Annotated in this window: 56 protein-coding genes (2 of these 56 running past the window's edge); 33 read left to right on the forward strand and 23 right to left on the reverse strand. The window is 68.6% G+C overall.

Annotated elements, in window-relative coordinates; translation table 11 throughout:
• The 5 genes in view from ACIA8G_RS30785 to uraH are tightly spaced (at most 1 nt apart) and all read right to left on the reverse strand, a layout consistent with a single transcriptional unit that may run on beyond the window.
• Positions 1-1,109, reverse strand: partial view of a molybdopterin cofactor-binding domain-containing protein gene (locus ACIA8G_RS30785; protein ID WP_396422175.1) — the 5' portion only. Its footprint begins 1,078 nt before the window's first position; 1,109 of the gene's 2,187 nt are visible here — the first part of the coding sequence; its start codon is at positions 1,107-1,109; its stop codon lies beyond the left edge, outside the window.
• Positions 1,106-2,458 (reverse strand): 8-oxoguanine deaminase, encoded by a 1,353-nt coding sequence (locus ACIA8G_RS30790; protein WP_396422176.1) that lies wholly within the window; start codon positions 2,456-2,458, stop codon positions 1,106-1,108. Before ACIA8G_RS30790 ends, ACIA8G_RS30785 begins: the two co-directional genes overlap by 4 nt.
• Positions 2,455-2,916: a (2Fe-2S)-binding protein gene (locus ACIA8G_RS30795; protein ID WP_396422177.1), complete on the reverse strand. Its 462-nt coding sequence runs from the start codon at positions 2,914-2,916 to the stop codon at positions 2,455-2,457. Before ACIA8G_RS30795 ends, ACIA8G_RS30790 begins: the two co-directional genes overlap by 4 nt.
• Positions 2,907-3,767, reverse strand: a complete 861-nt coding sequence (locus tag ACIA8G_RS30800; protein WP_396422178.1) for an FAD binding domain-containing protein — start codon at positions 3,765-3,767, stop codon at positions 2,907-2,909. The genes ACIA8G_RS30795 and ACIA8G_RS30800 overlap by 10 nt, the downstream gene beginning before the upstream one ends.
• A 1-nt stretch (position 3,768) precedes the next feature.
• Positions 3,769-4,083 (reverse strand): hydroxyisourate hydrolase, encoded by a 315-nt coding sequence (gene uraH, locus ACIA8G_RS30805; protein ID WP_396422179.1) that lies wholly within the window; start codon positions 4,081-4,083, stop codon positions 3,769-3,771.
• A gap of 128 nt (positions 4,084-4,211) precedes the next feature.
• Here uraH and ACIA8G_RS30810 point away from each other — a divergent pair, with 128 nt between their 5' ends.
• The 5 genes from ACIA8G_RS30810 to ACIA8G_RS30830 all read left to right on the forward strand — a co-directional run bounded on the left by ACIA8G_RS30810 (position 4,212) and on the right by ACIA8G_RS30830 (position 8,208).
• Positions 4,212-5,651 (forward strand): PucR family transcriptional regulator, encoded by a 1,440-nt coding sequence (locus ACIA8G_RS30810; RefSeq protein ID WP_396422180.1) that lies wholly within the window; start codon positions 4,212-4,214, stop codon positions 5,649-5,651.
• 9 nt (positions 5,652-5,660) lie between these two features.
• Positions 5,661-6,038 (forward strand): hypothetical protein, encoded by a 378-nt coding sequence (locus tag ACIA8G_RS30815; RefSeq protein ID WP_396422181.1) that lies wholly within the window; start codon positions 5,661-5,663, stop codon positions 6,036-6,038.
• A gap of 66 nt (positions 6,039-6,104) precedes the next feature.
• Positions 6,105-6,428: a hypothetical protein gene (locus ACIA8G_RS30820; protein WP_396422182.1), complete on the forward strand. Its 324-nt coding sequence runs from the start codon at positions 6,105-6,107 to the stop codon at positions 6,426-6,428.
• 51 nt (positions 6,429-6,479) lie between these two features.
• Positions 6,480-7,244, forward strand: coding sequence for a hypothetical protein (locus ACIA8G_RS30825; protein ID WP_396422183.1), 765 nt, complete (start codon positions 6,480-6,482; stop codon positions 7,242-7,244).
• A 79-nt stretch (positions 7,245-7,323) separates the two neighbouring features.
• Positions 7,324-8,208, forward strand: coding sequence for a helix-turn-helix domain-containing protein (locus ACIA8G_RS30830; protein WP_396422184.1), 885 nt, complete (start codon positions 7,324-7,326; stop codon positions 8,206-8,208).
• An 18-nt stretch (positions 8,209-8,226) separates the two neighbouring features.
• On the opposite strand, the gene ACIA8G_RS30835 is transcribed toward ACIA8G_RS30830, so the two are convergent.
• Positions 8,227-8,883 carry a response regulator gene (locus ACIA8G_RS30835; RefSeq protein ID WP_396422185.1) on the reverse strand — a complete coding sequence of 219 codons (657 nt, stop codon included), beginning with the start codon at positions 8,881-8,883 and terminating at the stop codon, positions 8,227-8,229.
• Positions 8,880-10,058, reverse strand: coding sequence for a sensor histidine kinase (locus ACIA8G_RS30840; RefSeq protein ID WP_396422186.1), 1,179 nt, complete (start codon positions 10,056-10,058; stop codon positions 8,880-8,882). Before ACIA8G_RS30840 ends, ACIA8G_RS30835 begins: the two co-directional genes overlap by 4 nt.
• 143 nt (positions 10,059-10,201) lie before the next feature.
• Here ACIA8G_RS30840 and ACIA8G_RS30845 point away from each other — a divergent pair, with 143 nt between their 5' ends.
• From ACIA8G_RS30845 to ACIA8G_RS30875, 7 genes are all read left to right on the forward strand, one after another.
• Positions 10,202-11,125 (forward strand): ATP-binding cassette domain-containing protein, encoded by a 924-nt coding sequence (locus ACIA8G_RS30845; RefSeq protein WP_396422187.1) that lies wholly within the window; start codon positions 10,202-10,204, stop codon positions 11,123-11,125.
• Complete coding sequence (locus ACIA8G_RS30850) at positions 11,122-11,955, forward strand: ABC transporter permease (protein WP_396422188.1); 834 nt, start codon at positions 11,122-11,124, stop codon at positions 11,953-11,955. The genes ACIA8G_RS30845 and ACIA8G_RS30850 overlap by 4 nt, the downstream gene beginning before the upstream one ends.
• Before the next feature lie 100 nt (positions 11,956-12,055).
• Entirely contained in the window at positions 12,056-12,955 is a 900-nt protein-coding gene (locus ACIA8G_RS30855) for a superoxide dismutase (protein WP_396422189.1), read from the forward strand.
• A gap of 225 nt (positions 12,956-13,180) precedes the next feature.
• Entirely contained in the window at positions 13,181-15,508 is a 2,328-nt protein-coding gene (locus tag ACIA8G_RS30860) for a nitrate- and nitrite sensing domain-containing protein (RefSeq protein WP_396422190.1), read from the forward strand.
• Entirely contained in the window at positions 15,505-15,939 is a 435-nt protein-coding gene (locus ACIA8G_RS30865; protein ID WP_090066952.1) for a roadblock/LC7 domain-containing protein, read from the forward strand. The genes ACIA8G_RS30860 and ACIA8G_RS30865 overlap by 4 nt, the downstream gene beginning before the upstream one ends.
• The gene (locus ACIA8G_RS30870) at positions 15,939-16,304 is read left to right on the forward strand and encodes a DUF742 domain-containing protein (protein WP_396422191.1); all 366 of its coding nucleotides are present in this window, start codon (positions 15,939-15,941) and stop codon (positions 16,302-16,304) included. The genes ACIA8G_RS30865 and ACIA8G_RS30870 overlap by 1 nt, the downstream gene beginning before the upstream one ends.
• Positions 16,285-16,869 (forward strand): GTP-binding protein, encoded by a 585-nt coding sequence (locus ACIA8G_RS30875; protein WP_396422192.1) that lies wholly within the window; start codon positions 16,285-16,287, stop codon positions 16,867-16,869. The genes ACIA8G_RS30870 and ACIA8G_RS30875 overlap by 20 nt, the downstream gene beginning before the upstream one ends.
• Here the strand turns inward: ACIA8G_RS30875 and ACIA8G_RS30880 are convergent.
• The 3 genes from ACIA8G_RS30880 to eat all read right to left on the reverse strand — a co-directional run bounded on the left by ACIA8G_RS30880 (position 16,866) and on the right by eat (position 19,583).
• Positions 16,866-17,228 carry a hypothetical protein gene (locus ACIA8G_RS30880; RefSeq protein ID WP_396422193.1) on the reverse strand — a complete coding sequence of 121 codons (363 nt, stop codon included), beginning with the start codon at positions 17,226-17,228 and terminating at the stop codon, positions 16,866-16,868. The two genes, ACIA8G_RS30875 and ACIA8G_RS30880, sit on opposite strands and share 4 nt — an antisense overlap.
• A 1-nt stretch (position 17,229) precedes the next feature.
• Complete coding sequence (locus ACIA8G_RS30885) at positions 17,230-18,093, reverse strand: 3-hydroxybutyryl-CoA dehydrogenase (RefSeq protein ID WP_396422194.1); 864 nt, start codon at positions 18,091-18,093, stop codon at positions 17,230-17,232.
• A 65-nt stretch (positions 18,094-18,158) separates the two neighbouring features.
• Entirely contained in the window at positions 18,159-19,583 is a 1,425-nt protein-coding gene (gene eat / locus ACIA8G_RS30890; protein ID WP_396422195.1) for an ethanolamine permease, read from the reverse strand.
• Between the two features lie 111 nt (positions 19,584-19,694).
• Here eat and ACIA8G_RS30895 point away from each other — a divergent pair, with 111 nt between their 5' ends.
• The 6 genes from ACIA8G_RS30895 (at position 19,695) to ACIA8G_RS30920 (ending at position 26,392) form a co-directional block, all read left to right on the forward strand.
• Entirely contained in the window at positions 19,695-21,035 is a 1,341-nt protein-coding gene (locus tag ACIA8G_RS30895; protein ID WP_396422196.1) for a glutamine synthetase family protein, read from the forward strand.
• Positions 21,016-21,714: a gamma-glutamyl-gamma-aminobutyrate hydrolase family protein gene (locus ACIA8G_RS30900; protein WP_396422197.1), complete on the forward strand. Its 699-nt coding sequence runs from the start codon at positions 21,016-21,018 to the stop codon at positions 21,712-21,714. Before ACIA8G_RS30895 ends, ACIA8G_RS30900 begins: the two co-directional genes overlap by 20 nt.
• Positions 21,711-23,063, forward strand: a complete 1,353-nt coding sequence (locus ACIA8G_RS30905) for an aldehyde dehydrogenase family protein (protein ID WP_396422198.1) — start codon at positions 21,711-21,713, stop codon at positions 23,061-23,063. Before ACIA8G_RS30900 ends, ACIA8G_RS30905 begins: the two co-directional genes overlap by 4 nt.
• Before the next feature lie 27 nt (positions 23,064-23,090).
• The gene (locus ACIA8G_RS30910) at positions 23,091-23,858 is read left to right on the forward strand and encodes a 3-oxoacyl-ACP reductase (RefSeq protein WP_396422199.1); all 768 of its coding nucleotides are present in this window, start codon (positions 23,091-23,093) and stop codon (positions 23,856-23,858) included.
• A 2-nt stretch (positions 23,859-23,860) separates the two neighbouring features.
• Positions 23,861-24,556 carry a FadR/GntR family transcriptional regulator gene (locus ACIA8G_RS30915; protein WP_396422361.1) on the forward strand — a complete coding sequence of 232 codons (696 nt, stop codon included), beginning with the start codon at positions 23,861-23,863 and terminating at the stop codon, positions 24,554-24,556.
• 186 nt (positions 24,557-24,742) lie between these two features.
• The gene (locus ACIA8G_RS30920; RefSeq protein ID WP_396422200.1) at positions 24,743-26,392 is read left to right on the forward strand and encodes an AMP-binding protein; all 1,650 of its coding nucleotides are present in this window, start codon (positions 24,743-24,745) and stop codon (positions 26,390-26,392) included.
• 136 nt (positions 26,393-26,528) lie between these two features.
• Here the strand turns inward: ACIA8G_RS30920 and ACIA8G_RS30925 are convergent, their stop codons facing one another.
• Entirely contained in the window at positions 26,529-27,038 is a 510-nt protein-coding gene (locus tag ACIA8G_RS30925; protein ID WP_396422201.1) for a hypothetical protein, read from the reverse strand.
• A gap of 70 nt (positions 27,039-27,108) precedes the next feature.
• Positions 27,109-27,393, reverse strand: coding sequence for a hypothetical protein (locus tag ACIA8G_RS30930; protein ID WP_396422202.1), 285 nt, complete (start codon positions 27,391-27,393; stop codon positions 27,109-27,111).
• Between the two features lie 264 nt (positions 27,394-27,657).
• Between ACIA8G_RS30930 and thrS the strand changes: the two genes are divergently transcribed.
• The 8 genes from thrS (at position 27,658) to ACIA8G_RS30970 (ending at position 35,338) form a co-directional block, all read left to right on the forward strand.
• Positions 27,658-29,706 carry a threonine--tRNA ligase gene (gene thrS, locus ACIA8G_RS30935; protein WP_396422203.1) on the forward strand — a complete coding sequence of 683 codons (2,049 nt, stop codon included), beginning with the start codon at positions 27,658-27,660 and terminating at the stop codon, positions 29,704-29,706.
• Entirely contained in the window at positions 29,703-30,266 is a 564-nt protein-coding gene (locus ACIA8G_RS30940) for an HIT family protein (RefSeq protein WP_396422204.1), read from the forward strand. Before thrS ends, ACIA8G_RS30940 begins: the two co-directional genes overlap by 4 nt.
• Positions 30,267-30,336: 70 nt before the next feature.
• Positions 30,337-30,516 (forward strand): hypothetical protein, encoded by a 180-nt coding sequence (locus ACIA8G_RS30945; protein WP_396422205.1) that lies wholly within the window; start codon positions 30,337-30,339, stop codon positions 30,514-30,516.
• A gap of 289 nt (positions 30,517-30,805) precedes the next feature.
• The gene (locus ACIA8G_RS30950; protein WP_396422206.1) at positions 30,806-31,645 is read left to right on the forward strand and encodes a helix-turn-helix domain-containing protein; all 840 of its coding nucleotides are present in this window, start codon (positions 30,806-30,808) and stop codon (positions 31,643-31,645) included.
• Between the two features lie 121 nt (positions 31,646-31,766).
• Complete coding sequence (gene pgsA, locus ACIA8G_RS30955; RefSeq protein WP_396422207.1) at positions 31,767-32,369, forward strand: phosphatidylinositol phosphate synthase; 603 nt, start codon at positions 31,767-31,769, stop codon at positions 32,367-32,369.
• Positions 32,366-33,268 (forward strand): phosphatidylinositol mannoside acyltransferase, encoded by a 903-nt coding sequence (locus ACIA8G_RS30960; protein ID WP_396422208.1) that lies wholly within the window; start codon positions 32,366-32,368, stop codon positions 33,266-33,268. Before pgsA ends, ACIA8G_RS30960 begins: the two co-directional genes overlap by 4 nt.
• A 13-nt stretch (positions 33,269-33,281) precedes the next feature.
• A complete protein-coding gene (locus tag ACIA8G_RS30965; protein WP_396422209.1) occupies positions 33,282-34,394 on the forward strand; it encodes a glycosyltransferase family 4 protein in 1,113 nt (370 codons plus the stop codon).
• Between the two features lie 20 nt (positions 34,395-34,414).
• A complete protein-coding gene (locus ACIA8G_RS30970; RefSeq protein WP_396422210.1) occupies positions 34,415-35,338 on the forward strand; it encodes an NUDIX domain-containing protein in 924 nt (307 codons plus the stop codon).
• 60 nt (positions 35,339-35,398) lie between these two features.
• On the opposite strand, the gene ACIA8G_RS30975 is transcribed toward ACIA8G_RS30970, so the two are convergent.
• From ACIA8G_RS30975 to ACIA8G_RS30990, 4 genes are read right to left on the reverse strand one after another with little or no spacing between them, the layout of a single operon-like run.
• Positions 35,399-36,391, reverse strand: coding sequence for a TIGR03842 family LLM class F420-dependent oxidoreductase (locus tag ACIA8G_RS30975; RefSeq protein ID WP_396422211.1), 993 nt, complete (start codon positions 36,389-36,391; stop codon positions 35,399-35,401).
• Positions 36,392-36,406: 15 nt separating this feature from the next.
• Entirely contained in the window at positions 36,407-37,792 is a 1,386-nt protein-coding gene (gene hydA, locus ACIA8G_RS30980; RefSeq protein WP_396422212.1) for a dihydropyrimidinase, read from the reverse strand.
• The gene (locus ACIA8G_RS30985; RefSeq protein WP_396422213.1) at positions 37,789-38,631 is read right to left on the reverse strand and encodes a nitrilase-related carbon-nitrogen hydrolase; all 843 of its coding nucleotides are present in this window, start codon (positions 38,629-38,631) and stop codon (positions 37,789-37,791) included. The genes hydA and ACIA8G_RS30985 overlap by 4 nt, the downstream gene beginning before the upstream one ends.
• Positions 38,628-40,136, reverse strand: coding sequence for an NCS1 family nucleobase:cation symporter-1 (locus ACIA8G_RS30990; RefSeq protein ID WP_396422214.1), 1,509 nt, complete (start codon positions 40,134-40,136; stop codon positions 38,628-38,630). Before ACIA8G_RS30990 ends, ACIA8G_RS30985 begins: the two co-directional genes overlap by 4 nt.
• Positions 40,137-40,280: 144 nt before the next feature.
• Here ACIA8G_RS30990 and ACIA8G_RS30995 point away from each other — a divergent pair, with 144 nt between their 5' ends.
• Entirely contained in the window at positions 40,281-40,982 is a 702-nt protein-coding gene (locus tag ACIA8G_RS30995; RefSeq protein WP_396422215.1) for a hypothetical protein, read from the forward strand.
• Positions 40,983-41,000: 18 nt separating this feature from the next.
• Here the strand turns inward: ACIA8G_RS30995 and ACIA8G_RS31000 are convergent, their stop codons facing one another.
• Genes ACIA8G_RS31000 through ACIA8G_RS31010 form a run of 3 tightly spaced genes read right to left on the reverse strand, consistent with a single transcriptional unit; the run spans position 41,001 to position 42,896 of the window.
• Positions 41,001-41,510 (reverse strand): hypothetical protein, encoded by a 510-nt coding sequence (locus tag ACIA8G_RS31000; RefSeq protein WP_396422216.1) that lies wholly within the window; start codon positions 41,508-41,510, stop codon positions 41,001-41,003.
• A gap of 51 nt (positions 41,511-41,561) precedes the next feature.
• The gene (locus ACIA8G_RS31005) at positions 41,562-42,170 is read right to left on the reverse strand and encodes a class I SAM-dependent methyltransferase (protein WP_396422217.1); all 609 of its coding nucleotides are present in this window, start codon (positions 42,168-42,170) and stop codon (positions 41,562-41,564) included.
• An 18-nt stretch (positions 42,171-42,188) separates the two neighbouring features.
• Complete coding sequence (locus tag ACIA8G_RS31010) at positions 42,189-42,896, reverse strand: MerR family transcriptional regulator (protein ID WP_396422218.1); 708 nt, start codon at positions 42,894-42,896, stop codon at positions 42,189-42,191.
• Between the two features lie 128 nt (positions 42,897-43,024).
• Here ACIA8G_RS31010 and ACIA8G_RS31015 point away from each other — a divergent pair, with 128 nt between their 5' ends.
• Positions 43,025-43,465 carry a hypothetical protein gene (locus ACIA8G_RS31015; protein ID WP_396422219.1) on the forward strand — a complete coding sequence of 147 codons (441 nt, stop codon included), beginning with the start codon at positions 43,025-43,027 and terminating at the stop codon, positions 43,463-43,465.
• 33 nt (positions 43,466-43,498) lie between these two features.
• On the opposite strand, the gene ACIA8G_RS31020 is transcribed toward ACIA8G_RS31015, so the two are convergent.
• Positions 43,499-45,091: a PucR family transcriptional regulator gene (locus tag ACIA8G_RS31020; protein WP_396422220.1), complete on the reverse strand. Its 1,593-nt coding sequence runs from the start codon at positions 45,089-45,091 to the stop codon at positions 43,499-43,501.
• 105 nt (positions 45,092-45,196) lie between these two features.
• Between ACIA8G_RS31020 and ACIA8G_RS31025 the strand changes: the two genes are divergently transcribed.
• The 4 genes from ACIA8G_RS31025 to asnB all read left to right on the forward strand — a co-directional run bounded on the left by ACIA8G_RS31025 (position 45,197) and on the right by asnB (position 51,103).
• Complete coding sequence (locus tag ACIA8G_RS31025; RefSeq protein WP_396422221.1) at positions 45,197-46,480, forward strand: aspartate aminotransferase family protein; 1,284 nt, start codon at positions 45,197-45,199, stop codon at positions 46,478-46,480.
• The gene (locus ACIA8G_RS31030) at positions 46,477-47,958 is read left to right on the forward strand and encodes a CoA-acylating methylmalonate-semialdehyde dehydrogenase (RefSeq protein WP_396422222.1); all 1,482 of its coding nucleotides are present in this window, start codon (positions 46,477-46,479) and stop codon (positions 47,956-47,958) included. The genes ACIA8G_RS31025 and ACIA8G_RS31030 overlap by 4 nt, the downstream gene beginning before the upstream one ends.
• Positions 47,959-48,309: 351 nt before the next feature.
• Complete coding sequence (locus ACIA8G_RS31035) at positions 48,310-49,176, forward strand: phytanoyl-CoA dioxygenase family protein (RefSeq protein WP_396422223.1); 867 nt, start codon at positions 48,310-48,312, stop codon at positions 49,174-49,176.
• 7 nt (positions 49,177-49,183) lie between these two features.
• On the forward strand, positions 49,184-51,103 hold the full coding sequence (asnB, locus tag ACIA8G_RS31040) for an asparagine synthase (glutamine-hydrolyzing) (protein WP_396422224.1): 1,920 nt from the start codon (positions 49,184-49,186) through the stop codon (positions 51,101-51,103).
• A gap of 60 nt (positions 51,104-51,163) precedes the next feature.
• On the opposite strand, the gene ACIA8G_RS31045 is transcribed toward asnB, so the two are convergent.
• Positions 51,164-53,218 carry an elongation factor G-like protein EF-G2 gene (locus tag ACIA8G_RS31045; RefSeq protein ID WP_396422225.1) on the reverse strand — a complete coding sequence of 685 codons (2,055 nt, stop codon included), beginning with the start codon at positions 53,216-53,218 and terminating at the stop codon, positions 51,164-51,166.
• 247 nt (positions 53,219-53,465) lie between these two features.
• Here ACIA8G_RS31045 and pdxS point away from each other — a divergent pair, with 247 nt between their 5' ends.
• The gene (gene pdxS / locus ACIA8G_RS31050; RefSeq protein ID WP_396422226.1) at positions 53,466-54,359 is read left to right on the forward strand and encodes a pyridoxal 5'-phosphate synthase lyase subunit PdxS; all 894 of its coding nucleotides are present in this window, start codon (positions 53,466-53,468) and stop codon (positions 54,357-54,359) included.
• A 53-nt stretch (positions 54,360-54,412) separates the two neighbouring features.
• Here the strand turns inward: pdxS and ACIA8G_RS31055 are convergent, their stop codons facing one another.
• Positions 54,413-55,255 carry a hypothetical protein gene (locus tag ACIA8G_RS31055; RefSeq protein ID WP_396422227.1) on the reverse strand — a complete coding sequence of 281 codons (843 nt, stop codon included), beginning with the start codon at positions 55,253-55,255 and terminating at the stop codon, positions 54,413-54,415.
• A gap of 96 nt (positions 55,256-55,351) precedes the next feature.
• A protein-coding gene (locus tag ACIA8G_RS31060) for a hypothetical protein (RefSeq protein WP_396422228.1) crosses the window boundary here: on the reverse strand, positions 55,352-55,990 show its 3' portion. Its footprint extends 66 nt past the window's final position; the window shows 639 of its 705 coding nt (coding positions 67-705); the start codon falls outside the window, past its right edge; its stop codon occupies positions 55,352-55,354.

The raw sequence follows: 55,990 nt of genomic DNA on the forward strand, positions 1-55,990 counted from the left end.
TCCATCTGGGACTCATAGGCGAAACCTGCTTGCACAGCACCGAATCCACGCATCGCGCCGCACGGCGGGTTGTTCGTGTAGACGCCGTAGCAGTCGATCGTGACGTTGTTGACCTCGTACGGCCCAACGCCCAGCGTCGCGGCATTGGCCACCACAGCCGGAGTCGAGGAGGCGTACGCACCGCCGTCCAGGTACATGCGGGTGCGAACGTAGACCAGCTTGCCGGTGTGATCGGCGCCGTGCTCGTAGTACAGCACGGCCGGGTGCCGGTGCACGTGCCCGTAGAAGGACTCTTCGCGGTTGTAGACCATCTTGACCGGCTTGCCGGTGTGCAACGCCAGCAGGCAGGCGTGCACCTGCATCGACAGGTCCTCGCGGCCACCGAACGCGCCACCGACGCCGGACAGCGTCAGCCGCACCTTCTCCTGAGGCAACCCCAGCGCGGCGGCCACCTGGTCGCGGTCGACGTGCAGCCACTGCGTCGCGATGTACAGATCGACCGACCCGTCCTCGGCCGGCACGGCGAGCCCGGACTCCGGCCCGAGGAACGCCTGGTCCTGCATCCCGACCTCGTACCGCCCGGTGACGACGACCTCGGCCGTGACGTCCTGCGAACCGCGGCGGATCGGCACGTGCCGCACCAGGTTCCCGCCGGGGTGCAGCGGCGTGTCGTCGATGGCCGTCTCCATGTCGACGACGGGGTCGAGCACGTCGTAGACCACGACGATCTTCTTCATCGCGCGCAGTGCGGTCTCCGGGTGGTCGGCGCCGACCAATGCGACCGCCTCGCCCTGGTACCGCACGATGTCGACCGCCAGCACTGGCTGGTCCTTGTGCTCCAACCCGTACAGGTTGCGGCCCGGCACGTCGTCATGCGTCAAAACCGCATATACGCCAGGCACTTTCAGAGCCTCGGTGATGTCCACCGACACGATCCGGGCGTGCGGGTGCGGCGAGCGCAGAGTCGCGCCCCAGATCATGTCCTCGTGCCACAGGTCGGACGCGTAGGCGAACTCGCCGCGCACCTTCAGGTTGCCGTCCGGGCGCTGCGGCGACGTGCCGATGCCACCCGTCACCGCGGAGGTCAGTTCGGCGGGAGTGAGGGTCATCGCGCTGCCTCCTGGAGCTTCGCGCTGGCCGCGGAGAGGTCACGGGCCAGTTCATCGGTCGACGCCGTCAGCAACTGCCCGTCCTGAACGACGACACGACCGCCCACCAACAACAGTTTCAGCGGCGGGGGAGTGCCGAGCACCAGCGCCGCCACCGGGTCCGCGATCCCCGCATAGTCCATTCCGGACAGATCCCACACCGCGAGGTCCGCGACCTTGCCCGGCTCGATGGAGCCCAGCGAGTCGTCCCGGCCGAGGCAGCGCGCGCCGCCCATCGTGCCGAGCCACAACGCCTCGCGGACGTCCAGCGCCTTGGGGCCGCCGCGTTGGCGAGCCTGGTGCAGGGCCGAGCGCAGCTCGACGTGCAGGCCACCGTCCTCGTTGGACGCGGCGCCGTCGACGCCGAGCCCGACCGGCGCACCGGCGTCCAGCAGGTCGCGCACCGGCGCGATCCCGGTGCCCAGCCGCCCGTTCGACGTCGGGCAGTGCGCGGAACCGGTCGAGGTCGCCCCGAGCCGCTTCACCGCCTCCGACGACAGGTGCACGGTGTGCGCGAGCCACACGTCCGAACCCAGCCAGCCGAGCTGCTCGGCGTACTCGGTCGGCGTGCACCCGTTCTCCGCCAGGCACTGCTCTTCCTCGTCCAGCGTCTCCGCGAGGTGCGTGTGGAGGCGAACGTCGTGCCGGCGCGCCAAAGCCGCGGCACCGGTCATCAGCTCCCGCGACACCGAGAACGGCGAGCAGGGCCCGACCGCCACGCGGACGAGAGCGTCGTCGGCAGCGGAGTGGTAGTCCCCGATCGCCTGCTCGGTCGCGATCAGCGCGGCCTCGGTCTCCTCGACCAGGTTGTCCGGCGGCAACCCGCCGTGCGACTGTCCCCGGTCCATCGACCCGCGGATCGCCTCCAGCCGGATCCCGATCCGCCGCCCGGCCGACACCAGCGCGTTGAACACGTCGCCACCGCCGGACGGGAAGACGTAGTGGTGATCAGCGGCGAGCGTGCAGCCGGTCAGGGCCAGCTTCGCGAGCCCGGCCGACGCCGCGGCGTGCGTCACCGAGTCGTCCAGCCCGCGCCAGATCGGGTACAGCGTGGTCAGCCACTCGAACAGCGTCGCGTCCTGCGCCAGCCCGCGCGTCGCCCACTGGTACAGGTGGTGGTGCGTGTTGATCAGGCCCGGCGTGACCAGGCACGACGACGCGTCGACGTAGGTGTGCGACTCGTAGGGCCGGGGAGCGGGACCGGAATCGACGGACTGGATCCGCCCGTCCTGGATCACCACGTGCCCGGAGGCGTGCTCGGTCCCGGCCGAGTCCACAGTGGACACCGCACAGCGGTCAAGAACGATCATCGCCGCGTCGCCGCCAATCGCACGGCGTCGAGGATCTTCTCGTAACCCGTGCAGCGGCACAGGTTTCCGGCGAGCGCCTCGCGGATCTCCGGGTCGGACGGGGAGGGCACGCGGTCGAGCAGGTCGTGCGCCGCCACCACCAGGCCGGGCGTGCAGAACCCGCACTGCACCGCGCCCGCTTCGACGAACGCCTCCTGCACCGGGTCCAGCGCGTCGCCGTCGGCCAGTCCCTCGACCGTGCGCACCGACCGGTCCTGCGCCTGCCCGGCCGCGACCAGGCACGCGCACACCGGCACGTCGTCCAGGTACACCGTGCAGGAACCGCATTCGCCCTGCTCGCAGGCGTTCTTCGAGCCGGGCAGCCCGAGCCGCTCGCGCAGCATGAACAGCAGCGACTCGCCCTCCCACACGTCGTCGGCCTGACGCTGGTCGCCGTTCACCGTCACGTTCACGCGCATGCCTGCACCCCGTCCAGATGTTCCTGCCACGCCCAACCCAGCGTCCTGCGAGCCATCACTGCCAACGCGTGCTTGCGATACGCCGCCGACCCGCGCACGTCGTCGATCGGCGACGCGGCCTGGGAGACCAGCTCCCCGAACCGCCGCTTCACCGAGTCCAGCAACGGCGCCGGCGAGGAGAAGTCCAGCTCCGAAGCCAGGAACTCCTCGGCCTCGTGCGCCCGGCGCGGTGTGGGGGCGGCGGACCCGACGGCCGCGCCGACCCGGTTCTGCGCGGGGAAGAGCGAGATCGCGAACGAGCACACGGCGATCACCATCGCGTTGCGCGTGCCTACCTTGGAGAACTGTTGTGGCCCCTCGGCGGGCGCCAGGTGCACGGCTACGATCAACTCGTCCGGCTCCAGCGCGTTCCGCTTGACGCCGAGGTAGAACTCGGCAGCCGGGATCATCCGCGTCCCGCGCACCGAAGCCACCTCGATCACCGCGTCCGACGCCAGCAGCACCGGGTGCGTGTCTCCCGCAGGGGACGCCGCACCGAGGTTGCCACCGACCGTGCCGCGGTTGCGGATCTGCGGCGACCCGACCGTTCGTGCGGCCATGGCCAAGCCAGGCAACCGGGAGCCCAGTTCATCGATGATGCGCACGTACGGCACACCCGAACCGATCCGAAGGCCGTCCTCCCACGTGCGGAGTTCGGTGATGCGCGTCAGGTCGAGCAGCGCGGCCGGCCTGCGGTGGTCGAAGTTGAGCTCCACCATGACGTCCGTGCCACCGGCGATCGGCACGGCATCGGGGCGCGCGGCCTTGATCTCCAACGCCTCGGCGAGCGTTTCCGGTCGAAGGAAGTCCATCTCAGCTACCTCGGTAGGTGGAGTAGGCGAAGGGCGAGAGCAGCAGCGGCACGTGGTAGTGCTGCGCAGGATCGGAGTAGGCGAACGTGAGCACGACCTCGGGGAAGAACGGCGCGGCCTCCGAGGTGTCGAAGACCAGCCGGTAGACCCCGGCCTCCAGGCCATCACCCCATCCGGTGATTCGGCCATCGGCGTTCGTCTCAGCGGAACTCACCTCGGACCCGTCGCGGCGCTGCAGCGACACGGTGATGCCCGCGAACGGCCTGCCGCGTGCCGCGTCCAGCACGTGCGTGGAGATCGTCACTCGCCCTCCCATCTGGTTGTGAGCCAGTACACATAGCCACAGGTCCGAACCTCTACGGCGGGGACGCATGAATCAGCAGGCTCCTACACGTGACGAATTTGTGCTTTCCTACAAACACGAATGGACGAAAGTGACCTCTCATGTTGCTCCTGCGGACGTTGCTGCAGATGCCGGAACTGCGTCTGAGCCTGCACACGGGTGAAGACCAGCTCGACCGCACCGTCACCCGTGTGTACGGAACGGAGCTGCCCGACCCCAGCCGGTACCTCTCCGGCGGGGAGCTCGTGCTGTCCGGCCTGCTCTGGCACCACGGGCCGCAGGACTCCGAGACGTTCGTCCGCTCGCTCGCGGTGGCCAAGGTCGCGGGCCTCGCCGCCAGCGAGACCGAGAACCGCGAACTGCCGGACGACCTCGTCGCCGCCTGCGAGCGCCACCACGTGCCGCTGCTGGAGGTGCCGGTCGACCTGTCGTTCGCGACCATCACCGAACGCGTGTCGATGGAACTGGTGGGCCTGTCGAGGCACCGCCGCCTGCTGAACGTCGTGGCGGAGGGCTCCGGCCTGCCCGCACTGCTGCTCGCGGGCAGCCACGAGCTGAGCGCGCCCTGCTGGGTGCTGTCCACGACCGGCCGGGTCGTCGCGGGCGGCGAACTGCCGGGGCGCATCGCCCTGGTGAAGGAGTTCCTCCAGGCAGACCGGCTGCCTAAGACCGTCAAGGGCATGACGCTCGTGCCCGTGTCCGAACGCGGCGGCACCCGGCTCACCAGCTGGATCCTCGTCGTGGGCGGCGAACCTCAGGCGGAGGCCGCCGCCGAGCTCGCGTCGCTAGTCGCGCTGGAGCGCTTGCGCCAGGCCCAGGGCCGGCAGATCGAGAACCGGACCGCCGGGCCGCTGGTGGCCGCGGTGCTCAGCGCTTCGGCGGACATCGAGTCACGGCTGGCGGCGGCCGGCCTGGAGAACACCCGGCTGCGGGTGATCAGCGCCGTCACTTCCGACCACCGCACCGACCTCGCGGCCGCGGTGCTGGAGGAGGCCCTGCCCCAGGCACTCGTCACGCCCGTCGGTGACACCGTCTACGCCATCGCGAAGGCCGACGACTCGCTGCCGGACGACGTCCGCGAGGCGATGCGGGTGATGGAACCGGGCCTCGGCTCGTCGCGCGTGCTCGTCGGCATCAGCTCGCCGGTGATGAGGCGCGGACTCCGCGGCGCTGCGGAGGAAGCCACGCACGCCCGCAGGCTCAGCGAACGGCGCGGCGGCCGCACGTGTGTGGTGGCGGGCGAGGAGATCGCGCTGCACCAGCTGCTGCTCGCGGGCGTGCCGGAGGAGCTGCGGACCTCGTTGCGGCGGCGGTTGCTCGGCCCGGTGCTCGACTACGACGCCGAACACGGCTCGGACCTCGTCGGCACGCTGAAGGTGTTCCTGGACTGCAGCGGCTCCTGGACCACGGCCGCGCAGAAGCTGCACGTGCACGTCAACACGCTGCGGTACCGGGTGGGCCGGGTGGAGGAGCTGCTCGGCACCGACCTGGCCGAGTTCGAGGCGCGCGTGGACCTCTTCCTCGCGCTGCAAGCGGGGTAGCGTGGACGTGTGCCCCAAACCGTTGCGGGCAACGTCGTCTTGTTCGCGGTCGCGGCTGTAGCGCCCAGCGCGTTGTTCTGGGCGGTTCTCCACGTGCCCCGGTTGCTGCGCCGCCTTCGCCGGCCCGGGGTCGTGTCGGCGCATCAGCCGATCGAATGCGTCGCGGCCGACCTTCGTCGGGTGCGCCGGGTGCTGGCGTGCTTCCCGCCCGGGACCACGGCGGCCAAACGGATCGGTGCTCGTCAGGCCTATGACGAGCTGCTCGTCCAGGCCTGCACGGCGGTCGGGGTCGAGCACCGGTTGCGGAGTCTGCCGGAGGGCGTGGACCGCGACATCGAGCGGTTGCGGGTCGAGGAATGCCTGCGGGTCCACGGGTTGTCGGTCTAACGGCTGATCCTGCTCAAGCCTTGAGGCTGATGTTCGAGTACGCCCCTGCTTCCTACCGTTCTGGCCATGAAGACCGCCGCGTTACTCGTGGGACTGCTGCTCGTCAGCGGTTCCGCCTGCACGGCACGACCCGACATCCGGGTGCTGGTCGAAGGATCGGGTACGACCGATCGGCTGACCTACTCGTTCCCAGGCGAGGAAGAACGAATCCTGCGCAACCCGAACATGCCGTTCGAACGCATGGGCGCGCGCCACGGCCGGGTCGCCGTCCGGCTGGAAGGAGTGCGCGGCGAACTCACCTGCAAGATCATCATCAACGGCCGGCAGGTGAAGTCCGCGACCTCCAGCACCGGGGTTGCACTTTCGTGCGATCACTCGATGGCCGTCTGATGTAAGACGAGGAAAGCCCGTAGCTTCAGGTGTTCGGGGAGGTTAAGGGTGATGAGTGACGTTTTGACAGGCACCACCACAGGCGCGATCCGCTACCGGGGCAGGCACGAGGTGCCGGTGGCGTTCCGCCCGCCCGCGCCGCCGCGGCACTTCGTCGGCAGGGACCGCGAGCTGGCGCAGATCCGGTCGGGCGGGGTCACGGTGCTGAGCGGGCCGGGCGGGGTGGGGAAGACCGCGCTGGCACTGAAGTGGTTGCGGGATCGGGGATCCGGCGACCAGCTGTACGTCGACCTGACCGCGCGCGAGCCGGTCGAGGTCCGTCTCAACAGGCTGTTGGAGGCGCTGCGCCTCTACGACGTGCCTGCTGAGGAAAGAGCCGCGGTGTTCCGCTCAGTGGTACTGCTGCGGAAAATCACCCTGTTGCTGGACAACGCGGACTCGGCCGACCAGGTGACGCCGCTGCTGCCCGCGTCCGGCACGGTGCTCGTGACCAGCCGGGCGAAGCTGGATCTGGCAGGCGCGCACCAGATCGACGTCGAACCGCTGACCGGTGACGAGCGGCTCGACGCCCTGCTCGAAGAGTCCTATGTGGAGCTTCCGGAGCGGCAGGCGCGGCTGTACCGGCTGTGCGCCTGGCACGCGGGCGCGCACTTCGACGTGCCGGTCGCGGCGGCGATCGCGGGGGAGCAGGAGTGCGACGTCGAGGACGCGCTGGACGACCTGGTGGAGAAGTCGTTGCTGACCGAGGTGGGCGACGAGGCGTTCAGGTTCCACGAGCTCGTGCGTGCTCATGCGCGCGCAAAGCGCTATCAATAGCGAATAGTGTTCATAGGCCTTAACGGCATTGATGGCAGATGAACGAAGAAAGCTGGCGCTAAAGGGTTGTCCACACCGGGTGACCCATTCGGGAATCCGATTTGGTCATATCCTTCGCGTCATGCCGAAGGATTTCCGGGCCACGACGCTCGAACGCGCCATCGGGCGGCAGCTTTCCGGGTGGCGCGACGAGCGCGAGCTCAGCCTCACCGAGGCCGGCCAGCGCGTGGGCTTCAGCAGCGCCAAGTTGTCGATGATGGAGAACGCGGTGCAGCCGTCCGCTCCCGTCGACATCATGGCGCTCGGATACGTCTACAAGGTGCCCACTCAGGAATGGCAGGCCGTGGTGGCGCGTGCGCAGTACGCGCGGCAAGTGCGTACGCGCGCGCTCAACAACCGTGCGATGTTCGATCCGGCGGCGGACTTCGTGAATCTCGTGTTCGAGGCGACGTTGCTGCGGGTGTTCACGACGGATCTCGTACCGACTGTCTTTCAACTCGCCGGGTACACGAACGCGGTATTGCAGAACGACGATCCGGTGCGCATCGCGCGGTTCGCGATGGCGCGCGAAGTGTGGTCGAGCCGGCTGAGCGGTAAAGATCCACTCGAGGTTCAGGTGGTTCTTCCCGAATCGGTGCTGAGGCCGGTCGTCGGTGGCCCGCGGGTGATGAAGGCGCAGTTGTTGCACCTGATGGAGATGAGCGAGCTGGAGACGGTCTCCATCAAGATCGTCCCGTCCACCGCGGGGGCCTATCCGGCGATGGGGTCGCCGTTCACGCTGCTGAGTTTTCCGCACCGCCAGCACAACGACGTCGTGTACTTCGAGACGTTCATCAAGGGTGAATACGTCGAGGACCCAGCACAGTGCGAGATGTGCGCCGAGCGCTTCACGGCACTGCGCGCACTGGCGCTCGGCGAGGGGGAGTCGCTGGAGCTGATCGCCGAAGCCGCCGCCGAGTTGTGACACTCAGGGCTGTGACACTCAGGGCAGGACCAGTCCCGATCGGTACGCGATGACGACCAGCTGGGCGCGGTCACGGGCGTGCAGCTTCACCATCGCCCGGTTGACGTGGGTCTTCGCGGTCAGCGTCGAGATGATCAGGCGTTCGGCGATCTCGTCGTTCGACAGGCCCTCCGCCACGAGCGCGAGGATTTCGCGCTCGCGGGCCGTCAGCACGTCGAGCCGGTCGATCTCGGTCCGCTCCGGCCGTGCCTGGAAGTGCGCGATCAGCCCGCGGGTCGCGGCCTGGGACAGCAGCGCCTCGCCGCGAGCGACGATCCGGATCGCGTCGAGCAGCGCCACGGGCTCGACGCCCTTGCCCAGGAACCCGCTCGCGCCCGCCCGCAGAGCCCGGAACACGTGCTCGTCCTCCTCGAACGTGGTCAGCACCAGCACCCGCACGCCCGCCAGGCTCTCGTCCGCGCTGATCGCCTCCGTCGCGGCCAGGCCGTCGAGCACCGGCATCCGGATGTCCATCAGCACCACGTCGGCACGGGTGCTGCGGAGCAGCCGCAGGGCCTCGCGACCGTCAGCGGCCTCACCGACGACCTCCAGATCCGGGGCCGAGTCGACCAGCGCGCGGAAACCGGCGCGGATCAACGCTTGATCGTCGGCCAGCACGACGCGAACGGGGTTCACGGGTGATCTCCTGCTCGAAGCGGTAGGACGGCCACGACGGTGAACCCGCCGGACGGTTCGGGGCCCGCGTCCAGGGTGCCGCCGACCGCGGCCACCCTTTCGCGCATCCCGGCGAGACCGTGCCCGCCACCGCCGGTGCTGTTCCGGGCCGTGCCAGATGGACCGTTGCGCACCTCGATCCGCAACTCGTCGTCGTGTGCCACGAGCACGCTCACCTCGCTGTCAGGAGCGTGCTTGTGCGCGTTGGTCAGCGACTCCTGGACGATCCGGTAGGCCGCGAGCTCCACGGCGGCCGGCACGGTGTCCGGCCTGCCCCGGGTCACCAGCCGGACGCGCGTACCCGACGCGGTGAACGTGTCGACCAGCTCGGGTATCCGGCTGATCCCGCGGGCCGGGTCGGTGTCCGCGACGAGCTCGTCCGGGTCTCGCAGCACGCGCAGCATCGTCTTCAGTTCCTCCAGCACGGTCGCGGAAGCGGAGCGGACGTGTCCAAGTGCCTGGCCGACAGCGCTGATGTCGCTGTGCAGCAGGTGTGTCGCAACACCGGAGTGCACGGACACCAGCGCGATGTGGTGCGCCACCACGTCGTGCAGTTCACGGGCTATGTGCAGCCGTTCCTCTGCCACGCGCCGGGCGGCCTCTTCCTCCCGGCTGTGCTCGGCGAGCTTTGCGCGTTCCTCGACCGCGGCGACGTAGGCCCGATGGCTGCCCGCCGCGTCCCCGAACGCCACCGCCGCGCCGATCCACGCGAACTGCTCCAGGCACTCCCACAGCCGTTCGGGACCGGTGACGCTGACCGCCACGGCCGAGGCGAGCAGCGCCGCCACCGCCGCGCCCGCGGCCCATGACCGCGCGCGTGGAGAGAACGACGCGACTGTGTAGGCAGCCACCACAACGGGAGCCAGGAACGGCGACCGCGCACCGGACAACCCCAGCAACAGGGCGGCTGACACCGCGGTGATCGCGAGCACCGTCATCGTTGCCCGCCGGCGCGCCACGAGCGCCGCGGAGGAGGTCGCGCCGATCGCCACCGTGAGCGCGTCCGGCCCGGCGCTGGGGATCCCGCCCATGGCGAGTGCCAGCAGCGGCACGGCGAACGTCACCACGGCAAGGGCGGCGTCGAACACCAGCGGACGCGTTCGAAGCCCGTCCCACATGCGGATCAAGGTGTTCACCGGGGCACCGTACGTCTCCGGTGGGCACCGGCACGTCGTTCCTCCGCCGCAGCTGCCCGTACCGCGGACGCAGTACGCCCGGACGGCCGGAAGCCTGCGCGAGGAGGACGTTCCTGGACAGCGCGACGAACATAGTTCTCGGCATGATCGAAGCGAAGGAACTGATCAAGCGCTACGGCGACAAGGTCGCTGTCGACGGGTTGAGCTTCACCATCCGGCCCGGTGTCGTCACCGGCTTCCTGGGCCCCAACGGCGCGGGCAAGTCCACCACCATGCGGATGATCGTCGGTCTGGACGCCCCCACCTCCGGGTCGGTGACCGTGAACGGCAAGTCCTACCGCGAGCACTCCGCGCCGCTTCGCGAAGTGGGCGCGCTGCTGGAGGCGAGGTCCATCCACACCGGACGGTCCGCCTACCACCACCTGCTCGCATTGGCCGCCACCACCGGTATCTCGCGCCGCCGCGTCGACGACGTGATCGACCTCGTCGGCCTCACGGACGTCGCCCGCAAGCGGGTGGGTGGCTTCTCGCTCGGCATGGGTCAGCGGCTCGGCATCGCGTCCGCTCTGCTCGGCGACCCCCACACGCTGGTGCTCGACGAGCCCGTGAACGGCCTGGATCCCGAGGGCGTGCGGTGGATCCGCAACCTCCTGCGCGGGATCGCGGCCGAGGGGCGTGCGGTGCTGGTGTCGTCGCACCTGATGAGCGAGATGGCGCTGACCGCGGACCACCTGCTCGTGGTGGGGCGTGGCCGGCTGATCGCCGACGTGCCGCTGGCCGGCTTCACCGACCTGGTGGCCAGGGAGAGCGTGCACGTCCGAACCCCTCAGGAGCACGCGCTGCGCACCGCGCTGGCCGACACCGGCGTGTCAGTGAGCGGCGTCGAACGGGGCCTGCTGGAGGTCACCGGGCTGACCGCCGAACAGGTCGGCGACCGCGCGTTCGCCGCGGGCCTTCCGGTGCACCAGCTCGTCACCGTCCGGCCTTCCCTCGAGGAGGCGTTCATGGAACTGACCAAGGACGCCGTGGAGTACCACGGCACCACCACCCGAGGGGGCACTCGATGAGCACGACCATGACCGCGGTCCGCACCAGGACCGCGCCCGCGCCGGCGTCGGCCGTCACGTTGCCGCGGGTGTTGCACTCGGAGTGGGTGAAGCTGTGGTCCCTGCGCTCGACGCGGATCACCTTCGCCGTGATGGTGGCCTCGCTGATCGGGTTCGCCGCCCTGTTCGCCGCCGCGGAGACCGGGCAGCTCTCCGGGACCGACAACGACAGCGGCGACGGCCTGGACGCCACCGCCATCGCGTTGAGCAGTGTGATGGTGGCCCAGATCGTGATCGGCGCCCTGGGGGTCATGGTCACCGCCAGCGAGTACACGACCGGCATGATCAGGTCGTCGCTGATCGCCGTGCCGCGCCGGCTGCCCGTGTTGTGGGGCAAGACCCTGGTGTTCGGCGCGGTCACGTTCGTGGCGACGGCGGTGGCGGCACTGCTGGCGTTCTACACGGGGCAGGCCGTGCTCTCGGGGACCTCGGTGCCGATCGCGCACCTGTCCGATCCCGGAGTGCCGCGGGCCGTCGTCGGGGCGGCCGTGCAGCTGACCGGTATCGGGCTGCTCGGCCTGGCGCTCGGGGCGCTGATGCGCAACACCGCGGCGGCGATCTCCACCCTGCTCGGCGTGATCCTCGTGGCACCCGTGGTGGTCCCGCTGCTGGGCACGCAGATCAGCTCGAAGATCGGCCCGTACCTGCCGTCCAACGCCGCCGACGCGTTCCGCTCCGTCCAGCCGGTCCCGGGGGCACTGTTCCCGACCGCCAGCCTGCTCGTCTTCACCGGCTACGTCGTGGTGTCCCTGGTCGCCGCCGCGATCGTCCTGGCCCGCCGCGACGCCTGACCCGCTGAGCAGTGGAGATGTCGGCTTGCTGAGAAAACTCCTGTTCGGCCGCCAGTCAGGAGAAAGATCAGTGGCGCAACCCCATCCGATAGGAGGCGGCATGTACCGCAGATTCGGTGTCCTGCTCGTGGCCGTTCTGGGCGTCACGCTCACGGCCGCGGCGCCGGCCACCGCAGACGCGTCCAAGCACTTTCCGACGGAGTTCTCCCTGCCGAACGGGTGGCAACCGGAAGGCATCGCGATCTCCGGCACCACGGCCTACTTCGGGTCGCGGGCCGACGGATCGATCTACGCGGCGGACCTGCGCACCGGCGAGGGCGAAGTCCTGGCCAAGGGGCCGGGCACGCCCTCGCTCGGGCTCAAGGTCGACGAACGCGGCCGGTTGTGGGTCGCGGGCGGTGTGGGCGGCGACGCCCGCGTCTACGACACGCGCACCGGCGCGTTGCTGGCGAAGTTCCAGTTCGCGACCGCGGACACGTTCGTCAACGACGTCGTGCTGACCGGCAAGTCGGCCTGGTTCACCGACTCGCGCAAGGCGGTCCTCTACGAGGTGCCGCTGAACCTGAAACCGCACCGGACCCTGCAGCTGACCGGCGACCTCGCGGTCGTGCCCGGTGCGACGAACCTCAACGGCATCGTCACGGGTCTCGACGGCGGACTGATCGCCGTGCAGAGCAACCTCGGCAAGCTGTTCAGCATCAACACCCGCACCGGCAACACCGTCAGCATCAATTTGAGCGGTCAAACACTGACCAATGGTGATGGCCTGTTGCGTGAGGGACGCCAGTTGTACGTGGTGCAAAACAGGTTGAACAAAGTCGCGCGCTACACGCTGAGCCGTGATGGCGCAACGCTCGCCGCGGAACGCACTGATGCCAGGTTCGACGTTCCGACGACGGTGGCGGCGTTCGGCAAGCGTCTCTACCTGCCAAATGCCCGGTTCACCACTCCGCCGACGCCGGACACGACTTACAACGTCGTCGCGGTGGAACGACCGTAGGGATATTGATCATCGTACTAGCCCGTACGGGGGTTCTTGCGTGGTGAGAACCCCCGCACCGGGTGTTGCACCGCTCACTCGACTGGGTAGCCTGCCACCGCGTACTGCGTGTGATCGCTGTCATTGGGTAACGATGATCTTTACTTGTTACCTTATTGCAGCCGAAGGAGTGACTCGGGTTACCCGCAGCGCTAGCCGTGGGACACAGGAGACCGTGAGAGCGCTGTGAACGAGAAGAGCGGTTACACACCGACCAACTACCGGACCATTAGGTCACGGCTGGCCGGAGTGATCGTCGTACCCAGTGTCGTCTTGCTGGTCATGTGGGCGGTTTTCTCCTCGTACACCGTTTTCGACGGTTTCTACATGCGGTCGATCGCGTCGAGCGTGAAGGAAGCGTCGGTGCCGTCCGCCGAGGCGTTCATCGGGCTCCAGAAGGAACGTCAGCTGAGCCTCGTGCTGCTGAGCAAGGCAGGCGGCGTCGACGCGGCCGCCTTGAACTCGCAGCAGGATCAGACGGACGAATCCGTGCGCAAGATGCAGGACGCGTTCGCGCAACTTTCGGACAATTCGCCGCAGGATCTCGTCGACCGCATCTCCGCCCTGAATTCCGCGCTCACCGGCCTGCCGCAGCAGCGGTCGCAGGTGGAGGCGGGCACCGCGAACCCGCAAGAGGTCTACGACTACTACAACGGCCTGATGGACACCGGCGTCGCGCTCTTCGGCCACCAGGCGCGCCTCGTGCCGGACGCGGAGGCCGGCCAGGCCAGCATCCAGGCCGTCACGATCTTCCAGGCCGCCGACTGGATGTCCCGCGGCGCCACGATCGGCTCGCGCGGCCTGCTCAACGGCAAGTTCACCCCGGCCGAGCGGGTCGAGTTCGTCCGGCTCATCGGTGCCTACCACTCCACGGTCGACGCCACGATCCCGTTCGCGCTCCAGCAGCCCCGCGCCCAGTACGACACGCTGCGCTCCAGCGGCGAGTACCGCTCCCTGGTCGACCTGGAGAGCCGGCTCATCAACGGCGACACCGCGGTCACCGAGGCGCAGTGGCGCGCGGCGACCGGTCCGGTGCACGACCAGCTCGTCCGGATCGCGGCCAGGCAGGCGGAGGACGCCGCGAACCTCGGCCTCGAGAAGGCCAACAGCCGGTTCACCGCCGTGCTGATCGGCAGCCTCATCGCGTTGCTCGCGGTCGTGGTCGGCATCGTGCTGGCGTTGCGCATCTCGAACCGCCTGGTCAGCAAGGCGCTGGTGACCCGGCTCGCGTCGTTGCGCGAGGACACCCTGCGGCTCGCGCAGGAACGGCTGCCGCACATCGTGGCGCGCCTGCGCGGTGGCGAGCAGGTGGACGTCCACCGCGACATGCCGCCGCTGGACTACGGCAACGACGAGATCGGCCAGGTGGCGGACGCGTTCAACACCGCCCAGTACACGGCGGTCGCGGCGGCGGTGAAGGAGACGCAGGCCCGTGAGGGTGTGAACCGGGTCTTCCTCGACATCGCGCACCGCAACCAGGGCCTCGTCCACCGGCAGCTCAAGATCCTCGACAAGCTGGAGCGCGAAGAGGAGAACCCCGAGCAGCTGGACTCGCTCTTCCAGCTCGACCACCTGGCGACGCGGGCCCGCCGCAACGCGGAGAACCTGATCATCCTCGCCGGGGAGCAGCCGGGCAGGCAGTGGCGCAAGCCGGTGCGGCTGAGCGACATCATCCGCGCCGCGGTCGCCGAGACCGAACAGTACGTCCGGGTCAGGGTCAACCCGGTGCCGGACCGCGCGCTGGCCGGTGTCGCCGTCGCCGACACCATCCACCTGCTCGCGGAGCTCGTCGACAACGCGACGGCGTTCTCGTCGCCGCGCTCCGAGGTGATCGTCCACTCCAGCGCCGTGCCGCACGGGATCGTGATCGAGATCGAGGATCACGGGCTCGGCATGACGCAGGAGGAACGCCTCCAGGCCAACGCGAAGCTCTCCAACCCGCCGGACTTCGAGACGATGGCGTTCCGGGGGGAGTCCCGGCTGGGACTCTTCGTCGTCGCCCGGCTGGCCGCCCGCCGCGGCATCAAGGTGGAACTTCGCGACTCGCCCTACGGCGGCACGGTGGCGCTGTGCGTGCTGCCGCCGAACCTCGTCGCCCCGCACAACACGGCGGGCGACATCACCGAGACCACGCAGATGCCGGTGCGGTCGTTCCACGACCAGCACCACGGCCACATCGAGGACCACCCGAGCTTCCCGGTCACGGTGACGCCTGAGATCCAGGCGGCCTTGAACGCAACGGCGCCCCCAGCCGTTTCCGCAACAGATGCATCAGTGGCCGAAGCAACGACCACGGCACCCACCCCGGACGGGAAGCCCGCGCTTCCCCGCAGAAAGCGGCGCCAGAACCTGGCACCGCAGCTGATGGAGACCGGAGAGGTGCCGCACGCCGAGCCGGTGACCGGCGAAAGGTCGGCCGAGCGGACCCGAGACGGGCTCGCCGCGTTCCAGCGCGGCACCCGTGACGCACGGCAGACCGACGACTGGAGATCAGAAGGAGCCCCCTCGTCATGAAGGACAACGCCAGCCAGCACGGCGAACTGAACTGGTTGCTGGAGGACCTGATCCAGCGCGTGGTCGGCGCCCGCCACGCGGTCGTGCTGTCCGCGGACGGACTCCTGCTCGGCCGCTCGGCCGGGCTCTCCCGCGACGACTCCGAGCACCTGTCCGCGATGGCGTCGGCCTTCCAGTCGCTCGCCCGCGGCACCGGCCGGCACTTCGGTGGCGGCGCGGTGCGGCAGACCATCGTGGAGATGGAGCACGCGTACCTGTTCGTGACCGCGGCGGGCCACGGTGCGTGCCTGGCCGTGCTCGGTGAAGAGGACGCCGACATGGGCATGATCGCTTACGAGATGAACATGCTGGTCAAGCGAGTGGGCACCTATCTCTCGTCGGCCCCGCGCGCAGAAACGGCGACCGTGCCCTCGGCACGAGAGTCGCGCTGATGACCGCGCGGGAGGACTGGTGGTACGACGAGGCCGCGGGGCCGCTGGTGCGGCCTTACGCCATGGTGCGCGGCCGCACCCGGCCGAACGCGCCAGATCTGCACCTCGTGACGCAGGTAAGGGCGTCAACGGTTGCGTCCGACCAGACGTCGCTGACGGTCGAGCATCGCGAGATCATGGCCCTGTGCGCACGCCCGCTCTCGGTCGCCGAGGTCGCCGCCTACCTCGACGTCCCGCTCGTCGTGGTGAAGGTCCTGCTGTCGGACCTGCTCGAGCGCGGTGACGTGATCGTGCAGAACTCCTCTCCCCAGATCCCCAACAGGGATCTCCTGCAGGCCGTACTGGATGGTGTTCGTGGGATCTGACGACCAGCTGACCGTGCCGACCGCGGTCAAGATCGTCATCGCGGGCGGGTTCGGCACCGGCAAGACCACCATGGTCGCGTCGGTCTCCGAGATCCCGCCGTTGAGGACCGAGGAACTGCTCACCGAGGCGGGTGTGCACGTCGACGACCTGGCAGGCGTCGAGGGCAAGGACACCACCACCGTGGCGCTGGACTTCGGGCGCATCACGATCAACGCCAGCGTGGTGCTCTACCTGTTCGGCACGCCCGGCCAGAACCGGTTCTGGTTCATGTGGGACGAACTGGCGACCGGTGCGATCGGCGCCGTCGTGCTCGTGGACACGCGCCGGCTGGACTCCTCGTTCCCCTCGATCGACTTCTTCGAGCACCGGGGGATTCCGTTCGTCGTCGCGGTCAACTGCTTCGACGGGGCTCAGCTCTACACGGTGGACGAGGTCCGGCACGCTCTGGATCTCGACCTGTCGATCCCGGTGGTGTTGTGCGATGCGCGGGATCGGGAGTCTTCTAAGGCGGTGCTGGTCGGGTTGATCCAGCACTCGATGAACCGGCTCGAAGCCGCCGTCTAGCGATCGCTCACGTGGTGCGCGTCCGCGGGCCAGGAACCCTCGCGGACGACGTGCTCGACGATCCGGAACGCCTCGCTGATCGGCACGGTGTCCGCGTCCGGGTACTCGTCGTTCTGCCCGTTGGCGAGGACGAACCCGTCGCTCGACCCCGTCGCCTCCGGGGTCACGGCGTGCTCACCGGCGTCGCCCTCGCCGTCGAGCAGCATCACCATCGCGCGTTCGGTGTTCGTGACGAAGGCCAGCAGCCGGCCGGGCTCGCTGGTCAGCCACGTCTCGAGGTGGCCGCCGTCGATGTTCGCGCGCAGCCTCGCGACCACCTCGTCCGGTGCGAGGTGATCGCCGTCGACGGTCCAGCTCACGTCACTTCGCGTAGTTGTGGAATCCGCGCCCCGACTTCTTCCCCAGCAACCCGGCGTCCACCATGCGCAGCAGCAACGGCGGCGGCGAGTACAGCGGCTCCTTGAACTCGTCGTACATCGACTCGGCGATGGCCTTGGTGGTGTCGAGGCCGATCAGGTCGGTGAGGCGCAGCGGGCCCATCGGGTGGGCGCAGCCGAGCACCATGCCGTTGTCGATGTCGTCGGCCGACGCGAAGCCCGACTCGAGCATGCGGATCGACGACAGCAGGTAGGGGATCAGCAGCGCGTTGACCACGAAGCCGGCGCGGTCCTGCGAGCGGATGACCTCCTTGTGGAGGGTGCCGCGCACGAACGCCTCGGCGCGGACCTGGGTCGTGGCGCCGGTCAGCAGCGAGGGCACGATCTCGACGAGCTTCAGCACCGGCACCGGGTTGAAGAAGTGCACGCCGATGACCTGCTCGGGGCGGCCGGTGGCCATGCCCAGCTTCATGATCGGGATCGACGAGGTGTTGGACGCGAAGATCGCTTCCTCGTCCTTCACGACCTTGTCGAGGGTGGCGAAGACCTCGGTCTTGATCTGCTCGTTCTCGGCGACCGCCTCGACCACGAACTGCCGGTCGGCGAACTCGCCGATGTCGGTCGTGAACCGGATGCGCGCCAGCGCGCCGTCGCGGTCCTGCTCGCTGAGCTTGCCCGACTTGACGCCCCTGGCCAGCGAGGAGGCGATCCGCCCCTGCGCGGCCTCGGCCGCGCCCGCGTTGACCTCGGCGACGATGACGTCGAGGCCGGCGCGGGCGCTCACCTCGGCGATTCCGGAGCCCATGAGGCCGGAACCGACGACTCCCACACGTTGAATGTCACTCACGGGCCTGATCCTGCCACGACCGGCTCGAACGGAGGTGGTCCCGGCCCGCGGGCTGGAACCAGGGGCTACTCCAGTTCGGCCTCCGCTTTGGCGATCGCCGCGAACTCCTCCTCAGGAGCGTTGGCGACCAGGTGGTGGCGGCTGTAGAACCAGTAGTAGGCCACCGCGATCAGCACGATGCCCGCCGTGACAGCCGCCGCGATCTCGTCCACGAAGAACGTGGCGATGACGGCGGCAACGGCGAGAACCAGAGCAACGCTCGTGGTGACCACACCGCCAGGCGTGCGGTACGGGCGAGGCAACTCCGGCGCCGTCTTACGCAGGACGATGTGCGACACCATCATCAGCACGTAGGACAGGGCCGCGCCGAACACCGCGATGTTGATGAGCCGCGCCCCGCCGGTGACGGGGTCGACCGTCTTCATGATCGTGGCCAGCGCGAAACCGATGGTGCCCGGCACGATCAGGGCCAGATACGGCGTCTTGCGCTTGCCGGTCTTCGACAGCCAGCGCGGCAGGTAGCCCGCGCGCGACAGCGCGAACAGCTGGCGCGAGTAGGCGTAGATGATCGAGAAGAACGACGCGACCAGGCCGGCCAGGCCGACGTAGTTCACCAGCTGCGCCAGGAACGTGTCGCCGCCGTAGGCCGCGCGGACGGCCTCGGGCAACGGGTTGCCGGATTCCTTCAGAGCGTTCGAGCCGGCGCCGCCTGGGGCGAACAGAAGAATGGTCGCCGCAAACACAAGCAGGACGATCATCGCGCCGATGATGCCGCGTGGCATGTCGCGCTTGGGATCCCGGGCTTCCTCGGCGGCCAGCGGCACGCCCTCGACCGCGAGGAAGAACCAGATCGCGAACACGATCGCGCCCCACGCACCGGTGACGCCCATCGGCAGGAACGAGCCGTCGCCGATGTCGAAGAGCTTCGAGCTGTCGAACTTCGGGATCATGCCCGCCACGAAGGCGACCAGCGCGACGACCGCCACACCCGTGATCACGAACATCAGCCGCAAAGCCTCGCCGACGCCGTAGAGGTGGATGCCGACGAAGACGATGTAGCACGCGAGGTACACCGGCCAGGTGGCGTCCAGCAGCCCCAGAGCCTTGATGTAGTCGCCGATGAACACCGAGATCGCCGCGGGTGCGATGGCGTACTCGATCAAAATGGCAATACCTGTGGCGTACCCGCCCAACGGACCGAGCGCGCGCCTCGCGAACCCGTAGCCCGCGCCCGCCACCGGCAGCGCGGAGGCCAGTTCGGCGAGACCGAACACCATGCACGTGTACATCGTCGCCATCAGGATCGTGGCGACCAGCATCCCGCCCCAGCCGCCCTGGGCGAGGCCGAAGTTCCACCCGGCGAAGTCGCCGGAGATCACGTACGAGACACCCAGCCCGGCCAGCAGGACCCAGCCCGCCGCGCCACGTTTCAGCTGACGGTGCTCCAGGTACTCGCTGCCCACCTTCTCGTACTCGACGTGCTTGGCCATATGGACTCCTAATAGTCCTTTAAGCAGTGGTTGAGGGTGGCGCTCGTCACCCGGTGGTGTCAAGATGGTGCGGCCAATGGCTCGCAGACATACCTTTGGAGGAACGCGGAGATGCTGACCGTCGAGGAGTTGCGCGAGGCCGTGGAAGCCGGTGAGATCGACACCGTCCTGGTCGCGATCGTCGACATGCAGGGCCGCCTGCAGGGCAAGCGGTGTGCTGCGCAGTACTTCCTCGACGACGTTCTCGGGCATTCCGCGGAAGGCTGCAACTACCTGCTCGCCGTCGACGTCGAGATGAACCCGGTCAGCGGCTTCGCGATGTCCAGCTGGGACCGCGGGTACGGCGACTTCGTGATGAAGCCGGACATCGAGACGTTGCGCCGGGTGCCGTGGCAGGAGGGCACCGCGCTCATCATGTGCGATCTCGTCTGGGAGAACGACGAGCCCGTCGTCGCCTCGCCGCGGCAGATCCTGCGCAAGCAGCTCGACCGGCTCGCCGCGCTCGGGCTGGACTGCTACGTCGGCACCGAGCTCGAGTTCATCGTTTTCGACGACACCTACGAGCAGGCGTGGAACGCCGGCTACCGCAACCTCACGCCGTCGAACCAGTACAACGTCGACTACTCGTTGCTCGGCACCGCGCGCGTCGAACCGTTGCTGCGGGCCATTCGCAACGGCATGACGGGCGCCGGCCTGACCGTCGAGTCGGCCAAGGGGGAGTGCAACCCCGGCCAGCACGAGATCGCGTTCAAGTACACGACGGCGCTGCGCACGTGCGACCAGCACGCGATCTACAAGAACGGCTCCAAGGAGATCGCGTCACAGCAGGGCAAGTCGCTCACGTTCATGGCGAAGTACAACGAACGCGAGGGCAACTCCTGCCACATCCACCTGTCCCTGCGCGCCAAGGACGGCGCCCCGGTCTTCGCCGAGGGCCAGGGCATGTCGGAGCTGATGAAGCACTTCCTCGCCGGCCAGCTCGCCGGGCTGCGGGAGCTCACCTACTTCCTCGCGCCGAACATCAACTCCTACAAGCGTTTCGTGAAGGGCTCGTTCGCGCCGACCGCGGTGGCGTGGGGCCGGGACAACCGCACGTGCGCGCTGCGGGTCGTCGGGCACGGGCATTCGCTGCGGTTCGAGAACCGGGTGCCGGGCGGCGACGTGAACCCGTATCTGGCGGTGGCGGCGCTGATCGCGGCCGGCCTGCACGGCGTCGAGCAGAAGCTGGCGCTGGAGGACGAGTTCGTCGGCAACGCCTACGCCTCGGACCGGCCGACCGTGCCGACGACGCTCAAGGAAGCCGCCGAGTTGTTCGCGGGCAGCCAGATCGCGCAGGAGGCGTTCGGCAAGGAGGTCGTCGACCACTACCTGAACGCCGCGAAGGTCGAACTCGACGCGTTCGAGGCGGCGATCACCGACTGGGAGAAGGTTCGTGGCTTTGAGCGCCTCTAAGCCGCTGATCGGCATCAGCACGTACCTGGAACGCACCCGCTTCGGGCTCTGGGACACGGAAGCCGCGGTGCTCCACCGCGTCTACCTCGACTGCGTGGTGCAGGCCGGCGGCAACCCGGTGATGCTGCCGCCGGTCGGCACCTGGACCGCGGAGACCATCGGGTTCCTGGACGGGCTGGTGATCGCGGGCGGCGCGGACGTCGACCCCGCGACGTACGGCGCCGAGAAGCACCCGATGACCGGCGAGCCGTGCCGGGACCGCGACGACGCCGAACTCGGGCTCGTGGCGGCGGCGCTGAAGCTCGACCTGCCGTTGCTCGGCGTGTGCCGGGGCATGCAGGTGCTCAACGTGGCGCTCGGCGGCACGCTGCACCAGCACATCGAGGGCCACAACGAGGCGCCGGGCGTCTTCGGGCACACCGACATCACCGTGGTTCCCGGCACGCAACTGCACGCGATCCTGGGCGACCGCACCACCGTGCAGTGCCATCATCACCAGTCGCTGGACCGGATCGCGGACGGGCTGCGCGTCACGGCCCAGGCGCCCGACGGGACGGTCGAGGCGGTGGAACTGGACGGCGCGCGGTTCGTCGTCGGGGTGCAGTCGCACCCGGAGCAGGAGATCGAGGACCTGAGGCTGTTCGAGGCGCTCGTAGCTGTGGCAAGGAGAAAAGCGTGACCTTCGACGTCATCAACCCGGCTACCGAGAAGGTCGTGCGGTCCGTACCGCACACCACTCTCGAGGAGACGGACGCGGCGATTGTCCGGGCGCAGCAGGCGTTCGAGAGCTGGCGGAACGTGGCACCCGGCGATCGCGCCCGGCTGCTCAGGAAGTTCGCGGAGATCGTCGACGCGCACGTCGAGGAGCTCGCGCAGCTCGAGGTCGAGAACTCCGGGCACACCATCGGCAACGCCCGCTGGGAGGCCGGCAACGTCCGCGACGTGCTGCAGTACTACTCGGCCGCGCCGGAACGGTTGTTCGGCAAGCAGATCCCGGTCGCCGGCGGGCTGAACGTCACGTTCCACGAACCGCTCGGCGTCGTCGGCGTGATCGTGCCGTGGAACTTCCCGATGCCGATCGCGGGCTGGGGGTTCGCCCCTGCACTCGCCGCCGGCAACACGGTCGTGCTCAAGCCCGCCGAGGTGACGCCGCTGACCGCGATCCGCCTCGGCGAGCTCGCCCTGGAGGCGGGCATCCCGGAGGGCGTGTTCCAGGTGCTGCCGGGCAAGGGCAGCGTCGTCGGCAACCGGTTCGTCACGCATCCGTTGGTGCGCAAGGTGGTCTTCACCGGGTCGACCGAGGTCGGCAAGCAGATCATGGCCGGCTGCGCGGACCAGGTGAAGCGGGTGACGCTCGAGCTGGGCGGCAAGTCGGCGAACATCGTCTTCGCGGACTCGGACCTGGAGAAGGCGGCCGCGACGGCGCCGTACGGGGTGTTCGACAACGCCGGTCAGGACTGCTGCGCACGCTCGCGGATCCTGGTGCAGGCGAGCGTCTACGACCGGTTCATGGAGCTGCTGGAGCCCGCGGTCAAGGGCGTGAAGGTCGGCGAGCCCGGCGACGAGGCGACCGAGATGGGGCCGCTCATCACGGCGGCGCACCTCAGCAAGGTCGCGTCTTACGTACCAGACGACGCGCCCGTGGCGTTCCGCGGTTCGGCGCCGGACGGACCTGGTTTCTGGTTCCCGCCGACGGTCCTGACGCCCGCGCCGGACCACCGCACCGTCACCGAGGAGATCTTCGGACCGGTCGTCGTCGTGCTGCCGTTCCAGGACGAGGCCGACGCAATCAGGATCGCGAACGACTCGGAATACGGCCTGTCCGGTTCGATCTGGACGCAGGACGTCGGCCGGGCGATCCGGGTCTCCCGTGCCGTCGAGGCCGGAAACCTGTCTGTCAACTCGCATTCGTCTGTCCGCTATTGGACACCGTTCGGTGGCGTGAAGCAGTCCGGGCTCGGCCGTGAGCTCGGACCGGATGCGCTCGACGCGTTCACCGAAGTCAAGAACGTCTTCATCGCTACCTGATTTTCGGCAAACCTGAGGAGAACAGAGATGGTGCAGCGACTCGAGGGCCGCGTGGCCGTCGTGACGGGTGGCGGCAGCGGCATCGGACTCGCGACCGTGCGCAGGTTTGCGAGCGAGGGCGCGAAGGTCGTCGTCGCCGACGTCGACCCGAACGCGGGCAAGGCCGCCGCGGACGAGGTCGGCGGGCTCTTCGTCCAGGTCGACGTGACGGACGAGGAGCAGGTCAAAGCCCTCTTCCAGACCACTGTGGACACTTACGGGAAGCTGGACATCGCGTTCAACAACGCCGGTATCTCGCCGCCCGACGACGACTCGATCCTGACGACGGGCATCGAGGCGTGGGACCGCGTGCAGAAGGTGAATCTGACGTCGGTTTTCTTGTGTTGCAAGTACGCCATCCCGCACATGCAGGCAGGCGGCAAGGGCTCGATCATCAACACCGCGTCGTTCGTCGCGACGATGGGCGCGGCGACGTCGCAGATCTCCTACACGGCGTCGAAGGGCGGCGTGCTGGCGATGTCGCGTGAGCTCGGCGTGCAGTTCGCGCGCGAGGGGATCAGGGTGAACGCGCTTTCCCCCGGGCCGGTCAACACGCCGCTGCTGCAGGAGCTGTTCGCGAAGGACCCGGAGCGGGCGGCGCGGCGCCTGGTGCACGTGCCGCTCGGCCGGTTCGCGGAACCTGAGGAAATCGCCGCCGCGGTCGCGTTCCTGGCGTCGGACGACTCCTCGTTCATGACCGCGTCGAACTTCCTCGTGGACGGCGGTATCGCCGGTGCGTACGTGACACCGCTCTAATGATGGAACACGCGCAGGAGGCGTTGTTCCGCCCGGTGCGGGCGGGCAACGCCTTCGAGGAGACCGTCGAACGGCTCATGCAGGCCATCCGGCTCGGCGTCGTCGCGCCGGGTGAGCGGCTGCCGTCCGAACGAGAACTCGCCACCCGGCTCGGTGTGAGCCGGGTGACCGTGCGTGAAGCCATCAGGTCTTTGCAAGAGAACAACTACGTCGAGTCGCGCCGGGGACGGTACGGCGGCACGTTCGTCAACGACGAAATCCCCAAGTCCGCCCCCGGCAAGGAGTTCGGTGACATCCACGACGCGCTGACGCTGCGGAAGGTCCTGGAGGCAGGGGCCGCCGAGACCGCGGCGGGACGTTCGCTGGGACCCGCGGAACGCCGGGGACTGCGGGCCAGGCTCGAAGAGGCGTCCACCGCGTCACTCGCCGAGTACCGGCGCAAGGACTCGCGGTTGCACCTCGCCATCGCCGAGGCCACGGGGTCCGCGTCGCTGACGGCCGCGGTGGCGGACTCGCGGATGCGGGTCAACGAGCTGCTGGACACCATCCCGCTGCTCGAGCCGAACCTGGTGCACTCGAACGCCCAGCACGAGCGCATCATCGCCTCCATTTTGGACGGAGACCCCGTCGCGGCACGGCAGGCGATGGCCGAACACCTCGACGGAACGGCGTCGCTGCTGCGGGGCTTCTTGGTCTGACCGGTCAGACTCCCGCCTCTGGACGCCTGTGGAAGGGTCTCGGGCATGAACCGGGCGCCGCGTAAACGTTTGCAGACTTGATTGTCCTGTTGTCATGCACATTCCGCATGGAACAACTCTTGGCGTGAGCCTTGCGGACAGTTACCGTCCGAATACCTCGGGGACTTGCAGCGCGAGGAGCTGTTGATGCCAGGGTTGCGCAAGGTGTTTCGCGACGCCATGGGCCGGGTGCACTCACTCCGTGTCTTGTCCGCCGCGGGCATGGTGAGTCTCACGAACTTCAAGATGTCCGTGCAGGCGTTGCGAGAGGTCGCCATCTGGGGGCCGAACGTGACGGCGCTGCGCCGTTCCGTCCGGTTGAATCCGGACGGTGTCGCGATCGTCGACGAACGCGGTTCGATGACCTACCGGCAGCTGGACAGGCGTTCAAACGCCATCGCACAGGGGTTGCGCGCGCTGGGTGTGCAGCACACGCACGTTGTCGCGGTGATGTGCCGCAACCACCGCGGAATGGTCGAGTCGTTGCTGGCGTGCGCGAAGCTCGGCGTGCGGGTGCTCCTGGTGAACACCGGGTTCGGCGCGCCGGTCGTCCTGGCCCTGCTGCAACGCGAGCGCGCGTCCCTCGTGATCCACGACGAGGAGTTCACGCCGCTCTTCCACCAGCTGCCGCCGTCGATCCCGCGCTGGCTCGCGTGGTCGCGCGACGGCCTGGACCGCCGCACCCCGACGCTGGACCAGCTGGTCGCGAAGGCCCCGCGCGGCGAACTGGAACCGCCGCGCGAGCCCGGTGTCGTGATCCAGCTGACCTCGGGGACCACCGGAGTGCCGAAGGGCACGGCCCGCGAGATCAAGTCCGTGCTGACGGCGTCGGACTTCCTCGACCGCATCCCGATGAGGGCGAACGAGTCGACGTTCATCGCCGCGCCGATCTTCCACTCCGTCGGCTACTCGCACCTGACGCTCGCGATGTCGCTGGGGTCGCGTGCCGTGTTGCACCGCCGGTTCGACCCGCGCAAGACGCTGTGGTCGGTGCAGGGCCAGCGCTGCACCACGATCGTGATGGTGCCGACCATGCTGCAGCGGATCATGGAGCTGGACCGGTCCGTGCTGGACTCGTTCGACCTCTCGCACCTGCGGGTGGTGTTCTGCTCCGGCTCGACGCTGGCGCCGGACCTGGTGGAGCGCACCCAGGCCGTGCTGGGACCGGTGCTCTACAACCTCTACGGCAGCACGGAGGTCGCGGTCGCCACCGTGGCGACCCCCGAGGACCTCATGGCCTCGCCGTCGAGCGTCGGCATGCCGCCGCACAACTGCATCGTGCGGATCTACGACGAGGCCGGGCAGCGGATCACCCGGTCGTTCGTGACGGGCCGGATCTTCGTGCGCGGCTCGCTGACCGTCGACCTGTACACGGACGGTTCGCAGAAGGAGCGCATCGACGGGCTCGTCGCGACCGGCGACCTCGGGCACTTCGACCCCAACGGCCGGCTGTACTTCGACGGCCGCGAGGACGACATGATCGTGTCCGGCGGCGAGAACGTGTACCCGGTCGAGGTGGAGAACCTGCTGATGACGCACTACCGGGTGCGCGACGCGGCGGTGCTCGGCGTGCCGGATCCCGAGTACGGGCAACGGTTGCGCGCGTTCGTGGTGCCGGTGGCGGGGACCAGGATCGACGTGCCGGAGCTGCGCGAGTTCGTGCGGACCCGGCTGGCGCGGCACAAGGTGCCCCGCGAGGTCGTGGTCGTGCCCAAGTTGCCGCGCAACGCTACCGGGAAGGTGTTGCGGCGTCAGCTGCTCGCGATCCGGCTGGGGCCGCAGCCGCACAGCAACTGAGGGGTTGGGCGGAACGCACGCCACCGCAGAACGAGGGGGACTAATCCAGCGGGGGCGCGCGTTCCTGGTTTTGGGGAGCGCACGACGCACGTCGTCGGGGATCGGGCAGAAACGTGCGTCGTGCGCTCGGTCGGAGTTACCGCTCGAAGCGGTCGCCGCGGTCGTTGAACGGGCCGCGCTGCTCGAAGCGGTCGCCGCCGCGGTCACCGCGATCCGGGCCGCCGCGCTCGTACATCCGGACGTGGCCGGGGCGGTCGTCGAAGCGGTTGGCCGCGATCGCTCCCACGATGCCGCCGCCGAGAACGAGTCCCAGCAGTCCTACCGCGACCAGCTGGGTGGCGCGGTGTCCAGCGATTCGCCTCACCCGGCCAGGGCCGGCCGGTACGGCGGCCACCGGGGCGGCCGCGGGAGGTACAGGTGCCGCAGCCGGGGCTTCGGCCGCGGTCGAGGTCTCCGTCGCCGGCGCCGCCGGGGCTTCTGCCGATGTCGCCGCCGGCTGCTCGGCGGTGGGCTGCTGACCAGGCGTGGCCGGTGCGTCGGCCGGCAGCGGGGTCGTTGCCTGGTCCGGTGCAGGCTGGGCAGCCTGCGGTTCGTTCTTCTGCGCCCCCGGTTCTGGCGGAGGGGGCGCCTGTCCCTGCTCGCTCATGTCACCAACAATGCGCCGTTCGGCTGATAAGAGCCTGACAGCCGCCTGTTCGTTTCCTGAAGCCGCCGAATCAGGCCGTCAGCACGCCGTACCGAAGCGATTCGGGCAGGTCAACGCCCTTCGCGGAGTTCACGATCGGCCGGGACGCGCCGAACACGTGCCGCTGGTCGGCATAGGTCGCGCCGAAGAGTTCGGGATCGAGCACGCCCGACCACACGAAGTGCAGCGCCGTGCGCGTGCCGTCACGGGCGTCGCGGCGCGAGTAGTGGTCGCGCAGGTCGGTGTACAGCAGTCGCAGTTCGCCCCGGTTGGACTCGGTGAGGCGGACCGGGCATTCGACCACCAGGTCGGGCATGTCGGAGCTCCTTGAGACGGCGGGCCGGGGCTCACAGCGTGCTCGCCCGGCCCACCAAGACGCATCCGAAAAAACACTCAGACCCGCCTGCGTATGACCCGCGAGCGAGGAGCGTGGCTGGACGGTGAGCTGTAACCACCCGGTCGAGTTACGACGCTCGCGCCGCGCGTCTGGTTCCGGCGGCTAGCTCGACGCGATCGACAAGTCGGTTTTGAGCACCGATAACATCTGACTCGAAACCTGTACTTCGAGCTAGGAGTCACCGTGTCCGAGTCGCGCCCAGCAGTCGCCCAGAACCCGCCGCGCGTGGTGGTTCCGGCGGGGACGACGGCGGGCACGGCCGTGCGCGAGGCCGGGCTGCCCGGCAAGGGCGCGGACGCGATCGTCGTCGTGAAGGACGCCGAGGGCCACCTGCGCGACCTGTCGTGGACCCCGCAGGTCGACGTCGAGGTCGAGGCCGTCGCCGCGGACACCGAGGACGGACGCAGCGTCATCCGCCACTCCGCCGCGCACGTGCTGGCGCAGGCGGTGCAGCAGCAGTTCCCCGACGCCAAGCTCGGCATCGGCCCGCCCGTGAAGGACGGCTTCTACTACGACTTCCAGGTCGAGAAGCCCTTCACGCCAGAGGACCTGCAGGCGCTGGAGAAGCGCATGAAGCAGATCATCAAGTCCTCGCAGCGGTTCTCCCGCCGGGTCGTCGAGTCGATCGACGCCGCGAAGGACGAGCTCGCGTCCGAGCCGTTCAAGCTGGAACTCGTCGACATCAAGAGCGACGTCGACACCAGCGAGGTCATGGAGGTCGGCGGCGGCGAGCTGACGATCTACGACAACCTCGACCCGCGTTCCGGTGAGCAGGTGTGGGGCGACCTGTGCCGCGGCCCGCACGTGCCGACCACCAAGCACATCCCGGCGTTCAAGCTGACCCGCGTGGCGGCGGCGTACTGGCGCGGCAACGAGAACAACCCGCAGCTGCAGCGCATCTACGGCACCGCGTGGGAGTCGGCCGAGGCGCAGGACGCGTACCTGGAGCGCCTCGCCGAGGCCGAGCGCCGCGACCACCGCAAGCTCGGTGTCGAGCTGGACCTGTTCTCGTTCCCGGACGAGATCGGCTCCGGCCTCGCGGTGTTCCACCCCAAGGGCGGCATCATCCGCAAGGCCATGGAGGACTACTCCCGGCAGCGGCACACCGAGGCGGACTACGAGTTCGTCTACTCGCCGCACATCACCAAGGGCAAGCTGTTCGAGGTCTCCGGCCACCTGGACTGGTACCGCGACGGCATGTACCCCGCGATGCACCTCGACGCGGAGTTCAACGAGGACGGCACCGTCCGCAAGCCCGGCCAGGACTACTACCTCAAGCCGATGAACTGCCCGTTCCACGACCTGATCTTCAAGTCGCGCGGCCGTTCCTACCGCGAACTGCCGCTGCGCATGTTCGAGTTCGGCTCGGTGTACCGCTACGAGAAGTCCGGCGTGGTGCACGGCCTGACCCGAGTCCGCGGCATGACGCAGGACGACGCGCACATCTTCTGCGCGCGCGACCAGGTCCGCGACGAGCTGAAGTCGTTGCTGAACTTCGTGCTGGACCTGCTGCGCGACTACGGCCTCGACGACTTCTACCTGGAGCTCTCCACCAAGAACCCGGAGAAGTTCGTCGGCCCCGACGACATCTGGGAGGAGGCGACCGCGACGCTCGCCTCGGTCGCCGAGGAGTCCGGCCTGGACCTCGTGCCCGACCCCGGTGGCGCCGCGTTCTACGGCCCCAAGATCTCCGTGCAGGCGCGTGACGCGCTCGGCCGCACCTGGCAGATGTCGACCATCCAGCTCGACTTCATGCTGCCGGAGAAGTTCGAACTCGAGTACACCGGCCCGGACGGCTCCCGCCAGCGCCCGGTCATGATCCACCGCGCGCTGTTCGGCACGGTCGAGCGGTTCTTCGGCGTGCTGACCGAGCACTACGCGGGCGCGTTCCCGGCGTGGCTCGCCCCTGTCCAGGTCGTCGGCATCCCGGTCACCTCCGAGAACGCCGACCACCTGTTCGCGGTGCGCGACGTGCTCAAGCGCAAGGGCATCCGGGTCGACGTCGACGCCTCGGACGACCGCATGCAGAAGAAGATCCGCAACCACACCCTGCAGAAGGTGCCGTTCATGCTCCTGGCAGGCGCCAAGGACGTGGAGGCGAACGCGGTGTCGTTCCGGTTCCGCGACGGCACGCAGATCAACGGCGTGCCGGTGGAACGGGCCGTCGAGCAGATCGTCGAGTGGGTGCAGCGCCGGGAGAACACCTCGCCCACGGCGGAACTGCTCTCGTGACTCCTGATTTCCCCGCGCCGGAGCTAACCGGTCAGGACGGCATCGGGGTCCACGACGCTTTGCAGCGTTTGTGGACCCCGCACCGCCTGTCCTACGTGAAAGGCGAGGGGAAGGCCGTCGGCGATGAGCCGGAAGGTTGTCCGTTCTGCCGCGTGGTCGAACTGGACGATGAATCCGGCCTGATCATCGCGCGCGGCACGGAGGTTTTCGCCGTGCTGAACCTCTACCCGTACAACCCCGGTCACCTGATGGTGCTGCCGTATCGGCACGTGCCCGACTACGCGGACCTGACGGTGTCGGAGACGGCGGAGTTCGCCGCGTTCACGCAGAAGGCGATGAGGGTGGCGCGACACGTGGCGGCGCCGCACGGGTTCAACATCGGCATGAACCAGGGTGTGGTGGCCGGCGCCGGTATCGCGGCACATCTGCACCAGCACGTCGTGCCGCGGTGGGGCGGGGACGCGAACTTCATGCCCGTCATCGGGCACACCAAGGTGCTGCCGCAGCTGCTGGGGGAGACGCGGCAGCTGCTGGCCGACGGCTGGAAGGCCGTCGACTGACACCCGTCCGCTGATCGAGTTGCGATCGCTACCTATTGACTTTCGATAGTTTGCTAGCGATAGTCGATCTATGCCTCGATTTCTGCTGCCTCTGGTGGGTTGCGTTCTCGTCATCGCGCTCGGGGTCGGCGCCGTCCTGTACGCCGACCACGACGACGCGCCCGGCCTCGGACTCGCCGGGATCGTGCTGATTCTCGGCGCCATCGGGTTCGGCGTCCGCGCGGTATTCCGCGCTAAACGATCCGTTTAGTCGACGAATCCCCGGTGCCGCGCCTGATTGAAAGGCGTACCAATTCCTGGACAAAAGAGTGACAAAAACCACCCACGTTGTCCACCCAGGACAATCTGTGAGGTTTCCACCTCGCGCGGAATAGATTCCGTTGCAACTTTTGGGTGTTTCTCGTCAGCCGATCGAGACGAAACACCAGGACAAAGCGATTCCAGGTAGGTGAGATCACCCACCTGGAGGTGTCAACTGCGAGTCAAGTCCCCGCCGATGGCCGATCGTCTCAACGTGCACACATGGTTACGGTGCGAACATGACCGCACCTGAGCGTTCGCGATTAGCGAGAGAACGGCTTTCGCGTGAGTTACGCCGGTTGCGCACCGAGGCGAAGATGACCGGCACGGCCACCGCTCGTGCCACCGGGATGAGCCAGTCAAAGCTGTCGAAGATCGAGAACGGCATGCTGCTCCCGTCCGTCACGGATGTGGAGCGTCTTGTCGCGGAACTGGCCGCGACAAGAGAGACGCGCATCGAACTGGTCGAACTCGCCAGGTCGCTGCACGCTGAGGCGGAGACCCGCCGCGTCGTGCTGCACCGAGGGGCGCACCGCCACCAGCAGACGATCAGTCGCGTGGAGGCGCGGGCGGCGACATCGAGGTTCTTCCAGGTCAACCTGGTGCCCTCGCTGCTGCAGTCCGAGGCCTACCTGCGGGTCGTGCTGGGGACGATGCCGCCGTCCGAGCAGGAGGCCGCGGTCGGCGCACTGCGGGTCCGGCGCGCGCGGATGGACGACCTGGCGAAGCAGTTCGTGTTCCTGCTCTCCGAAAGCGCGCTGCGCTGGCGGATGGGCTCGGCGGACCTGATGGCGGACCAGGTCGAGCACCTGGCCGCGATCCAGCGCCGCCCGAACGTCCGGCTCGGCGTCGTGCCGTGGTCGGCGGACGCGAACGTGGTGGCTCTGCACGGGTTCCACATCTACGACGAGCGCGTGGTGACGGTCAGCGTGCTGACCGGCAACGCCACCATCACCGATCCGCTGGACGTGCGCGAGTACCTCGCGCTGTTCGGGCGGCTGGAACGGCTGGCGGTGCGGGGGGAGGAGTTGCAGGCGTTGCTCAAGCGGATCGCGGAGGACCACCGCAGGATCGGCTAGCGCCGGGGCGGGGCTCGTGCGCCCCGGCGCTTCATGGGCAGCGCCGCGCCGCGCTGGTTACTCGTCAAAACACTGCCCCCGAGCAGCGCGTTTCAGCAGTCCAGCTAGGCTGCGACACGCCATGCTGAACATCTTCGCTCGCGCGTCCGTCTCGCGCGTCACCGATCCGATCGGGGCGTGGCTGCTGGCGCGTGGCCTCACGCCCAACGCCGTCACCGTGCTCGGCACGGTCGGTGCGGTGGCGAGCGCGCTGTGGTTCATCCCCCGCGGGCACCTGTTCCTCGGCAGCGCGCTGGTGACGTTCTTCGTGCTGCTCGACCTGATCGACGGCGCGATGGCCCGCGCCCAGGGGCCCACGAAGTTCGGCGCGGTCCTCGACGCCACCTGCGACCGCATCGCGGACGGCGCGCTGTTCGCCGCGCTGACCTGGTACGCGTTCGACACCGGGCAGCGGTGGACGGCCGTGGCCGGGTTCGTGTGCCTGGTCGCCTCGCAGGTCATCTCCTACGTGAAGGCCCGCGCCGAGGCGTCCGGGCTCGCCGCGGACGGTGGCCTCGCCGAGCGGGCCGAACGGTTCATCGTCGCCCTGGTCGGCGCCGGCGTGCAGGGTCTCGGCGTGCCGCACCTGCTGGACATCGCCCTGTGGCTGCTCGCGGTCATGACGGTCGCGACGGTCGGCCAGCGCATCCTCGCCGTCGCGAAGTCGGCGCGGGAGGCCGCGTGAGCCTCGCGACGCTCGGGTACTCCGCAGGATGGCGCCTGATCCGCCTGCTGCCTCAGTCGTGGGCCCGGTCGCTGTTCCGCCTCGGCGCGGACTACGCGGCCCGGCGCGGCGGCGAGAGCGTCGAGCAGCTGCGCACGAACCTGCGCCGCGTCGTTCCCCAGGCGGGCGAGGAGGAGCTGGACGAGCTCGTCCGCGACTCCCTGAGGTCGTACGCGCGCTACTGGTGCGAGGCCTTCCGCCTGCCGTCGATGGACCTCAAGGCCGCCTACGAGAAGTGCAACTCGATGATCAGCGGGCAGGAGAACCTCGACGCCGCGCTGAAAGAGGGCACCGGCGCGGTGGTCGCGCTGCCGCACAGCGGCAACTGGGACATGGCGGGCGTCTGGCTGGTCGGCCACTCCGGCACGTTCACGACCGTCGCGGAACGCCTGAAGCCCGAGTCGCTGTACCGGAAGTTCGTGGAGTTCCGCGAGACGCTGGGCTTCGAGGTGCTGCCCACCAACGGCGGCGACCGTCCACCCGCGACGGTGCTGGCCGAGCGCCTGCGGGCGAACAAGGTCGTCTGCCTGCTGGCGGACCGCGACCTGACCTCGTCCGGTGTCCCCGTGACGTTCTTCGGCGAGCAGACCCTGATGCCGGCCGGTCCCGCGCACCTGGCGGCGACGACCGGTGCCGCCCTGCTGCCGGTCGGCTGCTGGTTCACCGAGGACGGCTGGACCTTCCGCATCCACCCGCCGATCAAGGTCGGCAGCGTTCCCGCCGCCACGCAGGCGATCGCCGACGTGTTCGCCGCGGACATCGCCGCCCACCCGGCGGACTGGCACATGCTGCAGAAGCTCTGGCTGGCCGACCTGCCTGCGAGCCGCCGCGCCGCGCTCGCCAGGAGGCTCTCGCGGTGAAGGCAGTACCAAGGTGAAGATCGGAATCGTCTGCCCGTACTCCCTCGACGTACCAGGGGGAGTGCAGGCGCACGTCGTCGACCTGGCGCGCGCCCTGATCGGCCTCGGGCACGAGGTGGACGTGCTGGCCCCCGCCGACGACGAGCAGAACCTGCCGCCGTTCGTGACGTCGGCCGGCCGCGCGGTGGCCATCCCCTACAACGGTTCGGTGGCCCGCCTGTCCTTCGGCCCCGTCTCGTACGCGCGGGTCCGCCGCTGGATCGACGAGCACTCCTTCGACGTCCTGCACCTGCACGAGCCCACCGCGCCTTCCCTGTCGTTCCTGGCGCTGGTGGTCGCCGACGGCCCGATCGTGGTCACCTTCCACACCTCGACCCCGCGTTCGAAGATGCTGTCGGCCTTCCAGGGCTTCCTGCAGCCGTTCCTGGAGAAGGTCACCGCCCGCATCGCCGTCTCCGCGCTGGCCCGCCGCGTCCAGGTCGAGCACCTGGGCGGTGACGCCGTGGAGATCCCCAACGGCGTCGACGTCGACTTCTTCGCCTCGGCGTCCACTTTGGACGGATACCCTCGCGCCGGCGGCACCATCGGCTTCGTCGGCCGTTACGACGAGCCGCGCAAGGGCATGCCGATCCTGTGGGAGGCCTTCGGGCTGATCGCCGACGAGTTCCCCGACGTGCGCCTGCTGGTCGTGGGCCGCGGCGAGACCTCGTTCGACGGGCCTTTTGCCTCACGCGTCGACCTGCTGGGCCAGGTCGACGACGTCGAGAAGGCCCGAATGCTGCGCAGCGTCGACGTCTACGTAGCCCCGAACACCGGTGGCGAGTCGTTCGGCATCATCCTCACCGAGGCCATGTCCGCCGGCACCACCGTGGTGGCCAGCGACCTGGACGCGTTCCGCCGCGTCCTGGAGGACGGCAAGGCCGGCGTGCTGTTCCCCGTGGGCGACGCCCACGCCCTGGCCGACGCGCTGCGCTCGGTCCTGCGCGACTCAGCGCTGCGCGCCGAGTACGTCAACGTGGCCTCGCAACGAGTCCAGACCTTCGACTGGTCCGTGGTCGCCGGCCAGGTCGTGCGCGTCTACGAGTCGGCCATCGCCGCCGATCCCCGCCGGGTGAGCGAGGCATGACCACAGTCCTGATCGTGGTAGTGGTCGCGCTGCTGCTGGCCGCCTGGATCCTCTCCATCGCGAACCGCCTGGACCGCCTCCACGTCCGAACCGACGCCGCCTGGGCCGCCCTGGACGCCGCCCTGGCCCGCCGCGCCGTGGTGACCCGAGCCCTGCTGGACCCGGAACTGTCGTCCGCCGCGTCCCGCGCCGAGTCGGCCTCGCGCGCCGACCGCGAGACCGCCGAGAACGAGCTCTCCGGCCTGCTGGGCGCGGTCGACCGGTCTTCGTTGGCCCCCGCCCTGGCCTACGAACTCGCCGACGCCGAGGAACGCGTCGTGCTCGCCCGCCGCGTGCACAACGACGCCGTCCGCGACACGTTGCTGCAACGCCGCCGCCGTGTCGCGCGCTGGCTGCGCCTGTCCGGCACGGCGCCGCAGCCGTCTTACTTCGAGATCGCCGAGCCCACTTCGCCTGCCGACGCCGTCATGCTCACGCCCCGGCCGTCTGCGCGCGTGGTGCTGACTGATGCCTCTGGGCGGGTGTTGTTGTTTCAGGGCTTTGATCCGGCTCGGCCGCAGGAGTCGTTCTGGTTCACCGTTGGTGGTGGGGTTGAGGATGGCGAGGATCTCCGTGACGCGGCTGTGCGGGAGGCTTTTGAGGAGACCGGTGTTCAGCTTGCGCCGGATGCGTTGACTGGGCCGGTTTGGCGTCGTCGTGCGGTTTTCAGCTTTGACGGTCAGACGTTCGATGCGGAGGAGTGGTTCTTCTACGCGTCGGTTGACGGGGTTTCTGTTGATACGTCTGGGTTCAACGACGTTGAGGAGACCAGCATCTCTGCCTATCGGTGGTGGAGTGCTGAGGAACTCGAGGCCACCGAGGACACGGTGTATCCGGTGCAGTTGGCTGAGTTGCTGCCTGCGCTGGGTTCGGGGTGGGACGGAAACGTCCGCACGGTCCGCTGACCGTCAGGAGGTGACGTGGCCGTTGCGCACAGCCACGTCACCTCGTCAGACATCAGGCCGCTAGACGGCGGAGATGATCGCCGATCCATAGGCGTCGCGCGTCTTCTCCTTCTCGTCGTGCATCAGATACAGAGCGAAGTTGTCGACACCGATCTCCTTGAGCTCCTGCAACCGCTCGATGTGCGCCGACTCCGGCCCCACCAGGCAGAACCGGTCCACGATCGCGTCCGGCACGAAGTCGGTCGACCGGTTGCCCGCCTTGCCGTGGTGGGAGTAGTCGTAGCCCTCGCGGTCCTTGATGTAGTCGGTCAGGGCCTGGGGCACGACGCCCGAATCCCCGTACCGCGCAACGAGGTCCGCGACGTGGTTGCCGACCATCCCGCCGAACCACCGCAGCTGATCCCGCTGATGGGAGAGATCAGTTCCCACGTAGGCCGGTGCCGCCACGCACATCGTGATGGCCGACGGGTCGCGGCCCGCGGCGGTCGCGGCCTCGCGGACCGAGCCGATCGTCCACCTCGCGATGTCCGGGTCGGCGGTCTGCAGGATGAAGCCGTCGGCCTGTTCGCCGACCATCTTCAGCGCCTTGGGTCCGTACGCGGCCATCCAGATCTCGAGCTTTCCGTTGCGCACCCACGGGATCTGCACCGGGGTGCCGTGGTGCTCGACGGAACGGCCCTCGGCCAGCTCCTTGATCACGTGCATCGCGGAGCCCAGCGTCGCCAGCGTCGCGGGTTTCTGGCCGATCACGCGGCGGGCCGAGTCGCCCCGGCCGATGCCGCAGACCGTGCGGTTGCCGAACATGTCGTTCAGGGTCGCGAACAACGACGCCGTCACCGACCAGTCGCGGGTGGACGGGTTGGTGACCATCGGGCCGATGATCAGGTCCTTGGTCGCGGCCAGCACCTGCGAGTAGATGACGAACGGCTCCTGCCACAGCACGCAGGAGTCGAACGTCCAGCCGTAGCGGAAGCCGCAGTCCTCGGCGGCGCGGAGGCCGTCCACCACGTCCCGCGCCGGCGGGTCGGTCTGCAGCACGATGCCGAAGTCCACGGATAACGCCCTTTCTCAGACGAGGTACTGGTTGAGATCGCGGGACACGAAGCGGCCGTGACCCGTCGACCCGTGGTAGGTGCCGTCGGCGATCACCTTGCGGCCGCGGGAGAACACGGTGTCGACGCGGCCGGCCACCTCGAAGCCCTCGTAGGCCGAGTAGTCCACGGCCATGTGGTGCGTCTCGGCGGAGATCGTCTGGGTGGCGGCGGGGTCGTAGATCACGACGTCCGCGTCGGCACCCGGTGCGATCACGCCCTTGCGCGGGTACATGCCGAACATGCGGGCCGGCGTGGTCGAGACGATCTCGACCCAGCGTTCGCGGGTGATCTCGCCCTTGGCGACGCCCTGGTGCAGCAGGTCGACGCGGTGCTCCACGCCGGGCATGCCGTTGGGGATCTTGGAGAAGTCGCCGACGCCCAGCTGCTTCTGGTCCTTGAAGCAGAACGGGCAGTGGTCGGTGCTCACGACGGACAGGTCGTTCGTCCTGAGTCCGCGCCACAACGACGACTGGTGTTCCTTGGGCCGCAACGGAGGCGACGCCACGAACTTCGCGCCCTCGAAGCCCGGCCGGGCCAGGTCCTCCAGCGACAGGTAGAGGTACTGCGGGCACGTCTCGGCGAACACGTTCTGGCCCGTGTCCCGGGCAGCCGTCACCGCGTCAAGCGCTTGCGCGGCGGACAGGTGCACGATGTACAACGGAGAACCGGTGACCTTCGCCAGCTGGATGGCGCGCGAGGTGGCCTCGCCCTCCAGCTCCGGTGGCCGGGTCAGGCCGTGCTGGACCGGGTCGCCGAGGCCGGATGCCAGCGCCTGGGCGACGAGCTGGTCGATCGCGATGCCGTTCTCGGCGTGCATCATGATCGTGGCGCCGGTCTCGCGGGCCTTCTGCATGGCGCGCAGGATCTCGCCGTCCGTGGCGTAGAAGACGCCGGGGTAGGCCATGAACATCTTGAAGCTGTTCACGCCCTGCGCGATGCAGGATTCCATCTCCTTGAGCGACGAGTCGTTCACGTCGGAGATGATCATGTGGAAGCCGTAGTCGATGGCGCAGTTGCCGTCCGCCTTGCTGTGCCACTTGTCCAGTGTGGACAGCAGGGAGGAACCCTTGGGCTGCACCGCGAAGTCGACGATCGTCGTCGTGCCGCCCCACGCCGCCGCGGTCGTGCCGGTCTCGAAGGTGTCCGCGGACTGGGTGCCGCCGAACGGCATCTCCATGTGCGTGTGCACGTCGATGCCGCCGGGGATGACGTACTTCCCCGCCGCGTCGATGACCTCGTCGGCCTGCACCTCGAACCCCGGCGTCACCAGGGCGGCGATGTGCTCGCCTTCGATCAGCACGTCGGCCGCGTGCGAGCCGGTCGCGTTGATCACCAGACCGTTCTGAATCAGGGTGCTCACGGGTTCACCAGGCCCTCGTAGGTGTCGGGGCGGCGGTCGCGGTAGAACGCCCAGGTGTCCCGCACCTCGGTCAGCAGGTCGAGGTCCAGGTCGCGCACGACGACCTCTTCCTCGGTGTCGGACGCGGCCTCGCCGACCAGCTGGCCACGCGGCGAGACGAAGTACGTCTGGCCGTAGAACTCGTTGTCACCCAACGGTTCCACGCCGACGCGGTTGATCGCGCCGACGAAGTACTCGTTCGCGACGGCCGCGGCGGGCTGCTCCAGCCTCCACAGGTACTCCGACAGGGACCTGCTGGTGGCCGACGGGTTGAACACGATCTTCGCGCCGGCCAGGCCGAGCGCGCGCCAGCCCTCGGGGAAGTGGCGCTCGTAGCAGATGTAGACGCCGATGCGGCCGACCGCCGTGTCGAACACGGGGTAACCGAGGTTGCCCGGCTTGAAGTAGAACTTCTCCCAGAAGCCCTTGACCTGCGGGATGTGGTTCTTGCGGTACTTGCCGAGGTAGGTGCCGTCGGCGTCGATCACGGCCGCGGTGTTGTAGTAGACGCCCGGCTGTTCCACCTCGTACATCGGCACGATCAGCACGATGTTGTGCTGTGCCGCCACTTCCTGCATCAGCCGCGTCGTGGGACCGTCCGGGATCTCCTCGGTGTAGGAGTAGTAGTCCGCGTCCTGCACCTGGCAGAAGTACGGGCCGTAGAACAGCTCCTGGAGGCACAGCACCTGCGCGCCCTGTGAGGCCGCGACTCGGATGTGCTCGACCGCGTTCGCGATCATCGACTCCTTGTCGCCCGTCCACTTCTGCTGGACGAGCGCCGCCCGGATGATGTTGCTCACCTGGTCTTCTCCTTTGCGGTGTTCTCCTTGAGAGCAAGGAAAACCAGGAAACCGGCCGCGAAACCGATCACCCAGTTGTAGTCATAAAGCGGCTTCAGGAACGGAATCAAGCCGTCGGCCGGAAATGGCCCACCGTAGGCGCCACCGACCGCGAGCACGGAGCCCACGAGCGTCGCGAGCACGGCACGCCAGTTCCAGCCGCCGTTGAACCAGTACGCGCCCCGGCCGTCCAGGTAGAGGTCCTGGAGGTGCAGCTCGGTCTTCTTGATCACCCAGTACCCGGCGACGAACACACCGGCCACCGACGCCAGCAGGCCGCCGTAGAACCCGAGCCACGCGAAGATGTAGATGCTCGGGTCGGAGATCAGCCGCCACGGCTGGATCAGGATGCCGACGACACCGGTGATCAGGCCGCCCACCGCGAACGTGATGCGCTTGGGGAAGGCGTTCGAGAAGTCGTAGGACGGGCTGACCACGTTCGCCGCGAGGTTCGCCGAGACCGTCGCGAGCACCAGCGACATCAACGCGACCAGCACCAGCAGCGTGTTGTCGAACCGGCTGGCGAGGTCGGCCGGGTCCCAGATCGCCTCGCCGTACAACGCCTGCGCGCCGGAGGTGGTCAGGATCGCGACGATCGCGATGAACGACATCGTGGTCGGCAGGCCGAGGATCTGGCCGGTCACCTGCTTGCGCTGGCTGCCACCGAACCGGGTGAAGTCCGGCATGTTGAGGCTGAGGGTCGACCAGAACGCGATCATGCCCATCAGCGCGGGGAAGAACACCTTCCAGAAGTCCGGCCCCCACCCGAGCTTGCTGCCGGTGTCGAAGATCGGCCCGAAACCGCCAGCCTTCACCAGCACGTAGCCCAGCAGGATCAGGAACCCGATGCTGACCAGCGGCGCCGTCCAGTTCTCGAACCGCCGGATCGCCTCCATGCCGCGCCAGATGATCAGCATCTGCACGACCCAGAAACCGAAGAAGCACAACCACAACGTCCACGGCTGACCGCCCACTTCGGACGCCTTGGTCCAGCCGTCGCCCGCCAGCCTGCCGACGATCACGTGCAGAGCCTTGCCGCCGACCCAAGTCTGGATGCCGAACCACGCGCACGCGATGAACGCGCGCAGGAGGGCGACCAGGTTGGCGCCGCGGATACCGTAGAAGGCACGGGCGAACACCGGGAACGGGATGCCGTACTTCGTGCCGGCGTGGCTGTTGAGCAGCATCGGGACGAGCACGATCAGATTGCCCAGCGTGATCGTGAGGAACGCCTGCAGCCAGTCCATGCCCAGCGCGATCAGGCTGGCCGCGAGCGTGTAGCTGGGGATGTTGTGCGCCATGCCCATCCACAGCGCGAAGAAGTTGTACGTCGTCCACGTCCGCTGCTCGATCGGCACGGGCGCGAGCTCGGGGTTGAAGAACCTGCTGTCCTTGATGGGACCTACGTCGCTGAGTTCGACTCGGCCGTCAGGTGTGACCTGGGGCGGTGAGGACTCGACTGCCATCGTTCAACCCCCTGTTACGCTGCTGAAACAACCCCAACCCGGTCGGTTTCCATCCCGGAATCCTGGGTGCGGTGCCGCGGGTGTGGCAGTGTCAGAGTGTCCACGCTTGTCATGATCGGCGCACATTCTGTTTCACTGAGTGGTGTGGGGATCTCTCGGCGAACGGCCTTGCTGGGTGGCGCGGCCCTGGTCGGGGCGGTGGGGACGTATGGCGCGCTGACTCCGCGCGGTCGCCGCCTGCTCGGCTGGACCGGCCCGGACGGCGTCGTGCCTGATGTGCCGCCCGTTGTGGTGACGCCGACCGAGTGGGGTGCCTGGATGGGGGAGAGCGGCCCCGCGGTGCTCGTCCTGCACGGCCGTGGCGGGAGTGTTCAGTGGTGGCAGGAGCTGGGGTTGCCGCGGTTCCTCAACGGCACGCGGTTCCGGTGCGCGGTGATCAACGGCGATGACGACTACTGGGTGAACCTCGTGCCGCCGGTGCCGTTCGAGGCGGCGCTGGGGGTCTCGATGGGCGGGTTCGGCGTCCTGGACATCGCCTCCCGACGCTCGGTGAAGGCTGTCGCGGCGATCAGCCCCGCGCTGTTCCCGAGCTGGGAGGACGCCGAGCGGATCAGCGGCTTTGCGTCCCGGCAGAGCTGGGAGGCGCACGAGCCTCTGCGGCACACCGAGAGCATCCGGTCACCTGTCGGCATCTGGTGTGGGCAGGAGGATCCGTTTCACGACGCGGCCCAGGAGATGGCGAGCCGCCTCGAGGCCGAGGGGTCGTTCGAGCACGGCGCGCACGACGGCGGCTACTGGCGACGGGTGCTGCCGGAGGCGTTGCGGTTCATCGGGGATCGGCTCTGAACAGCCGCCCGTCCGCCTTCACCGCCGCGACTCCGCCACCTTCACCCGCACAACGGCCGTACCCGCCCGCCGGTCATGCCAAGTCCGAGTGCCCCGCAGATCCAACGACTCCACCGCGGAAAGCACCAGCAGCACCAGTCCTCCAACCAGCAACGAGGACGCAACCCACCCCGCCGAAGACACCGCCAGGTGCTCCCCGATGACCACCCACGGCTGCTGCCACCCCAGCCCCGCCATCAGCGCCGGCTCCCGCCAGCCCATCCCGGCCAGCACCAGGACCGCGCCCGCCCCCGGCAGCGCGGTCGTGATCAGGGTGCGCGCCAGCCCCCGTCTGAGGCTCAGGCCGGAGGCTGGGCCCACGACCCGCAGCCCCGTGAGGGCCTTGCCGAGGGTGTTCCAGCGCAGCAGCAACGCGTCGTAGACCACCGCGCAGAGCACCACCAGCACGGGTTCGTGGACCAGCGGCCACACCACGACCAGCATCAACAGCCAGTCGAGCAAACGGGCGGCAAGCCGACGAACGAGCATGATTCACGCTAAGCGGGATGGTTACGCCATAAGTGGCCAGTTCAAGGCCAGTTACCGAACGAACTCGGCTGTCCAGCGGACCTCGTCGCGGCGCACCTCGCGCGGCTGCAACCCGTCCGTTTCGAACGCCAGGATCTCGCTCGGCGTCAGCGGCCACGGCGGACCGTCGGGAACCGGACCCTCCTCGCGCGCCACGGCCAGCACCAGCAACGTCGATCCGGTCAGCCAGGCGACGCGTTCGATCGCTTGGGCGTGCAGGTCGACGGGCAGCGCCTGCACGGTCATGTTCTCCACGACCAGGTCGAACGCGTGGTGCCACTCGGCGGGCGGGGCGAGCAGGTCAGCGACGACGTACGAGACCGCAGACTCCGGATAGCGGGCCTTGACGGCCGCGATGGCGGTGGGGGAGATGTCGAAGGCGACCACGTCGAAACCCAGCGAGGCCAGGAACTCAGAGTCGCGGCCATACCCGCAGCCCACGACCAGCGCGCGACGGCCCGTGCCGTCCACGCCCTTGGCCCACTCGACGAGGTGTGGTTGCGGATGAGGCTGATCCCAGGGGACGGAGGCCGTGCCGGCGTCGGCCTCCACGTAGAGATCTTCGAACCAACTGGTCGGATTCGCGGCTTGCAGTCGGCGGGTGTCGTCGTCAGCGGACATGACACCCACCTTTTCATCTCACTGAGCGGCGCGCGCCTGACTTACGTAATCGACCAAACCGTCGTCGGCGGGCCATCCGATCTGCGTGCTGATCGACGTCTTGTTCTCCTCCCACGACCGTTGCGCCGCAGCCTTGATCGCCGGGTCGTCGCCGGTGAACTTGGCCCCGAGCGCGTCCCACTGCCGTGACAGCTCCACGACGCGTGGGTCGGCGGCAGGCGTGCCGTCGGCCATGTGCTGACGCAGTTGCTTGACCAGCTCCAGCCAGGACGCCTTCAACGCCTCGACTGCCTCGGGGCCCATCGTGGCGGCACGGGACCGCAGGTCGCCGAGTTGGTCGGCGGTGAAGTAGCTCTCGTACACGGACATCAACTCCAAAGTGGACAGAAGGGACTCACTGGTGTGCCCGTCGAGCAGTCCGGCGATCCGCGCTCGCAGCGCCTCGACCTGCTGGCCGTGCACCGTCAGTGCGGCCAGCTGGGCCTCGAAGAGCGGCCGCAGCGAGTCCGATGAGGACAACGCCGCCCGGATTTCTTCGAGTGAGAGGCCGAGCTGACGGAGCGACCTCACCTGATAGAGGTGGCGAACGTCCTCTTTGGTGTACCGACGGTGACCGGCTGTCGTGCGTTCGGACGCGACGACAAGTCCGATCTCGTCGTAGTGGTAGAGCGTCCTGACTGTCAGTCCGCTCGCTTTGGCCAGGTCACCGATGCTCCAACGGGTCACACGACGACCGTAGGACCTCCCGTGGCGTGAGGTTCAAGTCCCTCATCACACGATCGAGCGGATAAATGTGCGAACCAAATGCGCCGATGAATACGAAGATCGGTCCCCAAACCAGATTGAGGAAAACTGTGTCTCGTTCCGGACTGTTCCGTGCCGCCGCCCTGCTCGCCGCCGGTGCCGCCCCGCTGCTCGCGGGTTCGGCCAGCGCGGTGGAGGCCCCCCAGCTCAACGGCGGCCTGCCCGACGTCGGCGCGGACAAGCTGATCACCGACGCCACGCAGCACGCGAACCCGCTCGAGGCGGGCAAGGCGCTGCAGCTCCCCGCCGTCAAGGCGCCCCTCGCCGGTGACGTCGAGGCCCCGGCTGCGCCCGCGGTACCGGCCGCGCAGGAGCGCACCGCGCCCGCCCCGCTGCCGGAGCTCGGCACGCTGCCGTCGCTGCCGAACCCGGACCAGCTGGCCGGTGGCACGCACCTCGGTGGCCTCAAGGCGCCGCAGGTCGCCGACCTGCCCGTGCCGGCGCCGGCCGCGGGTGTCATCTCCGGCACCCTGCCGACGATCAACGGCTGAGGTCAGCACTCGGAAATGGGCCCGTGGCACCAGTCACGGGCCCATTTCGTGCACCAGGAGGGCGACGTACAGCGAGAGCACGGACTCCGGGTCCTCCAGCGAGACGCCCAGCACCTGCTCGATCCGCGCCAGCTGCTGGTAGTAGGCGGTGCGCGAGAGGTGCGCGGCGGTGGCGGCCGCCGACTTGTTGCCGCCGTTCTCGCACAGGCACCGCAGCAGCTCGACCAGCCGGGAACCCTGCGCGGAGTCGCGGTGGCGCAACGGCCCCAGCTCGCGGTCCGCGAACGCCCGCACCCGCTCGTCCTCCCGCAGCAGGTGCAGCAGGCCGCGCAACCGCACGTCGTCCAGCCGGTGGTAGAGCTGCGATCCCGGTGCCCGCAACGCCGCACCGGCCACGTGCGCGGCCTCTCCCAGCGAACGCCGGACGTCGGTTGTGGACGTGACGGTCGTCCCGACGGCGATCACCACGGTCGACGCCGCGGTCCGGTGGATCTCGCGGGCGACCTTGCGCAGCACCCCTTCCACGCCCACGGTCATCGGCACGGACAGCAGTGCGCGGACCGAGGTGTCGTCGACGACGCCGACGAGCGCCGCGACCGTCACCCGCCGTCCGGCCAGCGCCGTGGCCTCCGCGAGGTCACGCAGGACCTCTTGCGTGGCAAGCGTTTGCCCGTGCAGCACGGACACCGGCCGGACCGCCACGCCGATCAACTGCCGCCGTTCCAGCGGCACGCCCAACGCGGCGGCGCGCGCGCCGAGGTCGGGTGCCTGCGGCGACTGACCGAGCAGCTGCGCAAGCAACGTCCGGTGCGTCTGCCGTTCGAGCGACTCCCGATCACGCGCCACCAGCCGGTGCACGGCCAGCGCGGACGCCGCCCGTTCCGCGACCACCACGTGACGGTGCGGCGGCGGCTCCGGTGACACCAGCACGAGCCGGCCCCAGTCCGCGCCGCGTGCCCCGACGATCGTGATCAACCAGCCGGACGACGGGTGGTAGGCGGTCCGCTCGGTCACCGTGACCGCCCGCGAGCGCGCCGCCCAGTCGTCCAACAGGGAGACGGGATCGTGCCCGGCCGCGTCGTAGGCCAGCACGTCGTGGCCCAGCGTCTCCAGCACCACCGCCAGCCCGGACGTCCGCGCCACCTCGCGCAGCACCTCGGACGGCTCGGCCCCGGCGACCGTCAGCGCGGTGAACGTCTCGTGCACCTGCTCCGCGGCCCGCAGCTCGGCGAGCTGGGCGTCCACGATCAGCCCCACGACGGCCTCTGTGACCGCCACGTACTTCGTCTCTTCGGCGAGCGTGACCAGCGGTAACCCGTGCCGTTCCGCCTCGGTGACCAGCGCGGCCGGCACGTCGTCGCGCCACCGCCGCCCCAGCTCGACGACCAGCCCGGCGCAGCCCACGGCGGCCAGCTCCTCGACGTACCGCGCGAGCCCTGACTCGGGCAGCATCACGCCGGTCGTGAGCACCAGCTCGCCGCCCCGCAGCAGCGGCGCGATGTCTGCGATCTCCGCCACATGCACCCAGCGCACGCGGCGCGACAGCCCGGACGACCCGGCGACCAAACGCGGCTTTCCCTGCTGGATCACCGGCAGAGCGACGACTTCGGCGACGGTCGGGTACATGGACACAACGTAATGCCAACCAGCCGATCCAGGTACAGGTTGTGCATGGCGGCGGCCTCTGCTCCCCAGCAGACTCCGAGGCAGGAGAACCCTCTGGAGGACGTGATGGCCCACAAGGAGCTGCTGGCACGGCACCGCGCGGTGATGCCCAAGTGGCTGGCCCTCTACTACGACGAGCCCATCGAGATCGCGAGCGCCGGCGGACGCCGGGTGACCGACTCCGAGGGCACGACCTACCTCGACTTCTTCGCGGGCATCCTGACCAACGCCATCGGCTACGACGTCGCGGAGATCAGCGACGCGATCCGCGGCCAGGTCGACAAGGGCGTGTTGCACAGCTCGACGCTGTATTTGATCAAGAACCAGATCGAGCTCGCGGAGAAGGTCGCTGAGCTGAGCGGCATCCCGGACGCCAAGGTCTTCTTCACGAACTCCGGCACCGAGGCCAACGAGACCGCGCTGATGCTCTCCACCACGGCGCGCCGCAGCGAGCAGGTATTGGCCCTGCGCAACAGCTACCACGGCCGTGCGTTCGCCACGATCGCCATCACGGGCAACCGCGGCTGGTCGGCGTCGGCGCTCTCGCCGATCAAGGTCAGCTGGGTGCACGGCGGCTACCGCTACCGCAGCCCGTTCAAGGCGCTCGACGACAAGGCGTACATCCAGGCCTGCGTCGACGACCTGCGCGAGATCATCGAGACCACCACGTCCGGCGACGTGGCGTGCATGATCGCCGAGCCGATCCAGGGCGTCGGCGGCTTCACCTCGCCGCCCGACGGCCTGTTCCGCGCCTTCAAGGACGTCCTGGACGAGTACGGGATCCTGTTCATCTCCGACGAGGTGCAGACCGGCTGGGGCCGCACCGGCGAGCACTTCTGGGGCATCCAGGCGCACGACCTCGTGCCGGACGCGATGACGTTCGCCAAGGGCCTGGGCAACGGTCTCGCGATCGGCGGCGTGGTCGCGCGCGGCGACCTGATGGACGTGATCAACGCGAACTCGATCTCCACCTTCGGCGGCAACCCGGTCTCCACGGCCGGCGCGCTCGCCACGATCAACTACCTGCTCGACCACGATCTGCAGGCCAACGCGGCCAAGCTCGGTTCGCGGCTGCTCGGCGGCCTTCGTGAACTGGCTGACAAGCACCCGGTGATCGGCGACGTGCGCGGCAAGGGCCTGATGGTCGGCGTCGAGCTCATCGGTCCCGAGGGCGAACCGAACCCCGGCGCCGCCACCACGGTGCTCAACGAGACCAAGGCGCGCGGGCTCCTCGTGGGCAAGGGCGGCCTCTACGGCAACGTCATCCGGCTCGCCCCGCCGATGACGCTGACCGAGGACGAGCTCGAAGAAGCACTCGGCATCCTGGCGCAGGCGGTGGAGAAGGCGTGATCAAGCACTGGATCAACGGCAAGAACTGGGAAGCCGCGCCTGAACGGTCCGGCGACGTCTACGACCCGACCACCGGCAAGGTCGCGAACCAGGTCGCGTTCGCCTCGGTGTCCGAAGTGGACGCTGCCGTCGACGCCGCCGCGAAAGCGTTTGCGTCGTGGAGGAACGCGTCGCTGGCGCAGCGCTCGACGGTGATGTTCAAGTTCCGCGAGCTGCTGAACTCCCGGAAAGGCGAGCTGGCCGCGATCGTGACGGCCGAGCACGGCAAGGTGCTGTCCGACGCGGGCGGCGAGATCCAGCGGGCACTGGAGTCGGTCGAGTACGCCTGCGGGATTCCCCAGCTGCTCAAGGGCGGCTTCAGCGAGAACGCCTCGACGAAGGTCGACGTCTACTCGATCCAGCAGCCGGTGGGCGTGGTCGGCGTGATCTCGCCGTTCAACTTCCCGGCGATGGTGCCGCTGTGGTTCGTGCCGACGGCGATCGCCTGCGGCAACGCGGTCGTGCTCAAGCCGTCGGAGAAGGACCCGTCGGCGTCGCTCTTCATCGCGGAGCTGTTCGCCGAGGCGGGCCTGCCCGACGGCGTGCTGAACGTCGTGCACGGCGACAAGGTGGCCGTCGACCGGCTGCTCGACCACCCGACGGTGAAGGCGATCTCGTTCGTCGGCTCCACGCCGATCGCGCGGTACGTCTACGAGACCGGCACCTCGCACGGCAAGCGCGTGCAGGCCTTGGGCGGCGCCAAGAACCACATGGTCGTGCTGCCCGACGCCGACCTCGACCTGGCCGCGGACGCCGCGGTGTCCGCCGGGTTCGGGTCGGCGGGGGAGCGGTGCATGGCCATCTCGGTGGTCGTGGCCGTCGGCCAGGTCGGCGACGAGCTGGTCGACAAGATCAAGTCGCGCATCGCCGACGTCCAGGTCGGTGCCGGGCCGTCGTGCGAGATGGGCCCGCTGGTCACCGGCGCGCACCGGGACAAGGTCACGTCCTATGTGGACGCCGGCGTGCAGGCCGGCGCCGTGCTGGCCGTGGACGGCCGCGACCACCCGATCGACGGCGACGCGAGCGGGTTCTGGCTCGGCCCGACGCTGTTCGACCACGTCGGCACGGACATGACGATCTACACCGACGAGATCTTCGGCCCGGTGCTGTCGGTGGTGCGTTGTGACACCTACGAAGAAGCCGTCGAGATGGTCAACACCAACCGGTACGGCAACGGCACCGCGATCTTCACCAACGACGGCGGTGCCGCGCGCCGGTTCCAGAACGAGATCGAGGTCGGCATGGTCGGCGTGAACGTGCCGATCCCGGTGCCGGTCGCCTACTACTCGTTCGGTGGCTGGAAGGAGTCGCTGTTCGGCGACGCGCACGCGTACGGGCCGCACGGCGTGCACTTCTTCACCCGCTCGAAGGTGATCACCTCGCGCTGGCTCGATCCTTCGCACGGCGGCGTGAACCTGGGCTTCCCCCAGAACACCTAGCGCGTCAGTTCTCGCCGTGAAGGGCGCTTTCTTCCACTTCGACCCGACGTGGACGAAGGCGCCCTTCATGAGTTACCGTTCATAAACGGTTTCGGGCTTCATAAATTCTTCATCACTGTCGTGGTCAACGGGCCTGTGAAACGCCTCCACCTGCCACGAGGTTGCTCCAGGCGTACGGAAGTGCAAGGTTTTTGCACGATATTTCCCGACCGCAACAAGATTGCTTGTTCAGGACGGCGATCGCGTTCTCTACTCCTCGTCCGAGGAGATCCACCTGCACGCTCCTGTGTTTCCGGTCGCGTCGGCCAGGAAATCAGTGCTCGGGACAATCGAACGCAAAGGATCGCTGTTGTGAATGCACCTGTGATGAACCTTGCCTGGCGGCCGATGACCGCGGCGGAGCGGGACCGGTTCGACGAGGACGGCTACCTGATCATTCGTGGGGCGCTTTCCGGAGAGGAGGTCGAGTTCTACCGCTCCGCACTCGACCGCGTTTACGAGCGGCATACACCGGGCCAGGCCATGCATCTGCTCAGTGCGGTCCGCAACTGCCCGGACCTCGTCGGCCTGCTGGACCATCCCGCCGTCTTCGGCCATGTCTGGTCGATGCTCGGCTGGAACGCGCACGTCTACCACTCGCACATCGACGTGCATCCCAGGATCACCGGGCAGCGGCCGTTCTGGTGGCATTGGCACCAGGACGGCGGGCGGCAGAACCGGGAGATCGAGACGGACCCGCGCCCCCGGCTCTCGGTGAAACTCGCGTACTGGTTGTCGGACGTCTCGCAGCCGGGGCGCGGCAACCTGATGATCGTGCCAGGCAGTCACAAGACCAACTGGCTGACCGGTCCCCCGCGCCGCGATGCCGAGTGGCCGCTGCCGCCTGGTGCCATCGAGGTCACCGTCAACCCCGGTGACGTGCTGTTCTTCGATCGCCGGATCTGGCATGCCAGATCGGACAACTACTCGGACGTCACGCGCAAGGTCGCGTTCTTCGGGTACACCTACCGCTGGGTGACCATTCGTGACGAGGTCGCCGACCTGCCACAGCAGCCGTGGTGGCCCACCATCAGCCCGGTGCAGAAGCAGTTGCTCGGAACCGTCGGCGACGGCAGCGGAGACCACGCGTGGGGACATCACCCGGAAAGCACTCCGTTGTACGGTGAACTGTCCACCCGCGGCCTGCTCGACTCGAGCATTCCCGCCCTGATTCCCTGAAGCGGCCATGTGCGGACTGCTCACTCACATCAGCGCGACCGGTAACGCAGTCGCGATCGGTCCCGAGATATCCGATGCCTTGGAACGCCTGCATCACCGCGGTCCGGACGCCACCGGGCACACCGTGATCGGTGACGATGTCGTCATGGGCTTCAAACGATTGTCGATCATTGATGTCGAGCACAGCGATCAGCCGCTCGAATACCTGGGCGGACGATATGCGATCGTGTTCAACGGAGAGATCTACAACTACGTCGAGCTGCGTGCGGAACTGCTTGCCGAAGGGTTGGAGTTCGCCACCAACGGCGACACCGAGGTGATCGTCGCGGCCTACCACCACTGGGGCGAGGCCGCGGTCCGGCGGCTGCGCGGCATGTTCGCCTTTGTTATTTGGGACCGGCAGAAACGGGTCGCTTTCGGTGCGCGCGACCCATTCGGGATCAAACCGTTGTTCCATCTGGCGACCAGCCGCGGCGTCTTTCTCGCCAGCGAGAAGAAGGCGTTGCTGCCGTTCTGCACCTGGGGTGACCCGACGCTCGACCACGTCAGCCTGTCGCACTACCTCACGCTGCAGTACGTGCCGGAACCGGCGACCCTGCACCTGCAGATCGGTCAGCTCGGGTCGGGAGAGTGCTTCACCTACCGGCCCGGCAGGGGCCTGGCCATCCGACGCTACTGGCGGGCCGAGTTCCGGCCGGCACCACAGGACGATCCGGAGCGGTTGTACCGGCGGATCCGGGACGCGTTGCGGGAGAGCGTCCGCCTGCACATGCGCTCCGACGTGCCGGTCGGCGCGTTCCTGTCCAGCGGGATCGACTCGACCGCGGTGGTCGCGCTGGCCAGGGAGGTCAACCCGGACATCCTGACGTTCACCGCGGCGCTCGAGGTGGACGGGTACTCGGAACTTTCGGTGGCGCAGGAGTCCGCGCGGTACCTGGAGGTGAAGACGCATCCCGTGCCGGTGACCGCCGAGATGATGATGGAGGCGTTGCCGAGGATCATCTGGTACCTCGACGAGCCGGTCGCCGATCCCGCGCTCGTGCCGCTGTACTTCGTGGCACGCAAGGCGAGCGAGCACGTGACGGTCGCGCTGTCCGGTGAGGGATCGGACGAGTTCTTCGCCGGCTACACCATCTACCGGGAACCGTTGTCGCTCAAGGGGGTGGCGAGTCTGCCCAGCTCGGTGCAGCGTGGCCTGCGGACGGTGGCCAAGGCGATTCCGGAAGGTGTGCGGGGCAAGAGCTTCCTCGAACGAGGCACGACCCCGATCGAGGAGCGGTACTACGGCAACGCCCGGATGTACACCGAGCAGGAGAAGTCGTTGCTGTTCAAGCAGTACGACTCCACCGTGAGCTACACCGACGTCACCGCGCCGTTCTACGCCGAGGCGAGCCACCTCGGTGAGGTGGAGAAGATGCAGTACGTCGACCTGTACACCTGGTTGCGTGGCGACATCCTGGTCAAAGCGGACCGGATGTCGATGGCCAACTCGCTGGAGGTCCGCGTGCCGTTCCTGGACTACGCGGTGTTCGAGGTGGCGTCGACGATCCCGACCGAGCTCAAGTTGCCGCCGCGGTCGGTCGAGACCAAGTACGCGTTGCGGCGCGCGCTGGAGGGCGTGGTGCCGCCGGAGATCGTCAACCGGGTCAAGCTCGGGTTCCCCACGCCGATCCGGGTCTGGTTGCGCGCCGAGATGTACGAGTGGGCGATGGCCATCCTCGACAGCTCACGGGCGGGGCACCTGCTCGACATCGGCTACGCCCGCCGGCTGCTGATCGAGCACAAGGGCGGGAAAGCCGACCACAGCAGGAAGATCTGGACCGTACTGGTGTTCTGCCTCTGGTACGAGATCTTCGTGAGCGGCAGTATCGACCCGCGTCCCGCCCGCGCCAGGTCACAGCTGGCCAGCAAGCCCGCGAGGTCGTGAACGCCGGCGGTGTGCAGCAAAGAGGCGGGCCGCAGCCCGCCTCTTTGCTGCGCTCTCGTCTTACTTCGAACGCGCGGCCAACGCCTCCGGCAACGGGTCGTAGCGGGCGAAGTGGCGGGTGAACGTCCCGGTGCCCGAGGTAAGCGACCGCAGCTCGATCGCGTACCGGAGCAGCTCGCTGGACGGCACCTCGGCCCGGATCACCGTGCGGCCACCTTCGTCCGCCTCGGTCCCGAGCACCCGGCCGCGCCGGCCGGACAGGTCGCCGAGCACGGTCCCGAGGTGTTCGTCGGGCAACCGGATCGCGACCTCGTCCATCGGCTCCAGCAACGTCGTGCGCCCGGCGGCGGCAGCCTCCTTCAACGCCAGGGCGCCGGCGGTCTGGAACGCCGCGTCCGACGAGTCGACCGAATGTGCTTTGCCGTCAACGAGAGTCACGCGGACGTCGACCACGGGCGTGCCGTCGTGCAGGCCCCGTTCCAGCTGTGCCCGCACGCCCTTCTCGACGGACGGGATGAACTGGTGCGGGACCGAGCCGCCGACGACCTTGTCGACGAACTCGAAACCCGAGCCGCGCGGGAGTGGCTCGACGACGATGTCGCACACGGCGTACTGGCCGTGACCTCCAGATTGCTTCACGTGCCGGCCGTGGCCCTTCGCCTGGGAGGCAAAGGTTTCCCGGAACGCCACCCGCACCGGTTCGGTGTCGATCTCCGCGCCTCCCGCGCGCAGCCTCGCCAGCACGACGTCGGCGTGCGCCTCGCCCATGCACCACAGCACCATCTGGTGCGTCTCGGCGTTGCGGTCCAGTCGCAGCGTCGGGTCGCTGGCGACGAGCCGGTTCAGGTTGCGCGCCAGGTTGTCCTCGTCGCTGCGGGTGCGCGGCACGACCGCCACCGGCAGCAGCGGTTCCGGCATGTCCCACGGCGCCATCAGCAGCGGCTTCTCCGGGGCGGACACGGTGTCGCCGGTCTCGGCTGTCGTCAGCTTCGTCAACGCGCACAGGTCGCCGGCGACGCAGTAGGGGACCTCGCGCAGTGACGCGCCCAGCGGGGAGTAGATGTGGGCCACGCGCTCGTCGGCGTCGTGGTCCTCGTGACCGCGGTCGGCCATGCCGTGGCCGGAGACGTGCACGGGGCGTTCGGGGCGCAGCGTGCCGGAGAAGACGCGGACCAGCGACACGCGGCCGACGTAGGAGTCCACGGCGGTGCGGACCACCTCGGCGACGAGTGGCCCGTCCGGGTCGGCGGCCATGCGGGGCTGCGGGATGCCGTCGACGGAGGTGACGTCGGGGACGGTGTGCTCCAGCGGCGAGGGGAACGCGCGGGCGATGCCGTCCAGCAGCTCGGTCAGGCCCATGCCGGTGGCGGCGCACACGGGCATCACCGGGTGGAAGGAACCGCGGGCGACAGCGGTCTCCAGGTCGGTGATGAGGGTGTCCTGGTCGATGTCCTCGCCGGACAGGTAGCGGTCCATGAGGGTCTCGTCCTCGCTCTCGGCGATGATTCCCTCGATCAGCGCGGCGCGCTCGTCCGGATAGTTGTCGCCTGACGTGAGCAGCCCGACCAGCTCGTCGCCCTCCTGCATGTACAGCGGCACGACGCCCGCGCCGAACGCCGCCTGGCAGGCGAGGACCTCGTTCATGACGTTGGCGCGGTGGTGGTCGGTGCGGGTGACGACGACGGCACGCGGCATGCCGACGGACGCGCACTCGGCCCAGAGCGTGACGGTCGCGGAGTCGACACCCTCGAAAGCGTTGACAACAAAAAGGGCCGCGTCCGCGGCCCGTAGTCCTGCCCTGAGTTCACCCACGAAGTCGACGTATCCGGGGGTGTCGATCAGATTGATCTTGATGTCCCCGTGCTGGATCGGGGCCACGGCGAGGCCGACCGATCGTTGTTGCCGTACCGCGGCCGGGTCGTGGTCGCAGACGGTCGTGCCTTCGGTGACCGATCCCGCACGGGTCAGCACGCCCGTGGCGGCGAGCAGGGCTTCGGTGAGCGTCGTCTTGCCAGCGCCGGACGGACCGACGAGCACGACGTTGCGGACCTTGGCCGGATCGTCCACAGCGACCGCGCCTGCCGGTGTCCCGTTGTCGGAGTGCTTGCTTCCCATGGCTACCTCCGTCAAGTCGTTAGTGTTCGATCTCACACCCGTTCACCTCGCGGTACAAGTGCGAGGACCCGACTGGACGCCTCCGCGCTCCTGAGCCCGTTTCACTTCTGGGCGGGTGACACGTGTCACGACCTGCGGTTGATCGTGAAGTGGCCTTCTGATTCCGCGCTCCAGTGGCTTGGGTGAGGGGGCCACGTCAGACGTAGGATGAGTTCACCAAGACTTCCCCTCGTGAAAGGTTGCCCCGGTGAGCACTGATCAGGTCACGGGTACCGCCCGCGTGAAGCGCGGCATGGCCGAGATGCTCAAGGGTGGCGTGATCATGGACGTGGTCGACGCCACCCAGGCGAAGATCGCGGAGGACGCCGGCGCCGTGGCCGTCATGGCCCTCGAGCGCGTGCCCGCCGACATCCGCGCGCAGGGCGGCGTCGCCCGCATGAGCGACCCGGACCTGATCCAGGGAATCATCGACGCCGTCTCGATCCCCGTGATGGCCAAGGCCCGCATCGGCCACTTCGTCGAGGCCCAGGTCCTCGCCTCGCTGGGTGTCGACTACATCGACGAGTCCGAGGTGCTGACCCCGGCCGACTACGCCAACCACATCGACAAGTGGGCGTTCACCGTCCCCTTCGTCTGTGGCGCGACGAACCTGGGTGAGGCGCTGCGCCGGCTCACCGAGGGCGCGGCGATGATCCGCTCCAAGGGCGAGGCCGGCACCGGTGACGTCTCCAACGCCACCACGCACATGCGCAAGATCCGCCAGGAGATCCGCCGCCTGCAGAACCTCCCCGAGGACGAGCTCTACGTCGCCGCCAAGGAGCTCCAGGCGCCGTACGAGCTGGTCAAGGAGGTCGCGCAGAACGGCAAGCTCCCCGTCGTGCTGTTCACCGCCGGCGGCATCGCGACCCCGGCCGACGCGGCGATGATGATGCAGCTCGGCGCCGAGGGCGTGTTCGTCGGTTCCGGCATCTTCAAGTCCGGCAACCCGGCCCAGCGCGCCGAGGCCATCGTGAAGGCCACCACCTTCTACGACGACCCGGACGTCATCGCCAAGGTCTCGCGCGGTCTGGGCGAGGCCATGGTCGGCATCAACGTGGACGACATCCCGGAGCCGCACCGCCTGGCCGAGCGCGGCTGGTAGGTCCTACCAACGAAAATCCCCCTGCCGTTCGCGGCAGGGGGATTTCTTGTGTGTCAGCCGATCTGGAACGTGTGCGTCAGGCAGTACGTCGTCTTGATCTCCGGGTACGCCAGCGCGAGTGCCAGCCGCTCGTCCTGCCCGCACGCCGCCTTGTCCACGGTGTTCGCGAGCACCTTCGCCTTCACGACCATGTAGCCGCCGCACGCCTTCTTCGGGAACTCGGCCTGCAACGAGGCCAGCGTGAAGTCGTAGCACTCACCGTCGACGAACACGGGGATCAGGCACACCGTCGTGCTGGCGCCCTTGGTGTACTTGATGTACCCGTCCTCGACCTCGGCGCACTTCTCGGTCCCCGTCGCCGGCACCTTGCTGACCGTGTAGTTGTGCCGGTTCTCGGTGCAGGGGACCTTCTCGTAGGACGGGCTGAACGAGCCGCCCGTCATGTTCACGCAGTCGCCGATCTCCGCGAACGGCTTCGGCTTCGTCGTCGTGGTGGTGGTCGTCGGTGCGGCGCTGGGAAAGGATGACGTGGCGACACCGCTGCCGAGCTTGAGATCGCCCTTGCCGACGTACCAGACGACGGCGCCGCCGAGCACGAGCATCAGCACGGCCAGCCCCGCGACGATCAGCACGCCCGCGCGGGACGACCGGTGCGGCGCCACCGGCAGCATCGGCTGGGGCACGCCGTACGGCTCCCAGCCCGGCTGCTGCTGGTGGTGCGGTGCGGGGCCGGTCGGGTAGGCGGAGAACGGGTCTCCCGGCCCAGGCGGCCCGTACAGGTCGTTGCCGGGACGCGGGGGACCTCCGACGGGACCGGCGGCCGGGCCTGCGGGCGGTGCCCACGGGTCGTACGGCTCGCCTGGCCCAGGCGGAGGAGGAGTGGGCGGAGTGGTCATCGGGTGCTCCCTGAACGGCTCGGACGCGGATGTGATCGTCTGGCCGACGCGAGCAGTCCCCCCAGACTCGGGCTCATCCTAAGCCTGGTCAGTGCCTCACTTGTACGTGTGGGTGAAGCAGTAGGTCGTCTTGATCTCCGGGTACGCGATCGCCAGTGCGGGCGACGGTCCGCACGCCGCCTTGTCCACGGTGTCCGCGAGCACCTTCGCCTGCACGGCCTGGAACGAGCCGCAGGCCACCGTCTTGATCTCGGCGCTCAAGCCGGACAGCGAGAAGTCGTAGCACTGGCCCTCGACGAACACCGGGATCAGGCACAGGTTCACGCTCTTGCGGCCCGAGCTGGCGCGGTACTTCGTGTACGCCTCGCGGTCTTCACCGCACCTCTCGCTCTGCGAGCCGAGCACCTTGCTCACGGTGTAGTTGTGCAGGTTTCCCTCGCAGGACACCTTCTCGTACTCGACGCTGATCGAGATGCCCGCCAGCTTCACGCAGTCGCCCACCTGCGCGGACGGCACCGCGGACGTGGTGGTCGGGGCGGGGCTCGTCGTGGTGACGCCGGCGAGGCCGCCGTCCCCCGAGAACCGGTAGAGGATGAAGGACAGCATCCCGAGCAGCAGCACGCCGAGGCTGATCCCGATCGTGAGTCCGACCCGCGACGTCCGCTGTGGTGGCGGCGGGGCCGGGCTGGCGGGAAACGCGGCGGGAGCCGGTGTCGCGGGCACTGCCCACGGGTT

This window comes from Lentzea sp. NPDC051213, assembly GCF_044455585.1.
Taxonomy (GTDB): domain Bacteria; phylum Actinomycetota; class Actinomycetes; order Mycobacteriales; family Pseudonocardiaceae; genus Lentzea.

What these genes read in the sequence shown, in the direction of transcription:
- ACIA8G_RS30790 (WP_396422176.1), bottom strand. Translation starts at nt 2,458, where the DNA reads ATGATCGTTCTTGACCGCTGTGCGGTGTCCACTGTGGACTCGGCCGGG.
- ACIA8G_RS30795 (WP_396422177.1), bottom strand. Translation starts at nt 2,916, where the DNA reads ATGCGCGTGAACGTGACGGTGAACGGCGACCAGCGTCAGGCCGACGAC.
- ACIA8G_RS30800 (WP_396422178.1), bottom strand. Translation starts at nt 3,767, where the DNA reads ATGGACTTCCTTCGACCGGAAACGCTCGCCGAGGCGTTGGAGATCAAG.
- uraH (WP_396422179.1), bottom strand. Translation starts at nt 4,083, where the DNA reads ATGGGAGGGCGAGTGACGATCTCCACGCACGTGCTGGACGCGGCACGC.
- ACIA8G_RS30810 (WP_396422180.1), top strand. Translation starts at nt 4,212, where the DNA reads ATGTTGCTCCTGCGGACGTTGCTGCAGATGCCGGAACTGCGTCTGAGC.
- ACIA8G_RS30820 (WP_396422182.1), top strand. Translation starts at nt 6,105, where the DNA reads ATGAAGACCGCCGCGTTACTCGTGGGACTGCTGCTCGTCAGCGGTTCC.
- ACIA8G_RS30825 (WP_396422183.1), top strand. Translation starts at nt 6,480, where the DNA reads ATGAGTGACGTTTTGACAGGCACCACCACAGGCGCGATCCGCTACCGG.
- ACIA8G_RS30845 (WP_396422187.1), top strand. Translation starts at nt 10,202, where the DNA reads ATGATCGAAGCGAAGGAACTGATCAAGCGCTACGGCGACAAGGTCGCT.
- ACIA8G_RS30850 (WP_396422188.1), top strand. Translation starts at nt 11,122, where the DNA reads ATGAGCACGACCATGACCGCGGTCCGCACCAGGACCGCGCCCGCGCCG.
- ACIA8G_RS30855 (WP_396422189.1), top strand. Translation starts at nt 12,056, where the DNA reads ATGTACCGCAGATTCGGTGTCCTGCTCGTGGCCGTTCTGGGCGTCACG.
- ACIA8G_RS30865 (WP_090066952.1), top strand. Translation starts at nt 15,505, where the DNA reads ATGAAGGACAACGCCAGCCAGCACGGCGAACTGAACTGGTTGCTGGAG.
- ACIA8G_RS30870 (WP_396422191.1), top strand. Translation starts at nt 15,939, where the DNA reads ATGACCGCGCGGGAGGACTGGTGGTACGACGAGGCCGCGGGGCCGCTG.
- ACIA8G_RS30875 (WP_396422192.1), top strand. Translation starts at nt 16,285, where the DNA reads ATGGTGTTCGTGGGATCTGACGACCAGCTGACCGTGCCGACCGCGGTC.
- eat (WP_396422195.1), bottom strand. Translation starts at nt 19,583, where the DNA reads ATGGCCAAGCACGTCGAGTACGAGAAGGTGGGCAGCGAGTACCTGGAG.
- ACIA8G_RS30895 (WP_396422196.1), top strand. Translation starts at nt 19,695, where the DNA reads ATGCTGACCGTCGAGGAGTTGCGCGAGGCCGTGGAAGCCGGTGAGATC.
- ACIA8G_RS30910 (WP_396422199.1), top strand. Translation starts at nt 23,091, where the DNA reads ATGGTGCAGCGACTCGAGGGCCGCGTGGCCGTCGTGACGGGTGGCGGC.
- ACIA8G_RS30915 (WP_396422361.1), top strand. Translation starts at nt 23,861, where the DNA reads ATGGAACACGCGCAGGAGGCGTTGTTCCGCCCGGTGCGGGCGGGCAAC.
- ACIA8G_RS30920 (WP_396422200.1), top strand. Translation starts at nt 24,743, where the DNA reads ATGCCAGGGTTGCGCAAGGTGTTTCGCGACGCCATGGGCCGGGTGCAC.
- ACIA8G_RS30925 (WP_396422201.1), bottom strand. Translation starts at nt 27,038, where the DNA reads ATGAGCGAGCAGGGACAGGCGCCCCCTCCGCCAGAACCGGGGGCGCAG.
- ACIA8G_RS30930 (WP_396422202.1), bottom strand. Translation starts at nt 27,393, where the DNA reads ATGCCCGACCTGGTGGTCGAATGCCCGGTCCGCCTCACCGAGTCCAAC.
- ACIA8G_RS30945 (WP_396422205.1), top strand. Translation starts at nt 30,337, where the DNA reads ATGCCTCGATTTCTGCTGCCTCTGGTGGGTTGCGTTCTCGTCATCGCG.
- ACIA8G_RS30950 (WP_396422206.1), top strand. Translation starts at nt 30,806, where the DNA reads ATGACCGCACCTGAGCGTTCGCGATTAGCGAGAGAACGGCTTTCGCGT.
- pgsA (WP_396422207.1), top strand. Translation starts at nt 31,767, where the DNA reads ATGCTGAACATCTTCGCTCGCGCGTCCGTCTCGCGCGTCACCGATCCG.
- ACIA8G_RS30990 (WP_396422214.1), bottom strand. Translation starts at nt 40,136, where the DNA reads ATGGCAGTCGAGTCCTCACCGCCCCAGGTCACACCTGACGGCCGAGTC.
- ACIA8G_RS31000 (WP_396422216.1), bottom strand. Translation starts at nt 41,510, where the DNA reads ATGCTCGTTCGTCGGCTTGCCGCCCGTTTGCTCGACTGGCTGTTGATG.
- ACIA8G_RS31005 (WP_396422217.1), bottom strand. Translation starts at nt 42,170, where the DNA reads ATGTCCGCTGACGACGACACCCGCCGACTGCAAGCCGCGAATCCGACC.
- ACIA8G_RS31020 (WP_396422220.1), bottom strand. Translation starts at nt 45,091, where the DNA reads ATGTACCCGACCGTCGCCGAAGTCGTCGCTCTGCCGGTGATCCAGCAG.
- ACIA8G_RS31025 (WP_396422221.1), top strand. Translation starts at nt 45,197, where the DNA reads ATGGCCCACAAGGAGCTGCTGGCACGGCACCGCGCGGTGATGCCCAAG.
- asnB (WP_396422224.1), top strand. Translation starts at nt 49,184, where the DNA reads ATGTGCGGACTGCTCACTCACATCAGCGCGACCGGTAACGCAGTCGCG.
- ACIA8G_RS31045 (WP_396422225.1), bottom strand. Translation starts at nt 53,218, where the DNA reads ATGGGAAGCAAGCACTCCGACAACGGGACACCGGCAGGCGCGGTCGCT.
- ACIA8G_RS31055 (WP_396422227.1), bottom strand. Translation starts at nt 55,255, where the DNA reads ATGACCACTCCGCCCACTCCTCCTCCGCCTGGGCCAGGCGAGCCGTAC.